This is a genomic window from Phaeobacter sp. JH20_02 (assembly GCF_048056915.1).
GTDB lineage: Bacteria > Pseudomonadota > Alphaproteobacteria > Rhodobacterales > Rhodobacteraceae > Phaeobacter > Phaeobacter bryozoorum.
On record NZ_JAYMVP010000027.1, the window covers coordinates 1 to 50,766 of the forward strand.

A 50,766-nucleotide genomic window follows, 5' to 3' on the forward strand; every position below is an offset into this window, starting at 1 on the left:
TATCATCTCTGGTAATATTAATATTGATGGTGGTGGAGTCAATTATTGCGGGATATGTGTCGGTAAATAATCATGCGGCGAGGATTTTAATTGCTATATGTGCCATACCTATATATCCGTATTTGCTGGGTTCCACTTTTATAATAGCTGAGCAAATGTGGGTGTTTTGGGGAGTATATCAAATTTTTGGCGTCGAGGGTCGGCCTGTTAGGCGGTTAGTTAGGGGAAAATTCCTCAGGTGAAGTTGAGGTCGTTTTTCTAATATAATTAGTTCTTGAGGAAATTCTGAATATTGGCATGCAGAAATTGATGTATTTAAAATTTAGATTGGCGAGAGATGCCCTGTGAAAAGTGAAAAATTCAAACCTTTTCTGAGTCTTTATTTGATTTGTGTTGTTTTGAAATTTTGGTTACCGGATAGGGACATGCTTGTTGGATTGAGGTTGGGTGTGAATAGCATGCTTCTGGGTGGTCCAGTGTATTTACTTTATCTCACTCTGCACGAGGGTGAAAAGTAGAAAAAACAGGGTCACTTTGCCTTCATTTAATAGGCATTGATTTGAGGTTGTCACGGCTTTGTTGCACAAATCATCTGAGGGATTCACTGTTTGAATCCAGAGTGGTAGCTGACGGGCATGAGCAGTTGGTCCCTCAGATGATTTGTGCAACAAAACCCCTCCAGCGACAAAGGCGACAGTCCGGCCCTGCCCGAACTGCTGAGCCAGTGCCGCCAGAGGAACAGATCTGCACCGTGACCGCCTTCTCGTGCATGTAGACATGCACTGCCGGGCAAGGGATGGCGCCTACGACACGCGCCGCTGCCATACGGCCATCCTGGATCGAGGCGCCGCCGCCGTCATCCCTATCCGCAAGAACGAGCGCCTTTGGAAGGAAGACTGTCCGGCCGCAACGGCCCGCAACGGGATCCTGCGCGCCACCCGGCACCTCGGGCGGGCCATCTGGAAGCGATGGACCGGCTATCATGCCCGAAGTCGGATCGAGGCAAAGATGCGATGTCTGAAATCCTTCGGCGAACGCATCGCCTCACGAGACTTCGACCGACAGGTGGCTGGACACCAAATCCGGATCGCGGTTCTAAACAGCTACACCGCCCTTGGCATACCCGTCACAGTGCCCGTAGGGTAAGTCCGTCCGGGGAAAGGGGAAGCGCCCCCTTCACACGATTTGTGCAACAGAGCTTATCCGGCGGCCCAAATCAGCCCCCCCGATGGCAGAGGAGGCCTGCGGCCCGGTTACCGGCGTGCTGGCCCGGTTGTGGCCCGGTCGTGGCGCGGCAGGGCTGGGGCGGGGTCATGCTGTGGGCGTCAGTTGTGCTACCTATGATTGATTCGATCAACGGAACGGCGGTCACCTGTCAATTCGCCGTTCTGCGCGGTTCTGCGGCCCTTGCAACTGTCCGCACAACTTCGCTCATGCCCCGACGTCAATGGGCCAGCTTTTGCCGAAACCAAGGAATGTCGAAAAACTCACCAAAAATAGTGAGTTGAACGATCATTCAATTCGGAAACGATCAGGGCACGAAACCAATATATCTATAATCTCCGAGGTCAGCCGATGGCGGCCCGGGCGCTCCGACATGCCTGCGGAGGGCTGCGGGTGAATTTTGCCCATCATATCTGACTACTCGGGGTTGAACGATTGGGTTGAATGACAGGGAGGCCAACATGCCAACATCAACCGAGACCAGCACAGACTGGTGGACCAATGATCAAACGCCGGAGAACCCCTTTGGCAAAAGCGAGGATTACGAGGGGTTTCTCGATTATCTGGGTGCGCTGGGACGCAGCCTGACGCCGGAAATCGCCGCTGAACCGCTGGTGATCAACCTGACCGGGCTGAATGATCACCCCAGCTACAAAGAGGCGGCCATCGGCGCGCTGGAGATGTGGTCCGCAGTCACGCCGTTGCAATTCGAGATCGTCGATGACGCCCCCTTTGATGCCGATGTGCACTGGATGGAGGTTGTCAGCCCGGAAATCGGCGAACAAAGCGACGGCAGCGCCTTTTCCAGCGACCGCTATGTCAGCGTCGGCCAGCGCTTCCACGATACCGAGCCGAATATCACCGACCTTGGCGGCTATGTCTTTGATACCTTTGTGCATGAGTTCGGCCATGAATTCGGCCTGAACCACCCCGGTCTGTATAACTACAGCGGCCCCGGCGGCGTGCAGATCAACTATCTGAACAATGCGACCTGGACCTATGACCGTCAGCAATACAGCGTCATGTCCTATTTCGATGGTATCGACGTGGGCGAGGATACGCGCTGGTCAGCGGTGACCCCGCTAATGGGTGATATCGAGGCGATCATTCGCCGCTATTTCTCCACCGTCGATGATGAGGGCGTGCGGACCTATCAGACCATCAACCTCAATACCGATGACAATACCTATGGCTTCAACAGCAGCGAATACGGCTACCTGCTGACCGAGGACGGGCCGCAGCACGATATCGGTTTTGTGATCCATGACACCGGCGGCGATGACACCATCGACTTCTCCGGCTCCACCGCCAGTACCATTCTGGACCTGCGTGCCGGTGAGTTTTCCAGCGTCAACGGGCACAACAACAATGTGTCGATCTTTGCCGGGCACAACGCGGATCAGACTGAATACTACATCGAGACAGGGATCGGCAGCAGCTACGACGATATCCTGATCGGCAATGACGGCGACAATGTTCTGGACGGGCGCGCGGGCAATGACCGCATGGCCGGCAATGGCGGAGATGACGTCTATTTCGTTGATTCCATTGATGATATCGTTCGCGAGGAAGAAAACGGCGGCAATGACACCGTGATCGTGGTGGCCGATGGGCTGGATCTGGGCGACATCGCCAATGTGGAGACCATCATCTACGCGGGCGGCACGCCGGGAACACCGGGCAGCGACGCGCCGGATGCGCCGAACGAAGGGCCAACCGACGCGCTGGACAGTCTGATCATCGGGGATGACAGCAATGAGACGCTGGATGGCGGTGCCGGTGGCAACACCATCTTTGGCCTTGGTGGCGATGATCTGATCATTGGCGGGCGCGATACGCTGGCCAGCCGCGACATCAACAACACCATTGATATTGCTGACCTTGAGGATCAGACCGAAACCGACGATGGCAATGACGCGCTTTATGGTGGCGATGGCAATGATACCATCAACGGCGGAGCGGGCGACGACCTGCTGGACGGCGGCGATGGCAACGACCTGCTGCGCGGTCAGGCGGGGGCCGATGTGTTCCGCGGCGGGGCAGGGATCGACACCGTTGATTTCAGCCAGGAAAGCCCGTTCCAGCTGCTGGTCAACCTGGAAACCAATGTGGCCAGCGGGGGCACCGCTTCGGGCGATACCTTCTACAGCATTGAAAACCTGATCGGCTCGGATGATCGGATCGACCGGTTTATCGGCACCTCCGACAACAACCATTTCTGGGGTCAGGGCGGCGGCGACGTCTTCAATGGCGGCGGCGGTGACGACACGCTGGATGGCGGCAACGACGGTGACATGCTCTATGGTGAGGACGGCGATGACGTTCTGATCGGCGGCAGCGGTCAGGACTATCTCGACGGCGGCGCAGGCGTGGATACCGTGGTCTATACCACCAGCTCGGTCGGGGTGACTGTCGATCTGGAAAACGGCACAGCCCGTGGCGGCGACGCTGACGGACCGGTGCAGATCGTCGGACGCGGCACCACGATCCGTCATGACATCATCGTGGATGTGGAAAACGCGGTTGGCTCACTCCATGACGATCACCTGATCGGCTCGGATGGCGAAAACACCCTGAGCGGCGGTGCCGGCGACGATGTTCTGACCGGCGGTGGCGGGGCGGACCTGCTTGATGGCGGCGCGGGCAGCGATACGGCCGACTACGCCAATGCGACCCGTGGCGTGAAGCTGAACATGGCCAATGGCAAGACCGCGGGTGACACCTATGTTTCCATCGAGAACATCTCCGGCTCCGGTTTCAATGACCGGATCAAGGGCGACGGCTCCGACAATGTGCTGACCGGGCAGGGGGGCAATGACACCCTGAAAGGCGGCAACGGGGATGACACCCTGCTGGGGGATTTTGCCGATGCCGCGGATGCGATCCCGCAGCCCGGTCTTGGCACCGGCTACGCCACGCTGGGTCCGGATGCGACCAATAACTCGATCGAAACCGCCTTTGATATCTCGGATAACTTCTCGCTGACCGAGGACCCGGATATCTTTGACTCGACCAGCGTGCTGCACACAACAGTGAATGCCACCGGCAACGGGGCGGGTGGTTACTACCGCATTGATCTGGCGGCGGGCACCGTGCTGACCATCGACATCGACGGGATTGCCGATCCCAATGTTCACGACAGCTGGGTTCGGCTGCTGGACAGCGAGGGCAATATCGTCACCCAGAACGATGATGGCGGCGGCGATCCCGGCTCCACCAGCAACCGCGACTCCAGCACTGTCTTTGTGGTTGAGCAAACCGGCACCTACTACATCCTTGAGGGCAGCTGGTCGCCGGATACCGCCGATGGCTGGTCCGAGAGCGTGCCTGAAGGCTCCACCTATGAGTTGAATGTCTCGGTCGAATTCCCACCGGCACCGGCGCAGCCGGGCGAGGCGGGCGAGGATGTGCTCAGGGGCGGACGTGGCAACGACATGCTGGATGGCGGTCTGATGGCGGATACGCTCTTTGGTGGTCAGGGAGACGATTACTTCCGCTTCTCGACCGAGCTGGGTGCGGACAATATCGACGAGATCCGCGACTTCGATGTGGCCAGTGACACCATCCTGCTGGACAGCGCGATCTTCACCGAAGTGGGCGCAGAGGGTGTGCTGGACTTTGGCGCCTTCCACAGCAGCGCTTCGGGTACCGCGCTCGATGCGGCGGACCGGATTGTCTACAACACCTCCAGCGGTGCGCTGACCTATGACGCGGACGGTCGGGGTGGTGACGATGCGATCCAGTTCGCCCAGTTGCAGTCCGGGCTACAGCTGACAGCAGATGATTTTGTGATCATCTGATCTGATACGAACAGGCACAGGGGGCCGATTGCGCCCCCTGTGCTGGCTATGTTTCGGGAGAGGAAACACCATGCCCCGCTATCTTGCCCCGCAGTCTATCAGACAGTCCCAACCTCGGTCCCACATCCAGCCGCTGCACCGGCGTCAGCTGATCCTCGGGCTGGCTGCAACTGCGCTGGTGGTCACCGCTGACCGCGGCCGGGCACAGCCGGGAGCGGTGCAGGGGATTGTCACCTTTGCCGGCGAGGGCAAGATCCCGAAGGGGCGGATCACCGTCTTCCTGTCGGATCCGTCGCAGGCAGATGCGCCCGATGACACTGCGGCGCGGGTCGATCTCATCAGCGATGGCGCCAGCCGGCAGATCGCATTCAGCCTGCCGCAGACAGAGCTGCCGCAGAACCATACCGCCCGGCGGCTTGTCGCGCGGCTGGAACGGGAAGATGGCTGGCTGATCGCCCGTGGCAGCGCCAAGCTCGCCGCAGGCCAGCGGCCCGAGGTCACGCTCAACACGGTGATGTACTGACCGCATGCCGAACCTGCGATAAGTCCAAGCCTGCGAAGGATGTTTTCCTACCGCTGTCTGCGGTCTCATGGTATCAGACCGATGTGCTGCCCGGCAGCAGCGCAGAGCCACAGAAGACGCAAGGAGCGCGAGGATGTTCAACGCAGATCGTGTCACAGAGGTTGCCCAGTCCAGCGTGGTCGAAACGCTGGATCTGTCCATGTTCAGCGAGGCCGATATTCTGAACACCGTGCTTCAGCGGTCCGAGGTGCTCTTTGATCTGGACCGTCCCGGCCGACCGATCCGGCGCTGGTCCAAGGGCAAGCCGGAGGAGTTGCAGGACGAAGTGGCGCGCCGCGGCGATCTGCTGCTGAAACGCGCGATTTCCGTGCTCTATCTTGAGTATCTGGCGCTGAAGCCCACGCTGGAGACACTTGCGCCGAAACATGTCGCGGATATCGGATGTGGCTATGGCTTCATTGATCTGTTTCTGGCGCGGGAGTTTGCCTGCGCGATCACCCTGATCGACCTGGAAGACAATGAGGCGACCCATTTCGGCTTCGACGCCGAAGGGGCCGCCTATAGCAGTCTCAGCACCGCGCGGGCGTTTCTGACCGCCAATGGCGTGGCGGATGTGACGACGGTGAATCCGGGCCGCGAGGATCCGAACCGGATCGGAGATGTCGATCTGGCGCTGTCGCTGCTCAGCTGCGGTTTTCACTATCCGGTCAGCACCTATGAGACCTTCTGGAAGAACAGCGTCAAACCCGATGGGGCGATCATCCTCGACCTGCGCGATGCCGAGGCCGCCCCCCAGCGCGCGCTGCTGGGCCAGATCGGCGCGCTGCATGATCTGTGGAGCGGCGAGAAATGGACCCGTATTCAGGTCCGCAAACCCGCCGCCTAGCCGACCTGCCACTGGGTGTCTCAAGCCAATGATCTGCGGGTGTTTTTCGCCCCTGTAATTTGCCAGCACGATGCGCTATCCGGGGGGAGAGCCTGGCGCGGCGCCGAGGGCGTGATGATGCGCGCATGGCGACGCCGCCTTTGATACCGATGGGTGGCCTTGCGGGTGCCCGACGCCTGTTAGCCCTTGCGGAGCGCCTTTGATGACCATCACCCATCTTGTGACCCATTCCGGCGGGTTTCATGCCGATGAACTGCTGTCCTCGGTCATTCTGACGCGGCTGTTTCCCGATGCCACGCTGCTGCGCTCGCGGGAGGAGGCCTGGATCACGCCGCAGGCGGGGCGGATCATCTATGACGTGGGCCGGGCCTATGATGCCGAGGCGCAGGTTTTCGATCATCACCAGCGCCCCAATCCGCTGCGCGACGATGGCCAGCCCTATAGCTCCTTCGGGCTGATCTGGCGGCATTATGGCCGCGATTACCTGCGCAGTCTGGCGGTGCCGGAGGCGGATATCGAGGCGATCCACCACAGTTTTGACCAGGGGTTCGTGCTGCCGGTGGATCTGCTGGACAATGGCGCGATAGAACCTTCGGTAGCGGGGCCGCTGGCGGGAATGACGCTGCCGGTGCTGCTGGAGACGCTGAAGCCGGCGTTTGACGACAGCCGCGAGGGCGCGGATGATCAGGCGTTTCTGGCAGCACTGCCGGTGGCGCGCGCCTTTGTCGAGGCGGCGGTCCGGGGGAGGGCGGCGAAACGGCGCGCCGAGGTCATAGTGCTGAGCGCGATCGAGGCCGCAGGTGCGGCGCGGGTGCTGGAGCTGCCGATGGGAATGCCCTTTCGCGCGGCGGTCGAGGCGGCCGGGGCTGACCATCTCTTGTTCGTGGTCCATCCGCGCAGCAGCGACTGGACGCTGACCACCATCCGCAAGAGCGGCGACAGCTTTGAAAGCCGCGCCGATCTGCCTGCGGCCTGGGCCGGGCTGACCGATGCCGCGCTTGAGGCGGCCTGCGGGGTCAAGGGGGCCAAATTCTGCCACAACGCCCGGTTCATCGCGGTGGCCGACACCCGCGCGGCGATCCTTGAGATGGCGGAGCTTGCGGTCGCTGAGGCACAGCGGCCTGCGGCGTAAACCTTGGGTGCGAGGTGGCGCGGCATGGTCCGTGTCTGGGGCAGCCCGGTTGTCAGCTCGTGCTGTGGAAAAGGTCAGCGTCCCTGTCTAATTGTTTCGCGCGCGAAACATTCGGACAGGCAGGCTGATACTTTTTCTGGGCGTTGCAGAGCGTGCGGGCGCGGATATCTGGTAAGACCGCAACGGATATTTCTGTGAGGTTAACAGACTGGGCGACCAGACTGGGCAACCAGATTAGGCGAACAGATTAGGCGAACAGGCGCCGACACTGGCGCCGGCCTGCGGGCGCATCGGTGGCGCGGTGATCCTGCGACGGGGCGCGGACAGGGTTTCACGCCTGCACAAGGGCGCGCTTGGCCGGTCGCGCCGTTACTTCGAAAAATCCATCGGCAGGCTGAAGGTCATCTGGCTAAGCGTCAGCTGCCGGGGGGCGGCGGGGAAATTTGCGGCGCGGGCGACGGCCTGAAGCGCGGCCTGATCCAGCGCGGCATTGCCGGAGGATCTGGCGATCCGGTGGCTGATCAGCTGACCGCTGCGGGCAACGGTGAGACGCACCACCACCCGCCCGTTGCCGCGCGCGCCTGACGGGTAGCGTTTGCGCCGTTCGATACGGGCGCGGATCTTGGCCCCCCAGATCGCCTGAAGCTTGGCCTGTCGACCGGCCTCTGCGGTGGCAGCTGCGGAGCTGCCCGCCTGACCCGCCTCGGCGCCGCCGCCCGATCCGGCAGCGCGCTGGGCATCGCGCCCCGATGATCTCTGTTCGGCTTTGCGGGCGTTTTGCGGTTGTGGCTCCGGCTTGGCGCGTGGTTTTGCGCGGGGGCGCAGACCGGGATCGGGCTGTGGTCGCGGCACGGTCTGCGGTGGCGCTGGCGGCGGCGGCGGTGGTGCGCTGTCGACGTCGAGCCTGTCAGCGGGGGGCGGAGGGCTGATCGCGAGCTGCCGTGCGGCGCTGGGCGCCTGCGCCAGGTCGAACTGCGGTATCACGGGGGCCGAAGGGGCGGTCTGTGGCGGGGTCAGATCGGTGTCGATCCGGGGCTGGGTCTGCGGCGGGCGCTCCCAGGTTTCGACCATCTCGACCACGGTGGCGCTGGCGGCCTGAACCGAGACGAGAGCATCGCCGCCGGCGCCGCTGGACTGGGCGCCGGATCTGGGGGCGCTGGCAAACAGGGCAACGTGAATCACCGTGGCGATCCCGGCAAAGACAGTGAGTTCGGCGGCGCGTTTCATTGTGGGCGCACCACCAGTTCGGCGCGGCTGAGCCCGGCGGCGGCCAGCTGACGCAGGATCCGCGCCAGTTCGGTTGCGGGCAACCGGGCATCGGCGCGCAGCTGAATGGTTTTGCCGCTGGCGTCGGCAAGTCGGCTGAGCGCGGCGGTGCCTTCGTGGCCGTCGAAGCTCAGCCGCCCGGTAGCGTCGATAAAGAGCACGGCATCGGATGTTGGCTCACCCTCCAGCGCGGCGGCGGGCGGGGTCACCTCGAACGGGTCAGGCTGGGCGAGCCGCGAGGTCATGAGGAAGAAGATCAGCAGCAGAAATACGACGTTGATCATCGGCACGATGGATTCCGTGCGCATCCGGCGGGGGGGATCGGTCAGGTCCACGGGGTCTCCTCAGTCCACCAGCACAAAATTGCTGAACCCGGCCTGCCGCAGCAGGGTGGTCACATCGGTGATCCGCTGCACATCGGCCTGATCGCGCCCGCGCAGCACCAGCATGTCACCGGGGCTGTCCATCAGCAGGGCGAGCGCCGCTGGCAGGTTGCTCTCGGCCACCGGCTGGCCGTTGAGATCGAGATTTCCGGCACCGATGCCGATCAGCCGGGGCGGGCCGTTGTAGCTGCCGCCCTGACCCGCAAGCGGCAGGTCGAGCACCGCATCGGTGCCAAAGCGGGAGGCCAGCATGAAAAACACCAAGAGCAGGAACACCACGTCGATCATCGGCGTCAGGCTGGGTTTGCGTCGGGGGCGCTGAGCTTGGGTGAGGTGCATCGGCTTACTCGGCGGCCAGTTTCAGTGATGGCGGCTGGTGGGCGACAAAGATGCGGGTGGCGCTGTCCTCAAGGTCTCGGCGAATGCGGCTGATCACGGATTCGAACCAGGTGAGGGCGGCGGAGGCGGGAATGGCCACACCCATGCCGGCCGCAGTGGTCAGGAGCGCCTCCCAGATGCCGCCGGCCAGCAAGGCGGGATCGGCCTTGGACCCGGCGGCCTGCAAGGCCTGAAAGGCCGCGATCATGCCGAGAACCGTACCCAGAAGGCCAAGCAGCGGGGCGATGGTGGCGATCAGCTCCAGCGCGCCAAGGCCAGAGCCGGCGGAGGCCAGATGCAGCTTGGCGACGCGGGCGGTTTCTTCGCGGGCGCGGTCTTCGGGCAGGGTGTGGACGGAGGCCAGCGCGGTTGCGACCACTTTGGAGCGGATGCCGCGACGGCCCCGGACGATATCGCGGGCGATGTCCGGTTCGCCGCGTTCAAAGGCGGCGACAGCGCGGCCGACCTTGCCCCGGGACCAGGCGCCGATCAGCGCGAGCCGCCAGATCTTCCACAGGATCAGCGTCAGCGTGATCACCGAAAGAGCGGCAATCACCCAGATCGAGGGACCGCCATCACGCAGGAGCGCCATGGCCTGCGCGGTGGCATCGCTGGCGGTCTGCGCAAGGCGCTGCTGTTGCGCCGGGGCGGCGGCATCCGCGGTCTGCGGCGCATCAGGTTGCGGTGCCGGTGCTGCTGCTGGGGCTTGCGCGGCGGAGCCTGTGGTCGCGGGGATCTGCGGCATCACCGATGCCGCGGCATCGGCTGCGACCTGCGGCACCGGCGGGGCGGGAGGGGTTGGCGACACCGGCGCCTCCTGCGCGGCGACGAAGGCGGGGATCAGCAACAGCGCGGCAAGGGCCGCTGGTCTGCGGGTGGTCATGATGGGCTCCAATTGGCGGCGATATAGCTTTGTCCGGGGGCGGCGCGCACAGTGGCAAGGAACGATGCCGGGGGGCTGGCCATGGTTTGCAGGGGGAACAACGGGTTAGCGGTCATGATTGGCCTCTCCCATTCAGGGATCACACGTGGGCTGGGCGGCAATCCGGTCAGGCTCCAGCGCGCCATGCCGCTATGACCGGACGGCGGAGAGATCGCTGCCATATCCTTTGCGCAGCGCATAAGGGCGGAGACCTGGCGCAAGGCTCGCCGGATCAGGATCCGCTGCGGGCGGCGGCGGGCGCTGTCATTTGAGGGTGGGGGATTGCCCTGTGTCACATGTCTCTCCAGCCATCGGCACAGGGTGCCGCCGTGTTGATCGGTGTCGTGATCGAGAATGGCTGGAGCCCTGCACCGCTGAGGTGCAGAGTCTTGCTGGATGGCGCATCATCCGCTGCGCCCGGGGTCAGTTATTTAACCCTAGTTCTTTTGTCAAGTTAAGCGCAAAGGCTGCCGCAACGGCGTCTGTCGCCAGAGCGCCCCGGCAACCTTCTGGCAAACTTTTGGCCAGCTCCCGGTCTGCGCGCCGGAAACGCCGCCGCTATCGGGCAGATCCTGATGGTGCCAATGACTCATAAGTTTGCACACCCAATCGATTCGCATCGGCGTGACGCTGCAAAAATATGTTATTAGTCAATTGGTTATAGCTTTTTCTTCTGCTCGTTGAGGCATAAGTATGCACAGCAAACACATAAGCATGCACACCCTTAGCCAAGAAAAAGGGCCCGCGAATGCGAGCCCTCGATGCAGCCTTTGATTTTGCCGCGTCTGCTATGTCTTGTTGATTATCTCTAGGAGCTTCGCCCTCTCGAAGATGTCCCGGTAGTCCGGTGCGGTGAAGGGTGATAGGCCTTTGGGGAGACGGGAACCCCTATCGTACGCTTTCGTGAACATCTTGAGTGTGACAACATCCTTTCCGCGCATCCGACACAACGCGAATGCCCTAATCATGAGCTCAATGACCAGTCCCCAGCGTGAGCAACATGCAAAGTCCAGCCGCTCCAGGAAGTCGACATCCACAACCGCCTCGACATCGACCTCAGCAAGTTCGGCATAAGCATATACAAGTTTGTTCAGCTCGATCATGTCAGGGTCCTTGGCCGGGTCGGCGCTCTTGCCAAGGCTGATCTCATCGAAATGAACCGGTGTCAGCAAGTGGGATAGCTGCTCTTCGGAATGCACATATGTCCCAAGGGCTGGGACACCCGACAAGACCAGTATCAGAGGCCATTCGGGTTCTTTCATCAGGGACTTGAAGCTATCCAAGAAAATGCGGTTCGACTTGGAACCAGGCGTGAAGACGTGTTGGCACTCGTCGTAGTAAAAGCCTATCACGCCGAGTTCGCGACTGTGATGGCGCACGAGACGCCAGATTTCGCTTTGCGTCCGCCTGGGAGAGGCGCTGTACCCGAGCTTTTCGAGCGTCTTTTGCCCAAGGTCCTTCCAGCTGACCGAACCATCGAGTTTGCAATAGAGTATTTCTCCTGGCCTTCCGTTGGGCATGAGGGTTTGACTGTCGTTGAATTCTTTGATGAGCTTGATCGTTTCCGAAGTCTTCCCCACCCTGGACTCGCCCGTAACGACGAGGCCACGGGCTTCAAAATGGCCTCCGTTGCTGGCCTTGATGAAATAATCGGTCACACACTCAGTGAACGCTTCGCGGAGAACGCTGGCCCGCGGGAAGCTGTAGTGCGCATCCTGCAGGTCGCGCGCCGCGCTCACGCGCTTGTCGTCAATAAAGCCCATGGAAATTTCCTCTGGTTGTAGAGCAGCTATTGCCTCGGATTCCTTGTGTTTTTACGGTGGCGGGAAGTTATGAGAACTCACCGCCATGATCTGGGCGCCCTAGGCGGCGGGGCTTCTTCGTACGTTGAGAAGACCGCTCGACCGGAGTCTGTTGGGACGTGATGTCGGCCGGCGGCAATGACGCGGGCGGCGTCGGTTCCTGATCGATCACCTGGGCATTGCCAATGGGCAGAACACCTGGACCTGAGTCGCAATTCGCCAAGCTGCCAGGAGCAACGGTGTTCGATGGCACTGGGGTTGACACAATGCGTGAGGCCGAGAAGAGAACGCGCGCCTTGGCTTTTGCCTCCTCGATCGTGACGTAGCTGCGCGGCAATCGCCGCTCCACACCAATTTTCTTCAGTAGCTCAAACCTTTCGATCCGAACTTTCGCGATCCGATCTTCGTAGAGGGCAGTCGTTTCAGGATCTTCACGCCGATAGCTTTCCATCAGTTCCAAGAACTCTGAGACTGTGAGGTCGGCGAAAACCGTGGTCTGGAGGGCAAGGCGAAACAGGGTCGATCGCCCGGGAATTACCGCGGTGGCAAAGTTGAGGTTGTCGGGGTCGATAAAAACCGACACCTTGCCTGGCCAATTATCGACTTCTTGCTGGAAGGTATCGGAGGAGTAGAAAAGACCTGAGAGAACCCGTACACCCTCGTCGTTGGGTTTCAGATCAAATTTCCAGCCGAGGTGGACGCGGCGCCGATCCTCATCAGCAATTTTAAAAATCCCGCGAGTTGCGTTGATCTCCTTATAGACTTCGGCGGGCCGCCTGCCGCCCATGCCTACCCCCATGTGCCGAAGAGAAGGATACTCGTCGATGAAGAACTTGGTGAGGATTTCGTACAGGAGATCGACGTCCAGCACACCGGCAGCGTTCGCATCGTACCCGGGCAGTTCGCCTGGCTTGCGACCTGTGTATCCATGCAAGAGTTTGAACAGCATCGACTCCGTGGTGCCGAACATGCGCTCGACGTAGGGTTTGTCCGCTGCCGCATGAGTGCGAACATCAGTTATTGCTGCGCCGACGCCCAGAAGAGCTGTCTTTACTACCGAATTCCTCAGACCAGAGCCGTTGTCATTGCGTACCATGCCCAACGACAGGGCTGGCATGGGATCGCCCTCGCACCCGTAGATGCGCTTTTCCCGGGTCTTGTCGCGCGTCGCCATCCGTAAAAGCTGAAGCGTCGCCTCGGCCTTAGGCTGGTCGCTGATGACCCACGCAAGCGGCATCCGGGTCGCAACATCCAACAAGACGAGGATGCAGAAGCGGCGGCGAATTTCCTTGTCCGCCCACTCCATCGCTGATTGCAAGTTTTCAGAAAGGCAGTGCCAGTATCCCTTGGTTTTTGCCGAGGTTACAAGAGAAGGCTTGCATTCGTCCATTTCGCAGAACTCTGCGATCATCAGGGCGCGGAGGTCGGTACTGCCACGTCCGCGCTTGTTGCGGACGAAGCGCTCCCCTTTCGTGGCGACGAGATACTCGGTCGGGGTCAGGAGTTCTTTGCGATGCCTGACCAGTGCCATCTGCGAGGGAACGGAAAGGGCATTCAACTGGTTCAGCGCCCGGGTCTCGTTTTCCCGAGTCACGAGCGCTTCCAGGTGGGCGAGAACATTCGCAGGCGCCCTCCCTTTAAGATCGAGACCCATCTCTTCCCAAGCCTGCGTCATCAGCTCCTTCAGGCGCCAAGGCAGCCGGGATGTTTCATTACCCTTGAGATGGTCTAGAGTTGCTAGTGCAGCAATCGGATCGTCGTCGTCCGGCAATGCCTCAAAGATGTCGTGGTACTTTTTGAGTGTACGCCCCTTATAGAGGAACCAGGCCTTCTGGCAGCCGCCCTTGATCTTGCGTGTACCGAGGTGAACGCGTTCTCCAAAAATTGCCTCAACGATCGGACGAATAAACTTCCGGTTTTCAACCTTGTCGAGTTCTCGGATTGAGAGCCTGAATGTCTTGCGGCCTTCAATCGCAATGCGTTGGGTCTGGAGCTGCCGGACCGCGATACAAATGGCGTAGTGGAACCGGCCGTATTTTTGCTGGTCTTCCGACAGCTGAGCCGCGACCGAGAGCCCTTTCAGCCGCAACGAGGCACTTCCTTGGGGAGTGATGCCGGGGTTCTCAAAAGTCATTGCCCCGGATCTGGCGAGTTCTGCCAACTCCGCAAACCCCATGATGTTGACACCGCCAGTGATCGGCTCGGCAAGCTCGTAGCCCGTGTCACTGACCTTCGACACCACCAATTCACGCCCGTGCAGAGAGATTTCCGTTCCCGTGGGGAAGTTATATCTCGGTGCGACAGTCACTGGGCCACTCCAATACGGGACCACTCAGCGATTACATTGTCGAGATTAGCGACAAGCTTTCTGCGGGCAATCAGGCGGTAGCAGGAGCGGAAGACACAGGATTGCGGAAGATTGATTTGGGGAAACAGATCACGCATAAGCCATAGCCTTGTGTGGTTGCGAGCTGTCCACAGGACTATGTCATCGGTCTCATCATCCGGCTGCTGGATTGCTTCATGCAGCCGGAACAGATTCTCCCGCCGCTGGCGCGAATAGTCACCCGCGTTCACAACGATCATGTCATCTGCTGCATCTCGAGGTGTTGCCGCCCTGATCGCCTCGATGTCGCGCCATGTTTGCGGCTTCGACAGGCTATCGCTGTTCCGCACAAAGATAAGCCGCCGGCGTCCATCGACAAAAGTTGCAAGGAGGTCGTGGGTATACCGCCTTTTCTTGCCAAACGCGTTTGTGTACGGGACGGTGAGGGGCTGAAAGCGCAGATCATGGAGATCTGGGGCTATGAGCAATTCATGCGCAGATGCAACCTCTGCGGCGCTCTCCCCGATTCCCACTTTGGGCTTGTAGCCATTCGCGGCGGTTCGGTAGGTAACCCAGACCCGATGGGCGACGGAGCTTCGGAAGCTCGGCGTGCGCTTGCCGTCGAAGGGCAAAACGCCATGGATGTTGCCCAGAGTGATCTTGGACTGCCGGGGCAGTTTTGCCGGTGAGTGGTTCCAGCTGTCGTGGTCGATGACCTGATCGGAAGGCATAATTTCTCCATTCGCCGAAAACCGAGGAATCGACGTTCTGTACTTGGCCCCTTTTCGGGAAGAGCCGGATTGTTTGCGATTGAGATGAATGACCTGGATGGGTGAGCATTCACGGGGACTGCGTTGGATGTCCTTTGCTGAACACTTTGGACACTGCAGCTTGGTGACAACGGCCCAAATTAGGAAGGGCACGCCCAGCTTCCACTATGCGCCCTGCAGGCTCGTGTTCTGCTTTCTACTTATGCGCATCGGTTGGTGAGGTACTCCTTTCAGGTCAGACGCAGCTACGACACATGTTAACAGGGTCGGCGAAATCCCACATGAGCGCCGAAATGTCAATAAAAATGTTTATTTTCAGGGGCTTAACTTGGAAATCAAGCGCCTGTCATTTTTTCGCAAATTATTTCAAGGGTAGGTTCCTCTCGCGCAAGCCTGCTGTCTTGTGGTTGCAAACGTAGAATAGCAACGCGCATTGGAGCTGTGAACCAGGCCGGCTGACGCGGCTGTGGATCCGCTATCTCGTTAACTCAATAAGGCGGCACGGTGGGCGCGTGTGCAGCAGCGCACTCTTCGCTTCGGGATAGGACTTGGTTGTAGACCCAAAGGTATTCTGCGGTGCGGTCTTTGCGGATGATGGCTGGGGTTGAATGGGGAGCTTCCGAGAGGATACAACTTCCAATCAATCCGCCTTGGGGTAGCCCCAAATCGACCAGGAGATTTTTCTTCATCTTGAAAGTGGCGGCGTAGCTAATCCCGAGCTCATCCTTCAAGCTGTGGCCGGTCGGGTAACCCAACTTGAGACTATTCGCATTGTGCCAAATCAGAATCTCGGCGGCGCGAAACCAGTTCTGGAGGGTCACATGGCTTCGATGCAAAACGCTGCCGACCTGAGGGGAAAATTGGTAAAGGCAACTCTTGCAGCAGAAAATCTTCCGCTTCTCCAAGTGGCCGGTTTGCTTGCTGCCGCACTTCGGACACTGAACGCCGTTGGGCCAACGTCCCGCAATCAGCCGGTCCCGACAAGCCGTCTCTGTGGGCCAAGTTACCCGTACCCCGAGCTCGGGCAGACGCAAGTACAGCTGCATCCAATGAAGGCGTTTCGTTTCCTCTGGTGTCAAGTCTTTGCGCATGCCGCAGATGGCTAAGGAAACTCAGTGGCCGTGCCAACCGAATTCCATCCAAGCGAGGGAACAGCGACCGCTGATTACATAGTCGCATTGGCAGGCCTGCTGCTTATTGCGGCACTACAGGAAGTTCCGAAGCGGCCAGACCGGTTTTCGAGGGGACCTCGCAGCGCCGCCAGTCGACTATTTACCATACGGCTGTCCAAGCAGGTTTGTGCTTCTCGAAGTTTGTGCCCGCTGCAGCGACAAATTCGATCGATCACAAACCTCCTCGAACCTTCTTGGGCGCGTTTCATTACCGCATATGTTGAGCGCGGAACCCCCTCGAAGTGGCAATTACGATCCAGGCGAGGTTGTTGGGCAAAGTGTCTCAGAGGCATGATGCGGGTCACTTCTTTTGTTTTTGCCGATCCAAGTTATTGCCTTTATGCATAAATAACAAAGGCATATCTCCGTTTCGCAGTCACCCATGCCGATGTTGCGTACCGATTATTCAAGGACTCAGGCACAAGTCGTTCTCAGCAGCAGGTCTGGAATCTGCTATTCGATCCAGCACATGGTTTCCATGAGTGAAAGCGAAACTGCTGACAGCATCCAGCGGAAGAATGTCTGCGAAAAGCCACCCCCCGTCCTTTCCTTGGCAGCTCACCACCAGGTTTGCGGCGTGCGAAAACTGAAACTTGCTCGCCGCCAGGGAGCACCACCGGTAGCTGGCGAGCAAGTAGGAATGCGAAATTTCGAACCTCGCTTCCTTTTGCGCCGATACTTCTCAAATCTCTGCACGCGCCGTGACGCCAATGAAAGTGGAGACGATCCTGGCTGCCAGAAGGACTGTCCGGATCAGCCAGGAGCAGCGCCGGAATTTGCGAAAAACTGATAAAAAACAAATGCATAGACTCGCCCCGCCAAATCCGCCACAAACCGGAGCACTACCGAATCAAAGTGGATTGGGCACACAGCGATGTTACGTTGTTCCACCCGCAACAGTCTCAAGAAGGGAGAGGGACGTGTCTGAGAAGGACAACTGCATTGCCGAGGATGCGCTGCGTATCATGGAAGCCCACTCTAAGGATTTTCGGCGGCCGCCCTGGAGCATCAAGAAGACGAACGTGGCCTGCGACTTCACCTCTGGCGGTGGATGGCACCCACTGTTTGAGTGCTTGAGCACGGACGTGGCGTAGATCATTCGTGGAGACGGTCTGACCGGTGTTATCAATTCCGATCCCGGTGCGCCGACTGGCTGAAGTTTCAGGTCTGGGATGGCTAATGTCTTGTGCAGATCATGAAATCGCTGAATGGCAAGCGCTTAGCTTGGCCGAAACCGCAAGCCGGGCCCGAAACATTGAGCAAAGTCCAGTTCAACGCACTTTTCGAAGAGGTCGATTGGACCCAGGTGACAGCATCAAACAGCCGCAAGCCCGTGTTCCTGTAAACCCAACAGCCAATCCTTTGTTCAGCGGCTGGAGCCTTCCCAGCGAACAGGCCAATTTTGCCAAAGGTTTTCCCCTGATGTCCCGCATCCCCTTTATCGAAGCCCGTTTTTTCAGCCCGGAGGACACCACCTACTCGCTGGAAAAACGGTTCGTGCAGCACCTGCGCGACCTGCGAAGCCGGAAGCTGCCAGATACCAGCGCTGGTGCGGAGGGCGAAGACAGCGGTGAAAGAGCCGCAAGGCGCCGCCACTCCACCAGCCCCAGCGAACAGGACAGAGCGCGGATCAAACGCCGTGTTGATCTTCTTCTTGAGCGCCGGAAGGCAGCTTCCGGCATGGGGCATCTCAGCCGGGAGCACCGGGAGCGGCTCTCTGTATTTCGGGATGGCGTCAGGCTGGTTGCGATCGCTACCGAACACCTGGCTGATGAACTGGCGGCTGAACTGCATGGGGAAATGCCCTGGATGGCTCCGGCGACGGAAGCCGTGTGGCATGCGATGCGCCGGTCCGTACGCGACGGTTGGCCGGGCCTGCGTCTGCCGCCCATGCTTCTGGATGGGCCGCCCGGAATCGGTAAGAGCCACTGGGCGCGGCGCCTTGGACAGTTGCTCACAGTCCCAACAGCCGTTGTTGAAGCTACCAGCGAGAACGCGTCGTTCGGCGTAGTCGGGTCGCAGCGGGGCTGGGGCAGTGCGTATCCGGGGCGCGTGCTGGAAACCATTCTGCAGGCGGGCGTAGCAAACCCGATCCTTGTCGTGGATGAAGTGGAAAAGGCCGGGAAGGCTACGTCCAATAAGGGCCATACTTTTGGTCTGGCTGAGGCGCTCTTGCCGTTGCTCGAACCCATGACCGCGAAACGCTGGAATTGCCCTTACTATCAGGTGAAGTTCGACATGAGCTGGGTGGGCTGGGTGCTGACGTCCAACAATTACCGCCTGTTGCCTGAACCGTTTCTCAGCAGATGCCCGCCTGTCCGGTTGCGCGAGCTCACACGTGCGGAATTAAGTGATTTTGTGCGGCGGGAAGGCGCTAAACGGCATCTTTCGTCTATTGCGGTCCAAGTTGTTACCGAAGCTGTTGACCGCACATGCCAATATGGGATGCGCATCGACCTCCGGATTGCATCCCGGCTGCTCCAGCGTGCTGAAGACCTGGAACGTCGACCTGTCTGTCATTGACCGTTGAAACTTTGGCCTGGTGCGGAAAAAGAACGTTGAAGAAGTCTCGGGTTCGTTCGTTTGGGTCGAAGGGCTCAATTCGCAGGCCGCGAAATTTGGAAAATCCTACAAGGCACGCCTGGTTGTCGCCTTAAGTCTGGCCGAACGAGGCAGCGCTACTGTTGCATTGCCGCCGTTCGTGCATTCTGCTTCATTTCTGAAGACTGAAGAACCGCACTGCGGGAGGAAGCCGGCTTTTGCTCCTGCGGCTACTGCTGACGCTGAAAACCCTCGCTACTGCAGCGCGAAACTTTCGGCAGCGCGGCGATCTTCCCCATTGCGGTCGTTTGGGAGGGAAACCGATAGTCTCTACAGATGCGAAGTGCATAGCGCTAAACTGCTCATGTTCAGAGATTTCCAACGAGTAGCTTCAGATAGGCAATGAGCCCGGCGCCTAGGGAAAGAAATGGGACGGCAGTTGCGGATAGATGGTTCTCAGACGTGTTCAGAGTCCGGCCATCTTTTTGTAGAGCGGTCGCGTGAGGAGATGAGCACCGCTCGCTCTGTTCGTCTGCCGTCCCAGGTGGCTCCGCCTTGTTGATCCCCAAACCAGGCGGAGCAGCCTGCGTGACATTTCTGGTCAGTTAAGCTTCCTGATTTGCCCGGGAGTCAGCCGGGCAAGGTAACTTTCCAGTTCACGCTTGACGATTGGTGTCAGGCGCGCCGGGCGCCTGTCTTGAAGCTTCGCCACCATCACAGCAGGCGGTTACTTTCACTTTGTGCCTCCGTGATTGTGTTTCCGGGACAATTAACCGCGGACAGATGAAGCGCGGTCCAGGGCATTGAAGTTCGGGTATTGGGGCCTACAGCTTGTTCAAAGGCACCTTCAAAACCTGATCGCCGGTTTCATTGGAGGGAACGACACCGGCTTTCATGTTGACCTGAATGGATGGGATTATCAGCGATGGCATGGCCAGTTGCGCGTCACGCCGGGTTCTCAGTTCGACAAAAACCTCGCGGGACTTGCCTTCTCCGACGTGGATGTTGTGGGCCTTTTGTTCTGCGACAGTGGTTTCCCATTGGATATCCCTGCCATTGGGCCCGTAGTCATGGCACATAAACAAGCGGGTCTCATCGGGGAGGGCCAGGAGTTTTTGAATGGAGTCATAGAGAATGCCCGCATCGCCACCGGGAAAATCGGCCCGGGCAGAACCGCCGTCCGGCATGAACAGCGTGTCACCCACAAAAGCCGCATTTCCGGTGATGTGCGTCATGCACGCGGGCGTGTGGCCCGGTGTGCTGATTGCTGTGACTTTCAGCCTGCCGATGGAGTAGCTGTCACCGTCGGCGAAGAGCCGGTCGAACTGGCTGCCGTCGCGCTGAAACTCAGTGCCTTCATTGAACAGTTTGCCAAAAGTGTGCTGAACTACAGAGATGTTTTTACCGATCCCTATCCGGCCGCCCAGTTTTCCCTGGATGTACGGAGCCGCGGATAGATGATCTGCATGCACATGGGTTTCGATGATCCACTCAAGGAGGAGGTCATGCTCCTGAATGAAATCGATGATCTTGTCAGCGCTTTGATAAGATGTCCGGCCCGCCGCATAGTCGATGTCCAGGACAGAATCGAAAACGGCACAGGACTGTGATCCTGGATCACGCACAACGTAGCTGATCGTGTTTGTCACCGGATCGAAGAAGGAATGAACCTCGGGATTAGTACTGAGGCCGGATCGCTCTTGCATCAGAATGTCCTCGCGCTGGTTTCGGGATGGCGCTGGCGGCGGTTTCAGAACCGGCCGCCAAGTCAGGTTCAGGCACTTTTACCTCAGGCGACCTCGAGCTCATCATTGTCGATGGCAAAGCGCGCAGTCTTGGGGTCCGCCTTGAATCTTGCTTCCAGTTCCTCGAGGCGGCCCGTCAGTTCATTGACGCAGTCGATGATGAAGTTCACTTTTTCATCGCTCATCAGATAGCTGAAGTTGAGGCGTACCCAACCGGGTTTTTCCAGTTCATTGCCCTGCTGCAGCGAGCAAAACAGCTCTTCGGATTTTTCTGAGTCGATGTTGAGGAGGTAATGCGCGTACGGGCCGGCACAGGCACAGCCGCCGCGGACCTGGATACCGTAAACGTCGCTCAGCATGCGTGTGAACAGCTGATGATGGAACCTTGTTCCGTCCTTGCGTTTGACCAGGAATGAGAAGATCGGCAGGCGGTTTTCGTGTTCAGTTCCAAGTAAAACCAGTTGCGGGTTCTTGCGCCAGGCATCGATTGCCATCTTGTTCATTTCCGCCTCGCGCGCGGAAATGAACTGTTGGGTGATCACGTCTTTGACCACAAAGGCAAGTGCTGCGCGGATGTCGCCGACAACATTGGGTGTACCTGCTTCTTCCCGGGAAGCAAGGCTGCTGGTGTAGTGATGTTTCCAGGGCGAAACGAAAGTGACGGTGCCGCCGCCAGGCCAGGTTGGCACATCACTTACGACAGCGTTGTCGCGCATGATCAGCACACCGGTTGCGCCGGGGCCGCCGGGGAACTTATGCGGCGAGACAACAACCGCATCTTTCCGGCAGTCGGGCGCGGGGTTCATGTCGATTGGCAGATAGGGCGCTCCGCCAGCGTAGTCCCAGACGGCAAGCGCGCCATGCTTTTTCAGGAGCCGGGTCACGTCGTCCGGCTGTGTGATCACGCCCGTCACGTTGGACGCCGCCGAAAAGCTGCCGATCTTCACATCCGCATCCTGATGCTCGATCAGCGCGGCTTCGAGCACAGCCAGATTGGGGCCGCCCTCGGGGTTTTCCGGCACCTCGATAACGGTTGCATTGCTTTCGCGCCAGGGCAGGATGTTCGAGTGATGCTCGTATGGGCCAATGAACACGACAGCCTTTTTTGCCTTGTTCACCCCGAACAGTGCCACCAGCCGGTTCAGGCCCGCGGTGGCGCCGGAGCCGGTGAAAACAACCGAACAGCCATCATCTGCATTGGTCAGGCGGGAAATTTCGGCCCGCCCGGCGGCGCGAAGACGGGTGATGTACTGGCCGCAATAGGAGGCTTCGGTATGGCTGTTGGCGTAAAAGGGCAGGACATGCTCCCGCACGTAGTCCTCGACCTGGGACAAGGCCCGGCCGGAGGCGACATAATCGGCATAGGTGAGCTCAACGTCTCCGAACAGGCCGGGAATCCTGGCGCCGTCGCCGATGACGCCTTCACGCACCGATTTCACAACATCACCGGTCTTCAGCGAGTCTCTAAAAATTTCCATGGTCATGACGGCACCTCCTAAGTGAAGATTACTCACGGAGGCGTCAGGTTTTTATCTTTTTCATTGCGCTGTTCGAATAAATTTGCAGATTATGACAACATGGCGGGCAAGAAATTAGATCAGAAAGGCAGGGAAATCCTGAACGCGCTGCAGGAGGACGGTTCGCTGCCGCAGCGGGAGCTGGCTGAAAAAGTCGGCCTGTCCCAGAATGCCTGCTGGCGCCGCCTGCAGAGCCTGACCGCGGCCGGAGTTATCAGCGGGTCGACGGTGAAGCTGGACCGCAGAAAAGTCGGGATGGAGCTTGTTGTCTTTGTGCTCATCCGGACGCGCCACCATTCTGCCGATTGGCTGAAAGAGCTGCGCCGGACGGTTATGAACATTCCCGAAGTGGTGGATTTCTTCCGGATCAGCGGCGACTGTGATTACATGGCCAAGGTGATAACAGCGGACATGAACAGCTATGACCGCGTGTATCAGCGGCTCATTTCCTCGGTGGAGCTGGATTCGGTCACATCCTATTTTTCGATGGAGACCATTGCCGAGCAGCGGCCCCTGAGGCTGTAGTGGGGACCGGAAATTACGGGGTTTCGGTCCCTGCAATTCACTCACGGCGCACCGGTTACGTTTCAGCTTGGCGGTGGCGCTGCTTTCCTGAAAAGTTCTGTGCCGGGCAAGGCATCAGCCTCGCCCGGCTGCCTGAGTGGTAGAGTGTGTTAGGTGCAGCAGTTTGCCTGCTTTGCTTCCGCTTCAGGTTCTTGAGACGAGCCGCAGCAGCCAGAGGATACGGTGGCTGCGTTTTCACTTTTCCCAGATGACCCGCAGCATCCTGCCGCATTTTCTTGCGCGGGGCTGTAGTTGCTGGCGGATTCCGGACTGCTGTCCTCGCTTCCGCAGCAGCTGGATGCTTGCTGCTGCGGGGCACCATAGATTCTGGCGGGATCCGGATCGGCTTCCAGTTTGCCGCCGCAGTTGAATTCTGCGCCGTCTTCTCCAATGCAGCAGGCAGGCGCGATCTGCTCAAGCGGCATCTCTGTGACAACTCCAGCCAGAGAGTCGGTGATTGAGTGGACTTGGGCATAGCCGGTCCGCATCAAGAAGGTCGGGGCCCGTCCATAGGACTTCATGCCGACAATGAAGAAATTCTTGTCCGGGTGGGACAGCTCCTCCACGCCATGAGCAGGAACAGAGCCGCATGAGTGAAGGTTCGGGTCAATCATCGGGGCAAGGAGGCGCGGGGATTCAACCACATCGTCAAGATCCAGCCGCAACTCGCGCAAGATGTCCAGATCAGCGCTGAAGCCGGTATTCACCACGATCCGGTCCACTGAAATCTCGCGGGGCTGGCCGGCGACCATGAGAGATACATTCAACTTGCCGTCTGCTTTTGTTATGCGTTCGACGCGCATCGGTGCAAGCAGCTCCAGTGAGCCGGCATCGATGGCTTCTTTTGCCGCTGTGCCCAAGGCCGCACGCTCAGGCAGTTCCTTGTTCAGGCCGACACTCGACAACAGTTTTTCCATTGTGTTGTGCCGAAGCCCCCAGAAAATCTGGGTGCTAGGATTGCCGCGGCGTAACTGCAGCAAATCGAGAACAACATTTGTTGCGGAATGCCCGCCGCCCAGAACCAGGGTTGATTTGCCATCATACAGCTTCCGGTCTGCACCGAGCGTATCCGGAATTGCATGGAAGATGTGAGTTTTGGCTTCCTCTTCCCCGGGAACCGGAAGCCCATCGGCGCCGATGGGGTTCGGATTTGACCAAGTTCCGGACGCATCAATGACGGCGCCAGCTTCGAGAACATGACGCACTCCATCAGCCGTCACATAGTGAACGCTGAACGGGGCATTATCGCGGCCTCTGGAGACTGACTTGCTCAGGCCGCGTTTTGAAACCGCGATAACTTCCGCACCGAAATTTATGTGGTCTTTTAGCAGGGTGATGGATGTTGCCGGGATCAGGTACTGGTCGACAAACTCCTGGCCTGTCGGGACGCTTTCCGCATCCGGCTGTGTCCATCCCGCATCGTCAAGCAGGGTTGTTACGGAGGGGTCAGTCATGAGCTGCCAAGGGGTGAACACGCGGACGTGGCCCCATTCCTGGATAGCGCGGCCCGCTGAATTGCCTTTCTCCAGGACAATAGGTGTCAGGCCTTTTTGTAGCAGCTGAGCTGCCGCTGCTATCCCAACAGGTCCAGCGCCAATGATGGCCACGACGTTGTCATTCTGTGTTTGCTTCATTATATTTCCTCGATGCATCGATCATCAAAGTTTCGGGTTAAAAAACCCCACTAAGCATTTGCCTGACAGGAGCATACCTGCAGGCAGTGAGACATTTATTTCCGTTCAGCAAAGGAGACTTGGGAATCTTACTGCCCTTTCTCTTTTGCCGAATAGACTTGCGATTGCAGCCAGACATACGCATTGATCATCGATGCATCAAGTGGGAAGCTCAAAAATGCGAAGAATACAGCTTGCCGACCCCACTAGCCGCCTGGTCAGCAGCTGCGTTCTCTCACAGTGAATTGCAGAAGGTTACTGAACTGAAACCAGCGGTGCAGCATCAATGGGCCCGACCCTAGAAGCCATCCTTTGTCCTGGCCCCGGGGAATTTGCGGGCCAGTTTCAAGAAGCCGGCCACATAGTCGATGCCGGCGTCTGGCTGCCGCAAACCCACATTGATGCTTTTGGAAAGCCCTGGTTTTCCGATCCTCACAGCCTTGACGGGAAGGCCTGCCCCGGTTTCGATGATCAGCCAGTCCGGTAAAACCGCCAGTCCGCGCCCCGCGGCAACAAGGTGGAGCGTCAGGTCGATGCTTTCTATTTCCACACGCCGCCTGGGGCGGCAGCCGGCCGGGATCAAGAAGCGCGTGTAGATGTCGAGCCGGTCCATGCTGACAGGTACGGAAATAAGTGTCTGATCAGTCAAGCTTGCAGGTTCGACTGCGGATTGCGCTGCCAGGGGATGATCGTGCGGCACCGCAAGCATGATCTCGTAGTCAAAAACCGGTTCAAACAAAAGCCCTGGCCTGGCCACCGGATCGGGGGTGATCAGCAGGTCAATTTCGTGCGTTTCCAGTGCTGCAATGCCGTCGAAACGGAATTCCGTGCGGATCTCCAGTTCCACGTCCGGCCATGCCGCCAGGTAAGGCGCGGTGACCTGCATCAGCCATCTCTCGCAAGGATGGCATTCCATGCCGACCCGGAGGACCCCGCGCCGCCCGGTTGCCATACCGGCCAGAACGGTTTCAGCATGTTCCAGCTCCGGAACAATGCGGTCGGCCAAATCAAGAAGATAGGATCCTGCCAGCGTGAACTCCAAGCTGCGGCCCTTTTTGCGCCAGAACTTTACCTGGTGAAACTTCTCCAGCTTGGCAACTGCATGGCTGACTGCCGACTGGCTGAGGCTCAGACGGTCTGCTGCTGCCGTGACGCTGCCCGCCCGGCGCACTTCGCGGAGAATGGCTAGATGATACCGGTCAAGCACTATGAGCATCCTGCATTGATTGATGAATTCATGCCATTTCTGTTCATGAATTGGCAGTGCTATCCACAGTCACAGAGCTGAAAGGAAAAGGACCCCGCCATGCGCATCAATGCAGAACTGGACCAGCCAGTTACCGTTCACGCCTCCTCCCTTGATTGGACCCCGAGCCCGGCGGCTGGAGTAGAGCGCAAGATGCTGTACCGCGAAGGCGGTGAGGTTGCGCGGGCGACGTCCATCGTCCGTTATGCGCCGGGAAGCGCCTTTCCTGCACATGTTCACAGCGGCGGCGAGGAAATCCTGGTGCTATACGGGACCTTTCAGGACGAGCACGGGGATTACCCGGCAGGCACCTATTTTCGTAACCCGCCAGGAACCTCTCACAGCCCTGCCGCGGTTGACGGCTGTACGATTTTTGTCCGCCTCTGGCAGTTCCGGGATGGGGATGCGGCACAGATTGTCCGTGTGCCAGGGGAGGGCGGTCCTGGTGAAGCACGTCAGGGTGTGAAATTGTCAAACACCCTTTTCGAGGACGGTGCAGAACGCGTCATGCTGGAAGAATGGGAGCCGGGCGTTGCTGTTGCAGTTGAAAACACGCGCGGGCTGGAACTGCTGGTGCTACAGGGAGAGCTTTCGGTGAGAGGAAAATGTCTGAAGGAACAGAGCTGGCTGCGGCTGCCGGCCGGTCACGGCATTGATGCCCAAACAGGGGATGCCGGCGCAACCGTCTGGATCAAGGATGCGCCGTTGCAGCATCCGGACGTATTGCAATTGCCTGCCTGATCAAGCGCGCGAATGGGGTACGAAGACACTGATGGACACCAAAGTTGCGATCATTGGCGGCGGCCTAGCCGGCCTTAACGCCGCCCGTCTCTTGGATCAGGCCGGTATTGATTACCAGCTCTTTGAAGCACGGGACCGGCTGGGCGGGCGCATTCTGACTGTGAACGAAGCAGGCAGCACCGATGAGGATGGTTTCGATCTGGGGCCATCCTGGTTCTGGCCGCGGATGCAGCCAGCAATCGGCAGCCTGATAGAGGAGCTGGGGCTGCCGAGTTTTGCCCAGCGTGCGGAGGGCGACGTGATATTCGAACGCATGTCGCGCGAGCCTGCGCTGCGCTACCCTGGGGGGCGCCAGGAGCCGGTATCCAGGCGCCTTGAAGGGGGAACAGGCTCGCTGGTCCGTGCCATTGAAGGCTTGCTGGCGGGTGATCGGGTTCACCGGGGCGCGCGTGTTGCTGGCCTGTGCTTGCTGGACAATGGGGTGGAGCTGACAATTCAATTCCAGGATGGTGCCGGGCATAAGGTCAAGGCTAGTCACGTCATTGCCGCGCTGCCGCCGCGCGTGCTTGCATCATCCGTGCGGTTTACGCCTGATCTGGAAGAAAATGACCGGCGGCTATGGGACAGCACGCCAACATGGATGGCGCCCCATGCCAAGTTCCTGGCGGTATATCAGCAACCGTTCTGGCTGGAAGCGGGGCTCAGCGGAACGGTACAGAGCATGGTCGGTCCGATGGCGGAAATACACGACGCCACCACCGCTTCGGGCAAGGCAGCTCTCTTCGGCTTCATTGGAATCGGAGCCCGGCAAAGGGCGCAGATGGGGGACAGCCGGCTCAAGCAGGATTGCCTGTTGCAGCTTGTGCGCATTTTCGGCGAAAGGGCGGCTGTGCCGCAGACCGCGCTTATCAAGGACTGGGCAGCTGATCCGCTGACAGCGGCTCCCGCAGATCTGGACAATAGCGGGCACCCAGCGGGCGCATCCGCTTGGGTTAACGGCCCTTGGCAAGGGCGCCTGACGCTGGGCGGCAGCGAAAGCAGTCCCAAAGAGGCCGGGTATCTGGCTGGAGCGGTAGAATCTTCCGGGCTAGCTGCACAGGCTGTGCTGGAAGCATGAGAAAAGCGTTCTGGCGTCAGTGGTGCGGAATGAATGAGGCCTGACCCTATCAGGCAGTCAGAAATCCTGCACATATTCACCCAGCCGCATGCCCTGCACGAAAGTTGCGGGGCTAGGGAGGCTCGCAAGGTTGCCTGCGTCAGCGAAATTTAAAGTCAGCAGAGAAGGGTTCCAAAACTCTCCAGCGAAAACAACTCCTTGGGTTCCCGCACGCCGCGCAGTTCATGGCTGCCGAGGCTGGAAAGCTTTATGCTTTCAACGGTGAGGCTCCGCGCGAAGGCTTCGGAAATTACAATGTCCCGGTTCAATTTGCGGCACATGCCCTCTATGCGTGACAATTCGTTCACCGCAGGTCCGGTAACAGTAAAGTCGAGACGGTTTGGCGAGCCCACATTTCCATAATGGACTTCTCCCAGGTGGAGGCCAAGGTATAGGCCGGTTGCGGGCAGGCCTCTGTCCCGTCTTGCAGTTGTCAGCCTGGTGATTTGCCGCCTGAGATGTTCGGCCGCATGGGCTGCGGCACAGGTGCTGAGCGCATCGCTGCCTTTGTCGAAAACTGCGAGCACCCCGTCGCCCATGAATTTGAGGATATTGCCACCGTACCTGTGGACACTGTCTACCACGCATTCAAAATAATCGTTGACCATATTCAATAGCTGGACACCTCCGGAAACCGTGATTTTCTGATGTACGGAGTAATATGAGCAGCCCTGGGGGGCTGCTACTGCGGCCTGATTGGCTTAGCGCTGTAGGTTCGAGGGACGTGAGCCGTCAGGCGGGCGCAGTTCGGCTGAGAAGCCATCGCAATCGGCCGATGTTGTAGACCATGTTGGCCAGAGTAATTGTCGCCTTGGCACGGGCCAGGCCGATGGTTCGGATGATCAGGCCCATGCGATCCTTCTGATGTCCGAAGACGTGCTCGACCTTGGAACGCACGGCTGACTTACGGCCATTTGCCCGTGAGGTCCGCCGTGACATCGGGCGGCTGCGGGGCTTCTTTCGGTGGATCTCGCTCTTCATCCCGTTCGCTTGCAGCCACGCCTCGTTCTGAGCCGACCGATACGCGGTATCTGCCCAAACCCCGCGTCCGGTGTTTGCCGTCTGGACCAGTCCCTCGCGCAATCGGGCACCATCATGCTGGGCCGCGTCGGTGACGATCTGACGGCGGATAATCCCATTCTGGCGATCAATGGAGATATGGCTCTTATAGCCGAACATCGGGATCGCGAGGTCGACCGGTTTACTGCCGTCCGCACGCGGCTTTGCCTTGGAGTACTTGACCGTCCAGCGCGCGTTCGTGTCCTTCTGCGCCGCCTTTGCAGGCTTGTCCGGCCAGATCTCCTGCGCGGTTTTGCCAGCTTTGATGGCCGCCTTCTCGCCGTCCGAATTGCGCTGGCGCGGGGCCGCGATGAGGCTTGCATCGATGATCTGTCCGGCGCGTGGGATGAAGCCCGCCTGGTTGATTGCCAGGTCGAGTTCCCGGAACAGCCCGTCGAACGCATCAGCCTTGATCAAGGCCTCGCGAAAGTCCCAGAGCGTGTTCGCGTCCGGCACTGTGTCGGCGATCCCGAGACCGCAGAACCGCATCCAGCTGAGCCGGTCCCGAACCATTCGCTCGGTTCCCTCGAGCGACAGTCCATGCAGGCTCTGCAGCACCAGCATTCTGAACTTCAGCACAATGTCCAAAGCCGGTCGACCGCCCTTGGAACTACGCGGCCTGCCAGCCGCGCACTCAAGAATTGGCCGGAAGCGCTCGAAATCCACAGTGGCATTCAATGTCTCCAGCGGATCGCCACCCGCCGAGATCTCCGCCAGCCGGTCATCAACGCTCCAGAAGCCTGCTTGCCTCGACATGGCCGCCTCCCCGTTACGCGGGAAGTGAATCACGTTATCCGCCGATCAGCCAGAGGTTTCCGGAGGTGTCCAGCTGGTCGCGCGGAACCTCGTCGGAAATCTTGGTGAATCCTTGCAAGTCAGACGACCAAAGTGCCGCCTGTATGCTCTGTCCTGCACCTCTTTCGATCTGACCGTTGAAAACTGTTTCGGCTGCATTTTTCCCAAGATAGGCCCGGACAACATTACGGCCGATCTGCTGGTTGGATGAGGTCTTGATCACCAGGGCGAGCGTTTGCGCGATCCGCTTGATCACCTCCAGATGCCAGTCTTCAAAGCCGCCCGGCCGGTCGGTTGCCCAGGATGTCAAAAAAATGCGGGCAGGACCCAGGCTCATTCCCGTTCCCAAGGAGATCCGCAACGCGAAATAGTCCGTTCCGCCGTCCTGCTGCAGTTTTTCCAGCAAGGGGAAACAGCCGTATCCGCTGATTCCGAAGAGCGGGTATCTCAGGCTATCAGCCTTCTGGTAGATCAGTTTGTAGAAAGGAGTGCGGGAAAAATCGGTTCCGGCTTCTTGAGACGCGCGCAGCCAGCTTTCTGTCTTAATACCGCCTCCATCCCGGGTCCAGAGATGCAGATAGCCACCGATTGTCGGGTGCAGCACTGGCTGAGAGGCATTGAATCTGACAAGGGGCACACCCGCTTCAAGCAAACGCCTGCAAGCGCGTTCAAGCACCGAAGCCTCACCAAATTCGCTGAGTGCATCCTCAACAATTGCATGGGCGATACGGGAGATCTTTTCTTCAGTCATTTGACAGCTCCGGCTTGCCTGGTTCTTGGGCCGATCGGCATTCAGGCCCTGAGGGGGGCACATCTGTGCTCCCCCGGTGAACGCATCCGCAGGTCCGGGCTCAGCCGTTGGAAGCCTGCACGGGCCCGTCCTGCTTGACCCATTCATCAAATCCGCCGGCCATATGCATGACCGGGGACATGCCCATATCCATCGCCAGTTTGGCCGCCAAAGCGGAACGGCCGGCAGCGGCGCAGTAGAACACATAGGTCTTGTCCTGGTTGAAAACGGGTTTGTGGTGCGGGCTGTCTGGGGCGATCTGAAACTCCATAGTGCCGCGTGAGCAATGAACGGCGCCGGGGATAAGCCCGGTCCGCTGCACTTCAGTGCCATCGCGAATATCAACGAACACGTAGTTGCCGTCGGCGTATTTCTCCTTTGCTTCGTCAATCGGCATGACGGCAACCACGCTGTTTGCTTCAGTCATCAAGTCCTTAAGGCCTTTGACAAATTTCTGGGCCATGATCGTCTCTTTCATTGTTGATGTTTGGTCGGCTTGTGCTTTTGCCGGCTGCTATTTTCTCGCACCCCGTTGCTTTCTGAGCCCTCGAAAGTGCGTTCATCCTTACGGTTAGAGGAATTTCACCGACTCATATTGACAAAACCGGGTTATTAGTTATTTTCGTCTCATGACTATTTCAAGCTCTAACGCACGCGCTCTTGCCGCCCTCGGTCACGACGCCCGCCTGGCCATCTTCCGTCTGCTTGTCAAAGCCGGGGAGGACGGGCTGCGGGTCGGCGACATCGCCGAACATCTGGGCCTGGCGGCCTCCACCCTTGCGCATCACCTTTCGACGCTGGTCGATGCCAGGCTGGTGGTGCAGGAAAAGCGCGGGCGCGAAGTGTACAACCGGGTCGACTATCCCGTCATGCTGTCTGTCGTGAACTTTCTGACGTCGGAATGCTGCGCGGGTGTGACCCTGACGGCAAAGGAGGAGACCGCTTGAGACGCAGGCGGCCTTTTCTTGGATTAAAAGAAACTACAAAACTGGTGGTTTGGAAATGACTAGCGCAACCGAAAACACCCCGAGGCCCGGCGCTGCCGCCTGGCAGTTCGCCAAGGACCAGCGCGTCTGGGCGGCCTCCGCGGCCATCCTTCTGCTGCTCGCTCTGTTCGACCCGGCGCAATCCGCAGACAGCGCAGCCTTCGCCGGTGCGGCCCTGGCCCATACGGCGCCATACCTGCTTTTTTCAATTGCCGTCGCGGCCTGGGCCGGGGCAACCGGCGCAGACAACCTGGTGGCAAAGGCCTTCACCGGTTCGCCGCTCCTGATGATCGCCCTGGGTGCGGTGGCTGGCGGGTTGTCGCCGTTCTGCTCCTGCGGAGTGATCCCGCTGATCGCAGCGCTTCTAGCGATGGGAGTGCCGCTGTCAGCCGTCATGGCGTTCTGGCTGGCCTCGCCGATCATGGACCCCTCGATGTTCTTCCTGACCGCCGGCGTGCTGGGTGCCGAATTTGCCGTGGCCAAAACCCTTGCGGCCGTTGGCCTGGGTCTGTTCGGCGGCCTCACAGTCCATCTGCTGAGCCACGGCGGCGCTCTGCAAGACCCGCTGCGCGACGGTGTCGGCAACGGCGGCTGCGGCGGCTCGAAAATGCGTGCGCCCAGGCCGGTGGTCTGGAAATTCTGGCACGAGGCGGAGCGCCGGGCAAAATTCGCCACGACAGCCTGGACCACAACCCTGTTCCTGGCCAAATGGCTGCTGCTGGCTTTTATCCTGGAAAGCCTGATGCTGGCCTGGGTTCCGGCAGAGACCGTGACCTCCACGCTGGGCGGTAAAGGCCTGCTGCCGATTGTCACCGCAACGCTGGTCGGTGTGCCTGCCTATCTGAATGGCTATGCGGCGCTGCCGCTGGTCGGTGGCCTGATCGAGCAAGGCATGGCGCCGGGAGCTGGTCTTGCCTTCCTGGTGGCCGGTGGCGTCACCTCGATCCCTGCCGCCATGGCCGTTTGGGCCCTGGCAAAACCCAAGGTCTTTGCCCTCTACCTCGGCCTGTCGCTCTCCGGCGCCTTTGCCGTGGGCCTGCTCTACCAGTTCTGGCACGCAGTCTGATCTACTACCGGCCCGGGCGCAGCCTCCGCCCGGGCCGGGCCACGCGCACCATGCGTAAAGCCGGCCGCAAGGCTTCAATAGAAGGAGGAAACTCATGACACGCAACACAGGTTTTCTGGGAAGGCGCGACTTCCTGAAAACAGGCGCCACACTTCTGACTGCCGGCGCCGCGGCTGCTCCGGCGGCCCTGGCGGCAGGCGCTGCAAAGGCCAGGGAATTCCCGGACAACATGCTCTATCCGGGCGCCGAAGATGAAGCCTACGGCAGCCCGTCGCAGCACGAGTCCGGTGTTGTCCGCAAGATTTTTCCGCAGCACGGGCAGTCAACGCTGACCGCGTCTTTCTCGCCCCTTCATGTGCAGAAAGGGATTATCACCCCTTCGGGCTTGCATTTCGGCGCTCACCACTCCGGCGTGCCGGATGTCGATCCGGAAACGCATGAACTCATCATCCACGGAATGACCGAACGCGCGCTGAAATTCAAAGCCAGCGATCTTCTGCGGTATCCGATGACGGGCGGGATCAATTTCCTGGAATGCGGCGGCAATACTGCGCCCAACGGCTATCACTCGGACCCGCAGCAGATACCGCTGCAATACCTATACGGCCTGCTTTCCGGCTCCGAGTGGATCGGCGTCCCGGTTAAGCTGCTGCTGCAAGAGGCCGGTATTGACCCAAAGGCCAAATGGGTCATTGCCGTTGGCGCGGATGCGGGTGGGCTGGCGCGCAGCATCCCGCTGGCGAAACTGATGGATGATGCGATCATCGCGCTCTATCAGAACGGCGAGCGGCTGCGCCCGGCGCAGGGCTACCCGATGCGCCTGTTCCTGCCCGGCTGGGAAGGCAACACCAGCGTCAAGTGGCTGCACCGGCTGGAAGTCACCGACCGCCCGGCATACACCCGCGAGGAAAGCCGCCACTACAGCGAAACTCTGGCGGATGGATCGATCGAAGGGTTCAGCATGTACATGCGGACCAAGTCGGTCATCACCTCTCCGGCAGTGGGGCAGACGCTGCACGACAAGGGTTATTACCAGGTGACCGGCCTCGCCTGGTCCGGCTATGGCCGGATCAGCAAGGTTGAGGTTTCCGACAATGGCGGCAAGACCTGGGTGCCTGCAGAGCTGGAAGGCCCGGTGCTCAGCAAAGCGCTGACCCGCTTCACCCTGCCTTGGCGCTGGAACGGGGATCCGGCGCGCCTGCAAAGCCGGGCAACGGATGAATGGGGCAACACCCAGCCCACCCATCAGGAATGGAAGAGCCGCTATCTTGAGGGAAGCCGCAACCATTACAACGCCATTCAGGCCTGGCAAATCGACGGACAGGGGGCCATCGCCAATGTCTTCTAATCATGTACTGGCGAGGGCTGCCGCAATTGTCCTGATGACGGCAGGTGCTGCCGCGGCACAGGACACGCCCGCCCTGGGAACCGAGGTTCCGGCAGAGGAGCTCGCAAACTTCTACACCACCGTCTTTCCCGACGGCGAGGGCCTGCCGCCCGGCGGCGGAACGGTCCAGGACGGCAAGGTGGTCTATGAGGAGCAATGCGCCGCCTGCCACGGTGAAAAGGGCGAAGGGGATATGAGCAAGTACATCCCGATACTTGCCAGTGAGGGCAAGCCGGAGCACGGCTTCCTCTGGTCCACCGGGCATTCCTGGCCCTACGCGACCTCAATTTTCGACTATGTTCGCGTGGCCATGCCACCGTTCAACCCCAAAGAGCTGAGCGACAAGGAGACCTATGCGGTCACTGCCTACATCCTGCATCTAAACGGCTTTTTGCCGGAGGATGGCAGCGTGAGCCATGAGACCCTGCCGCAGGTGAAAATGCCCGCGCAGGACTACTTTGGCAGCCTTTGGGAAAAAGAGGAAAGCCAGCGCTGAGACCTGGCTGAGAGAGGCTGGATTGCGGCCCGCCGCGATCCAGCCGGGCAAACCAGGTTTGCCTTTGCCCGGAGCGGAAACCGCTGTTTCCGCCCCCCCCATCATGCGGGAGCCGCTCCGCTCCGGGTCTTTTCAACACCATCAATCGGGATACATACGTCATGCTCGACGGAAAAACCGCCCTTGTCACCGGCGGCTCCAGCGGAATTGGCCTTGCCACCGCGAAAATGCTGCAGCTGAACGGCGCCCGCGTCGCTATCACTGGACGGGACACCTATAAACTGGAAGCCGCTTGCGCCGCACTTGGCGGCGATGCAATTGCCATTCAGGCTGACATCAGCCAGGCGCATGATCTGGAGCGCATGCAGGCGGCACTTGAAGATCAGTTCGGCAAAGTTGATATCCTCTTTGCCAATGCAGGCGCCGCATTCAATACACCGCTCGGCAAGACCGATGAGGCGATGTACTACCGGCTGACGGATGTGAATGTGAAAGGCACCTTTTTTACTGTCCAATCCGTGCTGCCCCTGATGCCGGAAGGCGGCTCGATCATCCTGAACACCTCCTGGCTCAATCAGATCGGCACACCTGGCAAGGCGCTGCTATCGGCCTCCAAGGCAGCGGTGCGTTCCTTTGCGCGGGTCATGTCAGCGGAGCTGCTGGAGCGCAAGATCCGCGTGAATTGCGTCAGCCCCGGCACCATCGTGACGCCGATTCACCGCGGAAAGGATGAGACGGATGACCATTTCCGGGCCTATGTCGAACGGATCGGCACGCAGGTGCCAGCGGGCCGGATGGGCCAGCCGGATGAGGTTGCTTCCGCGGTCCTGTTTCTGGCCAGCGACGCCTCAAGTTACATGCTGGGTGCCGAGATCGTGGTGGATGGCGGCCGCGCGGAACTCTGAAACCCATATGAGACTCGCCAGGGCCGAAACCTATCCGGTTCCGGTTCTGGCCTCATATTCAGGTATTCACAGCCAGTCACCAAGCTCGTTTGATTGCAAACTCTGATCTTAATGCCGTTTTTCAGGCACTGTCCTGCCGGGGGCTTATGCGATCATTGGCGGCTCTCTCTGTCCGCACGCCAGTCAGCGGCAAGCCTTTGCAGCAACCATAACAGCAGCGCCTGCAGGATCGAGCCACTCACTCAGGCAGTTATTGGACGCTAAGGGCCGTGGTACCTGCGCGGGAAGGTAGCTGCGTCCCGCACTGGTGGATCGGAAAACCTTGAGGCCGAAAGGGGCCGGGAGATTGCAAACGCGTTTGCCGGGTCTCCCAGCCCAAGTTGGCTGCTGGCAATGACTGTACGGGGTCAGTCTCAGCAGCAGCTATCTGATTTGGGAGTGCAGGCAGCCGGGGCGCAATCAGACGCGCCAGAGCTGTCGATCACCGTTTTGAACTGCTTGAATGCGGCTTCGATATCGGCCCGGGGGGCTGCGATGTTCACCCGGATAAATCGGGTTGCCTCCTGATCAAACCAGGTGCCAGGTGTGGCACCAAAGCCGGACTCGCTGAGTTTTGCCTTCAAGGCGTCGCCCTCAAGGCCTGTTGCCGAACAGTCGAGCCAAACCTGATACGTGCCTTCAACCGGTGACATCTTGATTGCAGGAAGTTCCTCTTTCAAGAAGCCATCGATCCAGTTCACGGTGCCTTCCAGATAGGCGATCAGTTTGTCCACCCAGGCATCGCCTTCTTCATAGGCTGCAACGGTTGCTGCCAGGGTAAAGGCGTTGCTGTGCGTCAGATACATGGAATCGGCGGTTTTCTTGAAACGCTCCAGAATATCCGCGTTCTCTGTATAGACGTAACCATTCGAGATGCTGTGCAGGCCGAAAGTCTTGGCCGGAGAGCCGATCACCGCCACGTGGTTCGCTGCGTCTACCGCCATCAGACTGGTGAACTTGTGGCCGCTGTAGATGATGTCAGCGTGGATCTCGTCGCTGATGATGGTCACACCGTGTGTGGCGGCCAGAGCAGCCAGCCTGGCAAGCTCATCCTCGCTCCAGACGCGGCCAACCGGGTTATGCGGATTGCACAGGATCATCGCTTTGACGTCAGGCGCACTCAGCTTTTCTTCGAGATCGTCAAAGTCCATCTCGTAAACGCCGTCTGTGTTGCGCAGCGCACTCTTGACCACTTCGCGTCCGGCACCGCTGATCACCTTGCCGAATTGGTGGTAGGCCGGCACCTGCATCAGCACGCTGTCACCAGCCTCGGTCAGCTCGCGGATCAGCATCGATACAGCTGTCAGCACACCTGTCACCTGCTCGAAATTGTCGGGATTCAGCGTCAGGCCATGGCGGCGCTCATACCAGCCAGAGATTGCGGCAAACACGCCTTTGGCGTTGAATTCATAGCAGAATTGTCCGCGGTTTGCGATGCGCAGCATGGCATTTTTGATCGGATCTGCGATTGCAAAATCCATATCGGCAACCCACAAGGGGGTCATCTCTTCCTTTCCGAAGACCATTTTCAGGAAATTCGGATTGTGGCGCACAAAGTTGTCGCCAGTCTTTTCGGGAGCGGTGTCAAAGGTGCTCATGGAGGTTCTCCTTCAGGCCGGGGCCTTGTTAGTGACTGAGTTGCGGTTGGAGATGAAAACTGCGGATAGGAAAGCCAGCATCATGGTGGCGCTGACGGCCGCCAGACCGTAGAGGAGCCCGGCATAGCTGCCGCTGCTGCTCCAGACGAGCGCTGCGATTGCGGGGGCAAAGGCCTTGCTCATAAGGGCAGGCGTGTTGAGCATGCCATTGATTGCCCCGTAGGATGTTCTGCTCAAAAGTTCCGGAACGGACAGCCCCATGACAATTGTCATGATGCCTGTTGCGGCCCCGTAAGCGATTGCGGCAGCGACCAGCACGGGAAAGCTCTGCGGGAACAAGGCAAAGGCCAACAATGCCAAAGGAAAGACGGAGGCGACAAAAATTCCGATGGATGCAATGCTTCTGGTCTGAAAGATCTTCATGAATGCCCGCCCTGCAACCTGGGCAGGACCGAACAGAGCCAGGATAAAGACAGCATTTTCGCTTGAGAGGCCGTTTTCACCGAGCAGCGGATAGAGGTGGAAACGGAAGGATGTCTCCATGGCGCCATAGAGTACGAAGCACATCAGGAGCGCCCAGAAGACCGGCTGACGCAGCGCCCATGCCGGAGCGTTTTTGGGCATGGTTTTCTCCGGGCTCGGGGTTTTGCCAGTGCTGGCTGCACCTGCGCGGGGCAGGAAAGAGTAGATGCCTGCGCAAACCAGAATGTTGACCAAGCCCAGAGCCATCAGAACCTGGCGCCAGTCAAAATAGCCCATCAGATATTCGATCAGGGGAATGAAAACCGTGCTGGCGAACCCTCCCCATAGGGTGAGGGTTGTCACGTAGTCCCGAGTTTTGGAGGTGTCGCAGTGCCGGGCGACAACAGCAAAGGAAGCGTTATACAGGACAGCCGCTTGAAGACAGCCGATGCCGCCAAAAGCAACGTAGAACCACAGCAGTGACTGAGTCTGTGACCACGCCAAGAACAAAATCCCCGCCAGGATCGAGCCCCCGGTCATAATCAAACGGCCATACCCTTTATCAATCGCGGCGCCGACCGGGACGGACACCAGTGCCGACATCAAAAGCCCGATTGTCAACGCAGCATAGATCTCGGATTTGGCCCATCCGAACTCGGCGCCCATTGCCTCAGCCATTTGCGGAAATGCGTAGTAAAGCGTGCCCCACGAGCATAGCTGAGCGAATCCAAATGCGGACAGGAAAACCGGACTGAATTCTGCCGCGTGGATTGTCTCGTTTGCTGACGTCTGCATCAAAGGAACTCCAAGCATTTGCTTGCTGGGACGGGGCGTGCAAGCTTCCCAGGGAAGGCTGCACGCATCTGCCTGGCATATCGGCCGACAGAAAAAGCATCCGCGTGTGCGATATCGGGTGAATATCTCATATGTAGTCTAACGATGCATCGATCATCTAAGGTGGAGGGCAAAAAAACGGCTGAGACTAAGCTTCAGCCGTGCCCGCACAATCATTCAGGGCCTGTGTGATTTTCATCCATTCCCCGAGTCCGACTTTGAAAGCTTCACGGCCCTTGTCAGTGACCGTGTAAATCTTGCGTTCCCGGCCGGAGACGGTCTCCGTTTCATAGGTGACGTAACCACCCTCAGTAAACTGTTTCAGAACCGGATAGATTGTGCCTTCCTTCGGGGCGCAGCACCCCTTTGTTCTGTTGATGACTTCCTTGGCTATGTCATAGCCATGCAAGTCGCGGTCGCACAGAACACAGAGAATGAAGAACTTGGACAAGCTCATCCTGATGGTGCTGTTCCAGTAGCCGGGGCTAAGGAGGTCCGGAGATTTGGTATTGATGCTCATGCTGTGGCGATATACATCGACGTTCGATATGTCAAGCGCATGCGGCGCTCGACACAAGCGGAAAAAGCACACCGGCAGCCAGCCTGACTATCTGCAGCGGCGGACCCTGAAAGGAATGATCCATGGCTGAAGCCATCCTGTACCTTCTGAAATCAGACTTTAACGATCCGGAATATGGCGATACGCCATTCTACTGCCCGGCCTGCCTGAAAGTTGAAGGTCTTCTGAGCATGTTCCCGAAAATCCGTCAGGAGCTTGATGTGCGCTATGTGGATTTCACCCGCCCGCGCGGGGATTTGCCCGGATACACCGGCGATCGCCAGGGCTGCCCGCATATTGTCCTGCCGGACGGGGATGACACGCATTCGGCGGACCTCAGCGAAGCTGGTGTGGGAGATGTGCGCCGAATCGAGAAAGATGAAGACATTTTTTCCTACCTGATCAATCGCTTCGGAGTTTCGCATCCGCACCCCTGATCGCTGCAGGCAGGGCATGACGCTGCCCTGCTGGCAGCCCGGCACACTGGGCTTCAGATGGGCCGTGGGCTTTTCAGGTGCCAGCAGCAGGTCCCGGTGAACCGGTGTTCCGTCCAAACAGAGTGTCCGGCCAGCCAGTCACACCGGGCAGCCGCTGCCATCGCACTTGCTGGAAACTTCGGTCCCGGGCTAGGTGGTCATTGAGGCAGCCCTGCCTGCAAGTAGATTGCCGATCTCCGCCCCTAGCTGCAGTTCTGAAACCTGGCCGAAATGATGCGCCGCAATCCGGCCGGCCTGATCCAGCAGGATAAGGCTTGGCGTTCCGCGCATCCCGAAGGCGGACATGGTTTCCGGCAGCGGGCCAGCCCCCTGCGTGTCGACCGCCACAGGGAACGTGATGCGGTACTCATGCAAAAAGGCCTTCAGCGACACAGGCGACATGGCATCATGGTGCTCGAAAACAGTGTGCAGACCAATCACCGCAACTTTATCGCTGGGAAAGTGCCGCTGCACCTTCTGCGCCAGTGGAATGCCATGCAAGACACACCCGGGGCACAGCATCTGGAAGGCCTCGATCAGCACGGCCTTCCCTTTCAAGTCTGAAAGACTGAGATCTTCATTGGTGTTGAACCATTCGGATACCTGCAATTCTGGTGCTTGCATTTGCTTTCTCCTCAATGAGGGGCAACCGCCTTTCTTGCGGCGGCTGCCCGGTGCGGATTATTGAAGCTTGCCGGGCAGGCTCAGGTCGCCTGAGGCAACATCGAAGACATCGGTGACACAGAGCAGCGGGGCGTGGATGTTTGCATTCACCCGCAGGGCGGATGTAACACCGTCATAGGCAACGCCCTCCAGCTGGACATCGCTGGCAAATCCGGCGTTCACCCTGATTTCCGGCCCGTCAAACAGCGGTGTGAAGCCCGGGCTGTCCAGGAAGACCGGGAACCCCGGCCATGTTGCGGGCAGTCTGGGCGCGGTTCCTTCGGCAATGTCGCGCACGGACAGGGCGCCCGGGCCGCAGGCGTCTGACGGGGTCAGCACCACCCAATGGCTGTGCCATTCGACGCCGTCATTGGCCGGGTCGCCATCGCCGTTCTCATCATAAAGCGGCGTGTCGTCGAAATCCGGATGGCTGGTTGCGGCCAGCGCAAGAATTCCGGTGCCGCCCTCGAACCCCACTGCGGAAGGGTCCAGAGAGGTCGGCCACACATAAGACCAGACATCTGCACCGCCAACGGCCCCGGATGCATCCGGGACCGAAGCGCCTGCGGTGCCGGCAGTGGTCATGTGGAAGGTCACAGTATTGCCATCGCGATGCGCATGCGCGGCCAGAATGTCAAAATCCGCCGCCTTGCCAGGATCGGCAGGGGACATGACGGCCCCCTCCTGATGCAGGGCGTGGCCGCCGCCGGCGATGGCGGCGGAGGCTGTGAAGGCAGCAGCGGCAAACACGGCAAAGGACAGTTTCATAATCGTCTCCTGTTATTTGGTAGCGACTCGCTACTAAATGGAGAGGCGGATTGCAACTTTAATTTCGACTCGCTATTGGTTGCCTATGAAAAACGATCATGGCATCCGTATCCTCATCAACCGTCTTGCCAGGATAGATTCCGCGGGCGGCTGGACCGGGGACCTGAACCCGACGCAAAAGGCCGCGCTTGAGTATCTGTCTGAAGCCAATCAGTTTTCCCGGTCCCCGTCGCATGTGGCGGAGTATCTCGGAACAACGCGCGGCACGATGTCCCAGACGCTGAAGGCGCTGGTGCGCAAGGGGTATGCCACCGAGCGGCGGCAGGACTCCGACCAGCGGTCAATATCCTATGCGCTCACTGAGGACGGTCTTGCAGCGGCGGAGCAGGCGAACCCGATCGCCAAGGCCATCGGCAGCCTGCCGCCGGATGTGCAGCGCAGCCTGAAAGATGGCCTGATGCAAAGCCTGAATCTGGCATTGGCAGCCAACGGAGGCCACTCGTTCGGCCGTTGCCGGACCTGCGCCTATCATGATGCCAGCGCAGAACACGGCTTCTGCACCCTGCTGGGGCTGGCTTTGGCGGCTGGGGAAAAACACAAGATTTGCATTGAGCACAGGGAACCCTGAATGACACATCCTGACCTGTCGGCAGAAATCGGCGGCATTTTCTTTGGCACTGTCCGGACCCGCTGGGACGGCAAAGCGCCCTCGGCCATTCAAAAGGACCAGGTGTCCGGCCGCCAGGCCGTCACGCTGACCGGGTTTACAGGCGATGCGCAGGCGGGCCTGACGGTGCATGGCGGCGCTGAAAAGGCGGTTCATCACTATGCCTTCGATCACTATGCCGCCTGGCAGCGCGAGGGGCATATGGCTGCTGGCACTGAGGCGGCTGCCTTTGGCGAGAACATCACCACAATTGGCCTGACAGAAGAAAACCTCTGCATCGGCGATATCCTCAGGCTGGGGTCTGCGACGGTGCAGATCAGCCAGGGCCGCCAGCCGTGCTGGAAACTGGGGCTGCACACAGGCAACGCAAAGATGCCCTATCTGTTTCAGAAAACGGGCCGCACGGGGTGGTACTACCGCGTTCTGGAAGAAGGGGATGCCGCTGCTGGCGACCGGATTACGCTGGCCGAAAGGCGCCATCCGGACTGGAGCGTTCTGCGGGTCACCCGTGCCCGCCTGACCCGCAGGATTTCCCGGGATGATGCAGACGTTCTGTCGCAATTGGCGGATCTGGCACCGGGGTGGCGGCAGGCATTCGGGCGCATGGCAGATGGCGATCAGGATGAGGACACCCGCAAACGGCTGGGAGCTTAAGTGCATCACACAAGCCTCTCTGCGTTCTCCTTGACCGCTCATGCGAGGGCAGCCTGAATTCATCTTGGGACACCGCCGCGGAATGCGCTGCCGGATAATGGACGGCAGAGACCAGTGGCGGCAGGCAGAGGCCGCAAAGCGGGCAGCGAACACAAGAAGATACTCGTCGAAAAAAGTTGAGGATCTCGTACAGGAGATCGACGTCCAGCACGCCGGCTGCCTTCGCATCGTACCCAGGTAGTTCGCCTGGCTTGCGACCTGTGTATCCATGCAGGAGACTGAGCAGTATCGGCTTCGTGGGACCGAACATGCTTTCGATGTAGGGTTTTTCCGCCGCCGCATGAGTGCGAACATCAGCTCTTGCTGCGCCTATACTCAGAAGAGCTTTCTTTACTGCCGGGATCCTCATGCGGCGGCGCGGCACAAGGACTAGGCGCCTAGAGTGCCGCACAAAGCAAACTGCACTTCCGCAGCCAGCCGAGGGAGTGTGGAAACTCAAATCGATCCCCTTGTTCAGCTGAAGCGCCAGATATCTGCAATCTCTCGTCCATTTGAATGGTTTTCCGGATCATCTGCGGAAATGAGCTCAACGAGAGAGATCGCGGGCGCACGTTTCCACACAGCCTCAGCCCGAAGCAGATATCCGTCCTGCCTTTCAGCCGTGACGGGTGCTCATGCAGGTCGCGCGGTTTGCTGACCTTTGCTAGTTGACAAGCCAAGGTATGCTGCAGGGGACTTTGCTGCCGTTGCCTTTCTTTGTGTTTGCTGACGCAGCATTCGCTCGCGGGTGCGGCGTGGTTTTCGCTGTAAAGCAGCATGTGTCGCTAAACCGGCCGTTGACAGTCGGTTCGAAGGGCAAAATTCAATCCACCCCTTTGCCGCAACCTGGATCGACCAACGGTGAGCGGACTTTGCGGACACTGCAGCTTGAAATCACAATATCCGCGTTTAGTTTATCACTCCGCGCCTCTTCCTGCTTCAGGTCGGAATTTGAACAACCATTTCAATCTCAATCTGAAGATCAGGCCCCGCCAATGCAGCGACGCCGATACCGGTCAAGCTTGGCTGCTCTCCTTTGAGGAATCCTGCGATCTGCGCCATTGCGACGCCTATTGTCTCGTCGTTCAGCTCCGTCATGTAGATCCGCATCTGAACGATATCGCTGGTGCTGGCACCGATGGCCTGCAGGGCAGCGCTGAGGTTTGCAACGACTTGCCTGGTTTGCGCTTCGAGCGTTTTCGGCACCGCAGACCCCGCCGCGTCCCACGCAACTTGACCGGAGACAAATGCCAGCCGGCCAGGATTAGAGATGGAGATCTGGGAGTAGCCGACCTTACTGGCGTCCGGCAGCGTTGCCGGGTTCATCCGGATGAGTGTGTTCGACATTTCATTTCCCTTTATTGCGCTTGATGGCGTTCAATGTAAGCTGAACTAAAGGCGAACCCTGTTCGTGGCTGAGGCGAAGAAATTTCGCCCAGAGGAGTGAAATGGCCGGTTCAAAGGTAAATGATATTCTGGTTTTCCTGTCCGTGGTGGAGACCGGGAATTTCGCTTCTGCCGGCAGAGCGTTCGGTCTGTCCCGGTCAACGGCGGGAAAAGCAGTAGCACGGCTCGAGGACAGGTACGGTGTCCGTCTCCTGAACCGCACGAGCCGCGCGATTAGCCTGACTGAAGAAGGGCAAAGACTGTACCGCCAGGGACAGGCCATCGAAGCAGCAATTGCCGCTGCCGACACGAGCATGGCGGGCACTGACGGTATCCCCAGCGGGACACTTCGGATCGCAGCGCCCGATGCACTGGGACGGCGGCTCTTGATGCCCGTTGTTCGCCGCTTTCAGAAAGAATGGCCCGAAGTTCGTTTCGAAATCAGTTTTTCCGATACCGTCACCCGTATCATCAAAGAGGGTTTCGACCTCGCTGTGCGGGTCGGTGTCTCCTCCCCTGATACGTCCCTCATCTCGCGCACCTTGATGACAGATCGGCCTGTGCTGTGCGCATCACCTGAATATTTAAAGGATCTGGGCAGGCCGCAGAATCTTGATCAACTGAGCGCACACGACCTGCTGCAATTCTCAAGTGTCGGCCAGCGCCAGGCCTGGGCTTTACAAGAAGCGCCCGGGTTCTGGAGCACTGCACCGGGACGCGTGCGTTTGCGGCTCGATAGTGCGGAAGGGCTCCGCGAAGCGGCCCTGTCAGCAATGGGCATCGCCTTTTTGCCGGGTACCCTAGTGAAAGATGACCTTAATGCTGGGATACTGGTGCGGATTTTACCGGACGTCGATTGCGGTGAGGTGCCGATTATTGCCCTGTATCCGCATAAGCGGTTTCTGGAACCACGAGTGAGACATTTCATAGATATGCTGGCCAAGGAGCTGCCAGGTTTCCAGGCCTAACTAGCTGTGGCCGCAATATTTTACGCAATGCCAGCTGGGCCTTTGAGGCAATCCGCAAAGTTAAAATACCGGAAGCGGCCCTTCGCGACACCACAGCGAGCTGTCAAGGATGGGCTCAAAGGGTGAGCTCGCCGCTTCTGGTTTAAACGGCCGGTCCAGGTTGAGCCCGCTTTTATTGCAGTAGCGCCAATTCACGTGGTGCGAAGCAAGATCATCCTTCGCGCAAATAGTTGCGACGGATTTCCGCTGCTATTTTGCCTGTCGCATCGTCTTGCGCCAGGCGGCAGGGGTGGTTCCATAGATTTTCCGGAACTGGCGGATGAAATGCGTTGTGTCCTGCCAACCGACGCGCGGTGCAATTTGGGCGGCTGTCAAATCGGTATGCTGCAGGAGCTGAGCTGCTTTTGCGACCCGGGCGGACGTGATCCAAGTCCCAACGGTAAAACCGGTCTCAGATTTAACGGTTGCCGCAACATGGGGGGCGGTTCGGCCCACGCCTGCGGCGACGTCACTCAACGATATTGGCGACAGGCTATGCAACTGAATGTAACGCAGTGCCTTGGCAACCAATGCAGATTTCGCCATGCCCTCCTGCGGCTTTGGGATGGCTCGTGTGATCTCGGCCAGAATCAGCGTGATAAGGCTGCGCTGCACCTCAGCGCTTTCGTCGGTTTGTTCGTTTGTCTCCGCTGCAAGGGTTTTGAACCAGGTCAGCAAACGCTGTTGAGCCGGATCGTCCAGCGCAATCACCGGTGCTGCGCCAAGCCTGACCTCGGCAAACGGGCGCATGACGGCCTGGGCTTCGTCAAATCCTAACCCTCCCGCCGAAAACCCCAGCAGCCAGTATTCCAGATCCTCGCCCGCCAGCGGAACATGCGGAACGCCAGCAGGAACAACCGTAACCGTCCCTGGCAGGGACAGGGCTTCATAGCGCTGCTCCATGGTGAACCAGCCGTCGCAAACCAGGATCAGCCCGTGTTCAGCATGGACGCAAACAGCGCCGGGTGATGTTTTCACCCCCGTTTCGTGGATGACAAAGCAGGGCGGATGCGGCGCAGTAGCGGAATAGTCCGTCGCCATGTGAAAACCCTGAAAACCATAAGATCAGCCGATAATACCCAAATCTGCGCTCTCCAGCAACGCAGGGAGGCAGCCTATCTAGCCGTCAATGGTATGGCACTGAGAACTGGAGACAGAAATGGCAGGCGTGTTTTACGACCTTATCATCATTGGCGGCGGCCCGGCCGGGCAATCAGCGGCTCTGGTAGCCGGGCGAAGCCGGCTCAAAACCGCCTTTATAAACGCCGAGGCGCCCCGAAACTTCGTCACTACAGCCTCGCATGGCTTTCTGACACGGGACGGAGCGCATCCCAGCACGCTGCTGGAAGTATCCAAGGAGCAACTCCGTAAATACCCTTCCGTACGCTACATCGCCGACAAGGCAGTGGATGTGGCACAACTGCCTGGGGGCTTTTCCGTAACGACTTGGGGTGGTGAGACTCTGACCGGCGCACGCATGGTGATTGCAACTGGCTACCGTGACGATCTGGATCAGCTGGCGCTGCCCGGCATCGAAAAAGTGTACGGAAAATCGGTCTATCCCTGCCCGTTTTGTGACGGCTTTGAGCATGCCGGGGAGGCGCTGGCGATCTTCGGTCACGATGAGGTCGAGCATTTCGTACCGATGATGCGGCTTTGGTCCGACGATATGATCGTTTTCACCAATGGGCGGCCGTTGGACGCCAAGGTGAAGGCTGAACTGATTGCCAAGGGTGTCCCGGTTGAGGAAGGCAATATTGCAGGCTTGCGATCCGCCGAAGGAATTCTCACACATGTCACGCTGGAGGATGGCCGGGAAATAGCGCGGCAAAGCGGATTTGCCGTTGAGGATTTTTCCGCACCCTCCACCGGTTTTGCAGAACGTCTGGGAGTATTGGCAAAAGGTGAGAATGACTGGGGGATGCCGGAACGGGCCGACTCTGCGGGAACAACAAATGTGCCTGGCTTATACGTGGTTGGGGATGCCCGGACCGGATTCAGCGGTGTCGCGGCAGCGGTTGCAGAAGGCGGGTTCTGCGTAGAGATGATAGCCCATCAGATTGCCATGGACCTTTGGAACAACGGACCGGAAGCTGCGCGTTGAAACGAAGAACCCAAATCCTGTGGAACAAACAGGATCGCCATAAAGGCGACCGCTGGCGGCTGTTTCAGGCCGTCAGCGCCGCCGTTCCGGCGCGCAAGGTCCTCTATCCAGGCAGCTATGTCGATATAGCCCCCTCTTTTGTCTACGGCGATGTGACCTACGCAGATATGGACACTCGGGCAGAGGCGTTCTTTGCCGATGACGAAGGGGTGGCGCAAATTATCTGTGATCATAGCGGGAACATGAACGGGCGGGTCAGCTTCGTTTCAGGCGACTACAGGTCGCTGGCCTTACAGGAGCAGAGCTTTGACCTGCTGATCTCGCTCTATGCGGGGTTCATCTCGGAAACCTGCGGCCATTTGCTGCGTATTGGCGGTGTGCTTCTGGCCAATTCCAGTCATGGAGATGCAGCGCTTGCAGGGCTGGATCCGAGATTTGAACTGGCTGCGGTTGTAACCGCCGCAGGGGACCACTACCGTATTTCAGATAAGGAGCTGGACGCCTACATGGTGCCGAAAAAGCCGCAGTCGATCACCGTGGGAAACATCAAGGCCTCTGGGCGCGGTATCGCCTATACAAGATCGCCTTTTGCCTATCTGTTCAAACGAATTTCTTGAAGGCGCCTCAGCTAAAGAAAATCTGCCAAAGCGATCACTCTCTGCCTGGCAGAAGTCGGGTAATAAAGGCTTCGTGCGGGCCCTTTACCGACAATCTTATACACCCTCTGTTAGGGAGGGAGGGCACACGATCATTGGCCCACTCCGAAGTGAGGCTTCAGAAAACCAACCGTTCGTGCATCGCGCGGCCTTGCCGGTCCATGAGTGGCGGCAATACTGAGTGCTCATGCTTCTCCCGATCCAGCAAGGGGCATCAGCTTTGGCTCTCCTGTGCGCTGCCCGGAAAGCCATAGGGAAAATGTGTTCATCGCCCGTGTTGCCGGGCGGTCTGACGGCCAGGCAAGATAGTAGCGGCCGGCGGAAAAGGTGACGCAGAAAGGTTGCGCCAGGCGGCTTTGGGCTATGAAACTCTCGAACATGGCGACCGGCAGCAGCGCCGCACCTGCTCCCGAGGCGGCAAGTTCCGCAAGCGCTACTGAGCTGTCAAAGACCGGGCCCGTGACCGGCGGGCATGGTGCGCCTGCCGCTTCGAACCAGCCAGGCCACTCGGCGCTGCGGTAGCTGCGCAGAAGTGTCGCCTGCGCGAGGTCCGTTGGATGCTGCAGACGCGCCGCCAGCTGCGGCGCGCAGAGCGGCGCCAACGGTGCTTCCATTAGCGGGATTGCGTCATGTCCGGTCCAGCCGCCGGTGCCGAAGCGGATCGCCATGTCGAGCCCCTCGCGCAGGATCTCCACCCGGTTGTTGTTGGTCGAAATCCGCAGATCGATCTCTGGATGCGCCTGCCGGAACGCTTCCACCCGCGGCATCAGCCAGCCGAGCGCAAAGGTCGTGTTCACGCCGACCTTCAGCACCTCCACGTCACGCTGCCCGCCAAGGCGGCCGAGCACCCGCGCCATCGCATCGAACCCGTGTTCGAGCACCGGGAAAAGCCGTTGCCCCTCGTCGGTCGGCACCAGCCCCTGAGAGGTGCGCAGGAACAGGGTGACGCCCAGCAGATCCTCCAGCCGCGCGACCTGATGGCTGACCGCGGCCTGGGTCACGCGCAGTTCGACGGCGGCCTTGGTGAAACTGCCCTGCCGCATGGCAACCTCGAACACGCGCAGGGCGTTCAACGGCAGGTCGGGGCGATCCATGGCAATACCTCAGCTAATGGCAGGTGATAAGATTTGTCGTTTGTAGCGCTGGATCAAGCTGAATTATACCAGCCGCATGACATCATCTGATGTCGTCTTTAGCTCTTATCCCGAAAGGAACGTCCCATGCGGTTCACCGCTTCCGTCCTGTCGCGCGCTGCGGCGGGGCTCGCTCTTGGCCTGTCTCTGGCCACCTTGTCCGCCGCCGAAACGCGCCTCGAGGCGCTGGCCGAAACTGTGTCGCAAGTTGAGCAGAGGCTTGGCGGGCGCGTCGGTTTGTCGCTCAAAGAAGTTGGAGGGCAGACGGTCTGGTCGCACCGGGAGGATGAACGTTTCCTGATGAACAGCACCGTGAAGGCGCCGATCTGCGGGGCCGTGCTCGCGCAGCGCGATGCGGGAGCACTGGCTCTTTCCGATGCGCTGCCGGTACGCGAGGCGGATCTGCAGTCCTACTCGCCGGTCGCAAAAACACGGGTTGGCGGGGACATGACGATTGGCGCGCTGTGCCTTGCCGCCATCGACATGAGCGACAACACTGCAGCCAACATCCTGATCGACCATCTGGGCGGGCCGCAGGCAGTTACGCAATTCTTCCGCAGCATCGGCGACCCGGTCAGCCGCCTGGACCGGCGCGAGCCCGATCTGAACGCATTCGTCCCCGGCGATCCGCGCGACACCACGACCCCGGCTGCAATGTCTGCCACGCTGGAAAAGCTGCTGCTGGGACGTGCGTTGTCCCCGGCATCGCGCGATCAGCTGGCGGACTGGATGAGCCATGGCGGCGTGACGGGCAACCTGCTGAGCGCTGACACGCCCACGGACTGGCAGGTCTTCGACAAGTCTGGCAGCGGCAGCCACACGCGCAACATCATCGCAATGGTCACGCCCGACAAGGGTGCGCCGTGGATCATCACCATCTTTCTGTCTGACGCAGATGCGGATTTCGGCACGCGCAACGCGGCCCTGAAGGAGCTTGGCGGCGCAGTCATGGCGGTGATCCGGGACTGAGGCTGGCTCGGGCCAGGACGCGGAAAACCGGGCGTGGAGAAGCCGTGGGGTGCGGCAGTGCGATGCAGAGCAATTGTGCCGACTGAATACTGGTGCTTAGCCTAGCGGCCGACCGGTTCGGACCGCGGCGAGCCTCTGCCTGCCGCGCTTACTCTTGGAGCACTTCGCAACTTCTGCGAATGGGGAGCATGAGCCGCGAATGTTCAGAAAGTCCCGGTCTCGGGCATTGCCTATGGAGACAGCACCGCACTGTACCGGCAAGTTAGTTCCGGATCACACCTGCTGATCCTGCAGGGAAGGGACACAGGCGGGAATACCCCCGCCTGTGGGAAGTAGAAAGTCATGCAGCGCGCAGCATTGGTCGAAGTGGGCTCCCTGCCGCCGAATGCCAACGCAGCAAGACCCTTATTGTGCGTGGACAGGAACCGGCCATCGACAGCTCCGGCCAAGAGATTGATCCTGCGGCGTTTCCGATGATGTGCTGCCATCCGTGTCCCAAAAGCCGAGGTTCTGCCTGGTGGCGGCGAAATCTTGGTGAGAGCCCTCTGCCGTCATTGCCTTGGGGGCGGCCCTTCGCTGGCGCAGCACGTCAGTCACAGCCCCGAAGCGGTCGTAGATAAGTGGTGCCGCGCCAAAGATGCTGCTGGTGCGAAATTTCATGGTCAATTTCCCGGAAGCGGACGCTCGGCAGGGCCAAGCTGCTTCACGGGATGCTGCGGGTTGCACCGGGGGCCGTGGAGCGCAGATAGTGACCTTTGCAAAGTCTTGGTTTAGCAGCGGCCAGACGCTGCACGAGCACTAGTAGAAGCCGCCGTTCGCCGCGTCTGCAGCCCTCAAATACCGGCCGTCGTCCGCTGGGCGGTCGAAGCAGTCGTTCCGGGATGTTTATTTCAATGCTTGCGCCAGCTCGTATGCACGTGTTCGTTCTTCCGCAAGCTCTATGTTGGCGGAAGCCGGAGCATCAAGGATCAAGTCGCTTAAGCTTCCCATGCCACCAAATAATCCTTCAAATAATTGTACGCTGTAACCATCAGATTTTTCTGCGACTTGGCGCACTCGTGACAGTTTCTCTGCCCAAAACTCCTGATCGTGCTCTGCAAGAATGGCTTCCAGCTTTCGCAGGCTGGAAATAAATTCAAGTACGTCCGGATGAAGCGGTTTTGGGCCCATACCTTTCTATGTCACACGAAGAAATCAGGCGTGCAAGGCTTTCAAGCAGAAGAGAGTTTGGGCTCACTACCGACTTGCGGCAATGCGGCGGCAGGGTTGCAGCGAAACTTCACCAAGATGCTTCTCCCAGACAACGCAAGGCAGCCCAGAGCCGTCATCGACAGGCAGTGCCACACCATCAATGCCGCAGTTGCAAGATCTGCGGACCAGTTTCTCATAAAGCAGTCATTAAACCACCTTGGCTTTGGATCGCCAATGCTGCAGTCAGCACCAGCGGAAGCGAAGCTCCAGAAAACAGACTTTCTCAGGTACTGAGAAATTGGTGAATGCC

The 50,766-nt window shown here is 59.3% G+C and carries 49 protein-coding genes and 1 pseudogene; 23 read left to right on the forward strand and 27 right to left on the reverse strand.

The window, feature by feature from the left end:
- Window positions 1-677: 677 nt before the first annotated feature.
- The 5 genes and pseudogenes from VWY34_RS13720 to VWY34_RS13740 form a co-directional block, all read left to right on the forward strand.
- A pseudogene (locus VWY34_RS13720) lies at window positions 678-1,146 on the forward strand (transposase); the annotation flags it as partial.
- 539 nt (window positions 1,147-1,685) lie between these two features.
- Window positions 1,686-5,024 (forward strand): M10 family metallopeptidase C-terminal domain-containing protein, encoded by a 3,339-nt coding sequence (locus tag VWY34_RS13725; RefSeq protein ID WP_416545676.1) that lies wholly within the window; start codon window positions 1,686-1,688, stop codon window positions 5,022-5,024.
- A gap of 70 nt (window positions 5,025-5,094) precedes the next feature.
- Window positions 5,095-5,547 carry a hypothetical protein gene (locus VWY34_RS13730; RefSeq protein WP_340547275.1) on the forward strand — a complete coding sequence of 151 codons (453 nt, stop codon included), beginning with the start codon at window positions 5,095-5,097 and terminating at the stop codon, window positions 5,545-5,547.
- A gap of 133 nt (window positions 5,548-5,680) precedes the next feature.
- A complete protein-coding gene (locus tag VWY34_RS13735) occupies window positions 5,681-6,433 on the forward strand; it encodes a hypothetical protein (RefSeq protein ID WP_416535151.1) in 753 nt (250 codons plus the stop codon).
- Between the two features lie 202 nt (window positions 6,434-6,635).
- Entirely contained in the window at window positions 6,636-7,565 is a 930-nt protein-coding gene (locus tag VWY34_RS13740) for an MYG1 family protein (RefSeq protein WP_416558550.1), read from the forward strand.
- 369 nt (window positions 7,566-7,934) lie between these two features.
- Here the strand turns inward: VWY34_RS13740 and VWY34_RS13745 are convergent, their stop codons facing one another.
- The 8 genes from VWY34_RS13745 to VWY34_RS13780 all read right to left on the reverse strand — a co-directional run bounded on the left by VWY34_RS13745 (window position 7,935) and on the right by VWY34_RS13780 (window position 16,503).
- Window positions 7,935-8,792: a TonB family protein gene (locus VWY34_RS13745; RefSeq protein WP_416545678.1), complete on the reverse strand. Its 858-nt coding sequence runs from the start codon at window positions 8,790-8,792 to the stop codon at window positions 7,935-7,937.
- On the reverse strand, window positions 8,789-9,166 hold the full coding sequence (locus VWY34_RS13750) for an ExbD/TolR family protein (RefSeq protein WP_416545680.1): 378 nt from the start codon (window positions 9,164-9,166) through the stop codon (window positions 8,789-8,791). Before VWY34_RS13750 ends, VWY34_RS13745 begins: the two co-directional genes overlap by 4 nt.
- A gap of 9 nt (window positions 9,167-9,175) precedes the next feature.
- The gene (locus VWY34_RS13755) at window positions 9,176-9,553 is read right to left on the reverse strand and encodes an ExbD/TolR family protein (RefSeq protein WP_340547270.1); all 378 of its coding nucleotides are present in this window, start codon (window positions 9,551-9,553) and stop codon (window positions 9,176-9,178) included.
- A gap of 4 nt (window positions 9,554-9,557) precedes the next feature.
- Window positions 9,558-10,475: a MotA/TolQ/ExbB proton channel family protein gene (locus VWY34_RS13760; RefSeq protein WP_416545682.1), complete on the reverse strand. Its 918-nt coding sequence runs from the start codon at window positions 10,473-10,475 to the stop codon at window positions 9,558-9,560.
- 827 nt (window positions 10,476-11,302) lie between these two features.
- Window positions 11,303-12,277: an ATP-binding protein gene (locus VWY34_RS13765; RefSeq protein WP_416545684.1), complete on the reverse strand. Its 975-nt coding sequence runs from the start codon at window positions 12,275-12,277 to the stop codon at window positions 11,303-11,305.
- Window positions 12,278-12,344: 67 nt separating this feature from the next.
- A complete protein-coding gene (locus VWY34_RS13770) occupies window positions 12,345-14,624 on the reverse strand; it encodes a hypothetical protein (protein WP_416545686.1) in 2,280 nt (759 codons plus the stop codon).
- Window positions 14,621-15,373, reverse strand: coding sequence for a Tn7 transposase TnsA N-terminal domain-containing protein (locus VWY34_RS13775; RefSeq protein WP_416545688.1), 753 nt, complete (start codon window positions 15,371-15,373; stop codon window positions 14,621-14,623). Before VWY34_RS13775 ends, VWY34_RS13770 begins: the two co-directional genes overlap by 4 nt.
- Window positions 15,374-15,900: 527 nt before the next feature.
- Window positions 15,901-16,503 carry a transposase gene (locus VWY34_RS13780; RefSeq protein ID WP_416545690.1) on the reverse strand — a complete coding sequence of 201 codons (603 nt, stop codon included), beginning with the start codon at window positions 16,501-16,503 and terminating at the stop codon, window positions 15,901-15,903.
- Between the two features lie 559 nt (window positions 16,504-17,062).
- On the opposite strand from VWY34_RS13780, the gene VWY34_RS13785 reads away from it, so the two are divergent.
- The 3 genes from VWY34_RS13785 (at window position 17,063) to VWY34_RS13795 (ending at window position 19,107) form a co-directional block, all read left to right on the forward strand.
- Window positions 17,063-17,374 carry a hypothetical protein gene (locus VWY34_RS13785; protein WP_416558551.1) on the forward strand — a complete coding sequence of 104 codons (312 nt, stop codon included), beginning with the start codon at window positions 17,063-17,065 and terminating at the stop codon, window positions 17,372-17,374.
- A gap of 405 nt (window positions 17,375-17,779) precedes the next feature.
- A complete protein-coding gene (locus VWY34_RS13790) occupies window positions 17,780-17,929 on the forward strand; it encodes a hypothetical protein (RefSeq protein ID WP_416558552.1) in 150 nt (49 codons plus the stop codon).
- A gap of 77 nt (window positions 17,930-18,006) precedes the next feature.
- Window positions 18,007-19,107: an AAA family ATPase gene (locus tag VWY34_RS13795; protein WP_416558553.1), complete on the forward strand. Its 1,101-nt coding sequence runs from the start codon at window positions 18,007-18,009 to the stop codon at window positions 19,105-19,107.
- Window positions 19,108-19,949: 842 nt separating this feature from the next.
- Here VWY34_RS13795 and VWY34_RS13800 read toward each other — a convergent pair.
- Together VWY34_RS13800 and VWY34_RS13805 are read right to left on the reverse strand one after the other, a co-directional pair.
- On the reverse strand, window positions 19,950-20,831 hold the full coding sequence (locus VWY34_RS13800; RefSeq protein ID WP_416545696.1) for an MBL fold metallo-hydrolase: 882 nt from the start codon (window positions 20,829-20,831) through the stop codon (window positions 19,950-19,952).
- Window positions 20,832-20,914: 83 nt separating this feature from the next.
- The gene (locus tag VWY34_RS13805; RefSeq protein WP_416545698.1) at window positions 20,915-22,354 is read right to left on the reverse strand and encodes an aminotransferase class V-fold PLP-dependent enzyme; all 1,440 of its coding nucleotides are present in this window, start codon (window positions 22,352-22,354) and stop codon (window positions 20,915-20,917) included.
- 93 nt (window positions 22,355-22,447) lie between these two features.
- On the opposite strand from VWY34_RS13805, the gene VWY34_RS13810 reads away from it, so the two are divergent.
- Entirely contained in the window at window positions 22,448-22,912 is a 465-nt protein-coding gene (locus VWY34_RS13810) for an Lrp/AsnC family transcriptional regulator (protein ID WP_416545700.1), read from the forward strand.
- Window positions 22,913-23,061: 149 nt separating this feature from the next.
- On the opposite strand, the gene VWY34_RS13815 is transcribed toward VWY34_RS13810, so the two are convergent.
- On the reverse strand, window positions 23,062-24,585 hold the full coding sequence (locus tag VWY34_RS13815; protein ID WP_416545702.1) for an NAD(P)-binding domain-containing protein: 1,524 nt from the start codon (window positions 24,583-24,585) through the stop codon (window positions 23,062-23,064).
- Window positions 24,586-24,922: 337 nt separating this feature from the next.
- Window positions 24,923-25,831 carry a LysR family transcriptional regulator gene (locus tag VWY34_RS13820; RefSeq protein WP_416545704.1) on the reverse strand — a complete coding sequence of 303 codons (909 nt, stop codon included), beginning with the start codon at window positions 25,829-25,831 and terminating at the stop codon, window positions 24,923-24,925.
- Between the two features lie 99 nt (window positions 25,832-25,930).
- Between VWY34_RS13820 and VWY34_RS13825 the strand changes: the two genes are divergently transcribed.
- Entirely contained in the window at window positions 25,931-26,611 is a 681-nt protein-coding gene (locus VWY34_RS13825; protein ID WP_416545706.1) for a cupin domain-containing protein, read from the forward strand.
- Complete coding sequence (locus tag VWY34_RS13830; protein ID WP_416545708.1) at window positions 26,541-27,728, forward strand: flavin monoamine oxidase family protein; 1,188 nt, start codon at window positions 26,541-26,543, stop codon at window positions 27,726-27,728. The genes VWY34_RS13825 and VWY34_RS13830 overlap by 71 nt, the downstream gene beginning before the upstream one ends.
- 155 nt (window positions 27,729-27,883) lie before the next feature.
- Here the strand turns inward: VWY34_RS13830 and VWY34_RS13835 are convergent, their stop codons facing one another.
- The 4 genes from VWY34_RS13835 to VWY34_RS13850 all read right to left on the reverse strand — a co-directional run bounded on the left by VWY34_RS13835 (window position 27,884) and on the right by VWY34_RS13850 (window position 30,874).
- Entirely contained in the window at window positions 27,884-28,381 is a 498-nt protein-coding gene (locus tag VWY34_RS13835) for an adenylate/guanylate cyclase domain-containing protein (RefSeq protein ID WP_416545710.1), read from the reverse strand.
- A gap of 118 nt (window positions 28,382-28,499) precedes the next feature.
- Window positions 28,500-29,582 carry an IS5 family transposase gene (locus tag VWY34_RS13840; RefSeq protein WP_416545712.1) on the reverse strand — a complete coding sequence of 361 codons (1,083 nt, stop codon included), beginning with the start codon at window positions 29,580-29,582 and terminating at the stop codon, window positions 28,500-28,502.
- Window positions 29,583-29,616: 34 nt separating this feature from the next.
- Window positions 29,617-30,372, reverse strand: coding sequence for a hypothetical protein (locus VWY34_RS13845; protein WP_416545714.1), 756 nt, complete (start codon window positions 30,370-30,372; stop codon window positions 29,617-29,619).
- Between the two features lie 100 nt (window positions 30,373-30,472).
- Window positions 30,473-30,874, reverse strand: coding sequence for a rhodanese-like domain-containing protein (locus tag VWY34_RS13850; RefSeq protein WP_416545779.1), 402 nt, complete (start codon window positions 30,872-30,874; stop codon window positions 30,473-30,475).
- A gap of 166 nt (window positions 30,875-31,040) precedes the next feature.
- Here VWY34_RS13850 and VWY34_RS13855 point away from each other — a divergent pair, with 166 nt between their 5' ends.
- The 5 genes from VWY34_RS13855 to VWY34_RS13875 all read left to right on the forward strand — a co-directional run bounded on the left by VWY34_RS13855 (window position 31,041) and on the right by VWY34_RS13875 (window position 35,251).
- Window positions 31,041-31,358 carry an ArsR/SmtB family transcription factor gene (locus tag VWY34_RS13855; protein ID WP_259997277.1) on the forward strand — a complete coding sequence of 106 codons (318 nt, stop codon included), beginning with the start codon at window positions 31,041-31,043 and terminating at the stop codon, window positions 31,356-31,358.
- A 55-nt stretch (window positions 31,359-31,413) separates the two neighbouring features.
- A complete protein-coding gene (locus VWY34_RS13860; RefSeq protein ID WP_416545716.1) occupies window positions 31,414-32,463 on the forward strand; it encodes a permease in 1,050 nt (349 codons plus the stop codon).
- Window positions 32,464-32,557: 94 nt separating this feature from the next.
- Window positions 32,558-33,811, forward strand: coding sequence for a sulfite dehydrogenase (soxC, locus tag VWY34_RS13865; protein WP_416545718.1), 1,254 nt, complete (start codon window positions 32,558-32,560; stop codon window positions 33,809-33,811).
- Entirely contained in the window at window positions 33,801-34,346 is a 546-nt protein-coding gene (locus VWY34_RS13870) for a c-type cytochrome (protein ID WP_416545720.1), read from the forward strand. The genes soxC and VWY34_RS13870 overlap by 11 nt, the downstream gene beginning before the upstream one ends.
- Before the next feature lie 161 nt (window positions 34,347-34,507).
- Window positions 34,508-35,251 carry an SDR family oxidoreductase gene (locus VWY34_RS13875; RefSeq protein ID WP_416545722.1) on the forward strand — a complete coding sequence of 248 codons (744 nt, stop codon included), beginning with the start codon at window positions 34,508-34,510 and terminating at the stop codon, window positions 35,249-35,251.
- 413 nt (window positions 35,252-35,664) lie between these two features.
- Here VWY34_RS13875 and VWY34_RS13880 read toward each other — a convergent pair whose 3' ends face one another.
- The 3 genes from VWY34_RS13880 to VWY34_RS13890 all read right to left on the reverse strand — a co-directional run bounded on the left by VWY34_RS13880 (window position 35,665) and on the right by VWY34_RS13890 (window position 38,704).
- Complete coding sequence (locus VWY34_RS13880) at window positions 35,665-36,888, reverse strand: MalY/PatB family protein (RefSeq protein ID WP_416545724.1); 1,224 nt, start codon at window positions 36,886-36,888, stop codon at window positions 35,665-35,667.
- A gap of 12 nt (window positions 36,889-36,900) precedes the next feature.
- A complete protein-coding gene (locus VWY34_RS13885) occupies window positions 36,901-38,145 on the reverse strand; it encodes an MFS transporter (RefSeq protein WP_416545726.1) in 1,245 nt (414 codons plus the stop codon).
- A 187-nt stretch (window positions 38,146-38,332) separates the two neighbouring features.
- Window positions 38,333-38,704, reverse strand: coding sequence for a PadR family transcriptional regulator (locus VWY34_RS13890; RefSeq protein WP_416545728.1), 372 nt, complete (start codon window positions 38,702-38,704; stop codon window positions 38,333-38,335).
- A 122-nt stretch (window positions 38,705-38,826) separates the two neighbouring features.
- Here VWY34_RS13890 and VWY34_RS13895 point away from each other — a divergent pair, with 122 nt between their 5' ends.
- Window positions 38,827-39,180: a DUF3088 family protein gene (locus tag VWY34_RS13895; protein ID WP_416545730.1), complete on the forward strand. Its 354-nt coding sequence runs from the start codon at window positions 38,827-38,829 to the stop codon at window positions 39,178-39,180.
- Between the two features lie 189 nt (window positions 39,181-39,369).
- Here the strand turns inward: VWY34_RS13895 and VWY34_RS13900 are convergent, their stop codons facing one another.
- Together VWY34_RS13900 and VWY34_RS13905 are read right to left on the reverse strand one after the other, a co-directional pair.
- Window positions 39,370-39,843, reverse strand: coding sequence for a redoxin domain-containing protein (locus VWY34_RS13900; protein ID WP_416545732.1), 474 nt, complete (start codon window positions 39,841-39,843; stop codon window positions 39,370-39,372).
- Between the two features lie 57 nt (window positions 39,844-39,900).
- Complete coding sequence (locus VWY34_RS13905) at window positions 39,901-40,650, reverse strand: hypothetical protein (protein WP_416545733.1); 750 nt, start codon at window positions 40,648-40,650, stop codon at window positions 39,901-39,903.
- An 85-nt stretch (window positions 40,651-40,735) separates the two neighbouring features.
- On the opposite strand from VWY34_RS13905, the gene VWY34_RS13910 reads away from it, so the two are divergent.
- On the forward strand, window positions 40,736-41,278 hold the full coding sequence (locus tag VWY34_RS13910) for a MarR family winged helix-turn-helix transcriptional regulator (protein WP_416549055.1): 543 nt from the start codon (window positions 40,736-40,738) through the stop codon (window positions 41,276-41,278).
- On the forward strand, window positions 41,279-41,971 hold the full coding sequence (locus VWY34_RS13915; protein WP_416545737.1) for an MOSC domain-containing protein: 693 nt from the start codon (window positions 41,279-41,281) through the stop codon (window positions 41,969-41,971).
- 978 nt (window positions 41,972-42,949) lie between these two features.
- Here VWY34_RS13915 and VWY34_RS13920 read toward each other — a convergent pair.
- On the reverse strand, window positions 42,950-43,336 hold the full coding sequence (locus VWY34_RS13920) for a RidA family protein (protein WP_416545739.1): 387 nt from the start codon (window positions 43,334-43,336) through the stop codon (window positions 42,950-42,952).
- A 122-nt stretch (window positions 43,337-43,458) separates the two neighbouring features.
- Between VWY34_RS13920 and VWY34_RS13925 the strand changes: the two genes are divergently transcribed.
- Window positions 43,459-44,364 (forward strand): LysR family transcriptional regulator, encoded by a 906-nt coding sequence (locus VWY34_RS13925; RefSeq protein WP_416545741.1) that lies wholly within the window; start codon window positions 43,459-43,461, stop codon window positions 44,362-44,364.
- A gap of 249 nt (window positions 44,365-44,613) precedes the next feature.
- Here the strand turns inward: VWY34_RS13925 and VWY34_RS13930 are convergent, their stop codons facing one another.
- The gene (locus VWY34_RS13930; protein ID WP_416545743.1) at window positions 44,614-45,444 is read right to left on the reverse strand and encodes a helix-turn-helix domain-containing protein; all 831 of its coding nucleotides are present in this window, start codon (window positions 45,442-45,444) and stop codon (window positions 44,614-44,616) included.
- A 118-nt stretch (window positions 45,445-45,562) separates the two neighbouring features.
- Here VWY34_RS13930 and VWY34_RS13935 point away from each other — a divergent pair, with 118 nt between their 5' ends.
- On the forward strand, window positions 45,563-46,507 hold the full coding sequence (locus VWY34_RS13935) for an NAD(P)/FAD-dependent oxidoreductase (protein ID WP_416545745.1): 945 nt from the start codon (window positions 45,563-45,565) through the stop codon (window positions 46,505-46,507).
- Complete coding sequence (locus VWY34_RS13940) at window positions 46,504-47,124, forward strand: hypothetical protein (protein ID WP_416545747.1); 621 nt, start codon at window positions 46,504-46,506, stop codon at window positions 47,122-47,124. The genes VWY34_RS13935 and VWY34_RS13940 overlap by 4 nt, the downstream gene beginning before the upstream one ends.
- 224 nt (window positions 47,125-47,348) lie before the next feature.
- Here VWY34_RS13940 and VWY34_RS13945 read toward each other — a convergent pair whose 3' ends face one another.
- Entirely contained in the window at window positions 47,349-48,257 is a 909-nt protein-coding gene (locus tag VWY34_RS13945) for a LysR family transcriptional regulator (RefSeq protein ID WP_416545749.1), read from the reverse strand.
- 195 nt (window positions 48,258-48,452) lie between these two features.
- Here VWY34_RS13945 and bla point away from each other — a divergent pair, with 195 nt between their 5' ends.
- Entirely contained in the window at window positions 48,453-49,265 is an 813-nt protein-coding gene (gene bla / locus VWY34_RS13950; RefSeq protein WP_416545751.1) for a class A beta-lactamase, read from the forward strand.
- A gap of 405 nt (window positions 49,266-49,670) precedes the next feature.
- Here bla and VWY34_RS13955 read toward each other — a convergent pair whose 3' ends face one another.
- The 3 genes from VWY34_RS13955 to VWY34_RS13965 all read right to left on the reverse strand — a co-directional run.
- Window positions 49,671-49,925 carry a hypothetical protein gene (locus tag VWY34_RS13955; RefSeq protein ID WP_416545753.1) on the reverse strand — a complete coding sequence of 85 codons (255 nt, stop codon included), beginning with the start codon at window positions 49,923-49,925 and terminating at the stop codon, window positions 49,671-49,673.
- Window positions 49,926-50,150: 225 nt separating this feature from the next.
- Window positions 50,151-50,435 (reverse strand): DUF6966 domain-containing protein, encoded by a 285-nt coding sequence (locus VWY34_RS13960; protein ID WP_260101392.1) that lies wholly within the window; start codon window positions 50,433-50,435, stop codon window positions 50,151-50,153.
- 41 nt (window positions 50,436-50,476) lie between these two features.
- On the reverse strand, window positions 50,477-50,766 hold a 290-nt coding region (locus tag VWY34_RS13965; protein ID WP_416549057.1), incomplete at its 5' end, for a hypothetical protein.

What these genes read in the sequence shown, in the direction of transcription:
- VWY34_RS13915 (WP_416545737.1), top strand. Translation starts at nt 41,279, where the DNA reads ATGACACATCCTGACCTGTCGGCAGAAATCGGCGGCATTTTCTTTGGC.
- VWY34_RS13910 (WP_416549055.1), top strand. Translation starts at nt 40,736, where the DNA reads ATGAAAAACGATCATGGCATCCGTATCCTCATCAACCGTCTTGCCAGG.
- VWY34_RS13725 (WP_416545676.1), top strand. Translation starts at nt 1,686, where the DNA reads ATGCCAACATCAACCGAGACCAGCACAGACTGGTGGACCAATGATCAA.
- VWY34_RS13825 (WP_416545706.1), top strand. Translation starts at nt 25,931, where the DNA reads ATGCGCATCAATGCAGAACTGGACCAGCCAGTTACCGTTCACGCCTCC.
- VWY34_RS13845 (WP_416545714.1), bottom strand. Translation starts at nt 30,372, where the DNA reads ATGACTGAAGAAAAGATCTCCCGTATCGCCCATGCAATTGTTGAGGAT.
- VWY34_RS13805 (WP_416545698.1), bottom strand. Translation starts at nt 22,354, where the DNA reads ATGACCATGGAAATTTTTAGAGACTCGCTGAAGACCGGTGATGTTGTG.
- VWY34_RS13880 (WP_416545724.1), bottom strand. Translation starts at nt 36,888, where the DNA reads ATGAGCACCTTTGACACCGCTCCCGAAAAGACTGGCGACAACTTTGTG.
- VWY34_RS13810 (WP_416545700.1), top strand. Translation starts at nt 22,448, where the DNA reads ATGGCGGGCAAGAAATTAGATCAGAAAGGCAGGGAAATCCTGAACGCG.
- soxC (WP_416545718.1), top strand. Translation starts at nt 32,558, where the DNA reads ATGACACGCAACACAGGTTTTCTGGGAAGGCGCGACTTCCTGAAAACA.
- VWY34_RS13755 (WP_340547270.1), bottom strand. Translation starts at nt 9,553, where the DNA reads ATGCACCTCACCCAAGCTCAGCGCCCCCGACGCAAACCCAGCCTGACG.
- VWY34_RS13905 (WP_416545733.1), bottom strand. Translation starts at nt 40,650, where the DNA reads ATGAAACTGTCCTTTGCCGTGTTTGCCGCTGCTGCCTTCACAGCCTCC.
- VWY34_RS13830 (WP_416545708.1), top strand. Translation starts at nt 26,541, where the DNA reads ATGCCGGCGCAACCGTCTGGATCAAGGATGCGCCGTTGCAGCATCCGG.
- VWY34_RS13890 (WP_416545728.1), bottom strand. Translation starts at nt 38,704, where the DNA reads ATGAGCATCAATACCAAATCTCCGGACCTCCTTAGCCCCGGCTACTGG.
- VWY34_RS13735 (WP_416535151.1), top strand. Translation starts at nt 5,681, where the DNA reads ATGTTCAACGCAGATCGTGTCACAGAGGTTGCCCAGTCCAGCGTGGTC.
- VWY34_RS13775 (WP_416545688.1), bottom strand. Translation starts at nt 15,373, where the DNA reads ATGCCTTCCGATCAGGTCATCGACCACGACAGCTGGAACCACTCACCG.
- VWY34_RS13930 (WP_416545743.1), bottom strand. Translation starts at nt 45,444, where the DNA reads ATGGCGACGGACTATTCCGCTACTGCGCCGCATCCGCCCTGCTTTGTC.
- VWY34_RS13785 (WP_416558551.1), top strand. Translation starts at nt 17,063, where the DNA reads ATGAGTGAAAGCGAAACTGCTGACAGCATCCAGCGGAAGAATGTCTGC.
- VWY34_RS13800 (WP_416545696.1), bottom strand. Translation starts at nt 20,831, where the DNA reads ATGCAAGAGCGATCCGGCCTCAGTACTAATCCCGAGGTTCATTCCTTC.
- VWY34_RS13900 (WP_416545732.1), bottom strand. Translation starts at nt 39,843, where the DNA reads ATGCAAGCACCAGAATTGCAGGTATCCGAATGGTTCAACACCAATGAA.
- VWY34_RS13795 (WP_416558553.1), top strand. Translation starts at nt 18,007, where the DNA reads ATGTCCCGCATCCCCTTTATCGAAGCCCGTTTTTTCAGCCCGGAGGAC.
- VWY34_RS13955 (WP_416545753.1), bottom strand. Translation starts at nt 49,925, where the DNA reads ATGAAATTTCGCACCAGCAGCATCTTTGGCGCGGCACCACTTATCTAC.
- VWY34_RS13870 (WP_416545720.1), top strand. Translation starts at nt 33,801, where the DNA reads ATGTCTTCTAATCATGTACTGGCGAGGGCTGCCGCAATTGTCCTGATG.
- VWY34_RS13895 (WP_416545730.1), top strand. Translation starts at nt 38,827, where the DNA reads ATGGCTGAAGCCATCCTGTACCTTCTGAAATCAGACTTTAACGATCCG.
- VWY34_RS13885 (WP_416545726.1), bottom strand. Translation starts at nt 38,145, where the DNA reads ATGCAGACGTCAGCAAACGAGACAATCCACGCGGCAGAATTCAGTCCG.
- VWY34_RS13840 (WP_416545712.1), bottom strand. Translation starts at nt 29,582, where the DNA reads ATGTCGAGGCAAGCAGGCTTCTGGAGCGTTGATGACCGGCTGGCGGAG.
- VWY34_RS13960 (WP_260101392.1), bottom strand. Translation starts at nt 50,435, where the DNA reads ATGGGCCCAAAACCGCTTCATCCGGACGTACTTGAATTTATTTCCAGC.
- VWY34_RS13745 (WP_416545678.1), bottom strand. Translation starts at nt 8,792, where the DNA reads ATGAAACGCGCCGCCGAACTCACTGTCTTTGCCGGGATCGCCACGGTG.
- VWY34_RS13740 (WP_416558550.1), top strand. Translation starts at nt 6,636, where the DNA reads ATGACCATCACCCATCTTGTGACCCATTCCGGCGGGTTTCATGCCGAT.
- VWY34_RS13765 (WP_416545684.1), bottom strand. Translation starts at nt 12,277, where the DNA reads ATGGGCTTTATTGACGACAAGCGCGTGAGCGCGGCGCGCGACCTGCAG.
- VWY34_RS13925 (WP_416545741.1), top strand. Translation starts at nt 43,459, where the DNA reads ATGGCCGGTTCAAAGGTAAATGATATTCTGGTTTTCCTGTCCGTGGTG.
- VWY34_RS13730 (WP_340547275.1), top strand. Translation starts at nt 5,095, where the DNA reads ATGCCCCGCTATCTTGCCCCGCAGTCTATCAGACAGTCCCAACCTCGG.
- VWY34_RS13860 (WP_416545716.1), top strand. Translation starts at nt 31,414, where the DNA reads ATGACTAGCGCAACCGAAAACACCCCGAGGCCCGGCGCTGCCGCCTGG.
- VWY34_RS13760 (WP_416545682.1), bottom strand. Translation starts at nt 10,475, where the DNA reads ATGACCACCCGCAGACCAGCGGCCCTTGCCGCGCTGTTGCTGATCCCC.
- VWY34_RS13875 (WP_416545722.1), top strand. Translation starts at nt 34,508, where the DNA reads ATGCTCGACGGAAAAACCGCCCTTGTCACCGGCGGCTCCAGCGGAATT.
- VWY34_RS13790 (WP_416558552.1), top strand. Translation starts at nt 17,780, where the DNA reads ATGAAATCGCTGAATGGCAAGCGCTTAGCTTGGCCGAAACCGCAAGCC.
- VWY34_RS13815 (WP_416545702.1), bottom strand. Translation starts at nt 24,585, where the DNA reads ATGAAGCAAACACAGAATGACAACGTCGTGGCCATCATTGGCGCTGGA.
- VWY34_RS13850 (WP_416545779.1), bottom strand. Translation starts at nt 30,874, where the DNA reads ATGGCCCAGAAATTTGTCAAAGGCCTTAAGGACTTGATGACTGAAGCA.
- VWY34_RS13780 (WP_416545690.1), bottom strand. Translation starts at nt 16,503, where the DNA reads ATGCGCAAAGACTTGACACCAGAGGAAACGAAACGCCTTCATTGGATG.
- VWY34_RS13945 (WP_416545749.1), bottom strand. Translation starts at nt 48,257, where the DNA reads ATGGATCGCCCCGACCTGCCGTTGAACGCCCTGCGCGTGTTCGAGGTT.
- VWY34_RS13855 (WP_259997277.1), top strand. Translation starts at nt 31,041, where the DNA reads ATGACTATTTCAAGCTCTAACGCACGCGCTCTTGCCGCCCTCGGTCAC.
- VWY34_RS13920 (WP_416545739.1), bottom strand. Translation starts at nt 43,336, where the DNA reads ATGAACCCGGCAACGCTGCCGGACGCCAGTAAGGTCGGCTACTCCCAG.
- VWY34_RS13935 (WP_416545745.1), top strand. Translation starts at nt 45,563, where the DNA reads ATGGCAGGCGTGTTTTACGACCTTATCATCATTGGCGGCGGCCCGGCC.